Annotated in this window: 51 protein-coding genes, 1 tRNA gene and 1 pseudogene (2 of these 53 cut by a window edge); 25 read left to right on the top strand and 28 right to left on the bottom strand. The window is 60.2% G+C overall.

The annotated features are described in order from the left end of the window. A protein-coding gene (locus IGB42_RS01270; RefSeq protein ID WP_159665419.1) for an alpha/beta fold hydrolase crosses the window boundary here: on the top strand, positions 1-74 show its final stretch. It extends 343 nt beyond the left edge of the window; only the last 74 of its 417 coding nucleotides appear in the window; the start codon falls outside the window, past its left edge; it ends in the stop codon at positions 72-74. Here the strand turns inward: IGB42_RS01270 and IGB42_RS01275 are convergent. After that, a pseudogene (locus tag IGB42_RS01275) lies at positions 30-1003 on the bottom strand (IS481 family transposase). The gene IGB42_RS01270 and the pseudogene IGB42_RS01275 sit on opposite strands and share 45 nt — an antisense overlap. 260 nt (positions 1004-1263) lie before the next feature. Between IGB42_RS01275 and IGB42_RS01280 the strand changes: the two are divergent. Both IGB42_RS01280 and IGB42_RS22620 read left to right on the top strand, forming a co-directional pair. Next, positions 1264-4005, top strand: a complete 2742-nt coding sequence (locus IGB42_RS01280) for a DNA methyltransferase (protein WP_159665422.1) — start codon at positions 1264-1266, stop codon at positions 4003-4005. 279 nt (positions 4006-4284) lie between these two features. Then, on the top strand, positions 4285-4416 hold the full coding sequence (locus IGB42_RS22620; RefSeq protein ID WP_374705042.1) for a DUF2971 domain-containing protein: 132 nt from the start codon (positions 4285-4287) through the stop codon (positions 4414-4416). A gap of 56 nt (positions 4417-4472) precedes the next feature. Here IGB42_RS22620 and IGB42_RS01290 read toward each other — a convergent pair whose 3' ends face one another. The 4 genes from IGB42_RS01290 to IGB42_RS01305 all read right to left on the bottom strand — a co-directional run bounded on the left by IGB42_RS01290 (position 4473) and on the right by IGB42_RS01305 (position 8087). Further along, on the bottom strand, positions 4473-4661 hold the full coding sequence (locus IGB42_RS01290) for a hypothetical protein (protein ID WP_174764150.1): 189 nt from the start codon (positions 4659-4661) through the stop codon (positions 4473-4475). 163 nt (positions 4662-4824) lie between these two features. Next, positions 4825-6393, bottom strand: coding sequence for a glutamine-hydrolyzing GMP synthase (gene guaA, locus IGB42_RS01295; protein ID WP_159665428.1), 1569 nt, complete (start codon positions 6391-6393; stop codon positions 4825-4827). 36 nt (positions 6394-6429) lie between these two features. Next, positions 6430-7881, bottom strand: a complete 1452-nt coding sequence (dacB, locus tag IGB42_RS01300; RefSeq protein ID WP_236822458.1) for a D-alanyl-D-alanine carboxypeptidase/D-alanyl-D-alanine-endopeptidase — start codon at positions 7879-7881, stop codon at positions 6430-6432. Beyond that, the gene (locus IGB42_RS01305; RefSeq protein WP_159665431.1) at positions 7878-8087 is read right to left on the bottom strand and encodes an oxidoreductase-like domain-containing protein; all 210 of its coding nucleotides are present in this window, start codon (positions 8085-8087) and stop codon (positions 7878-7880) included. Before IGB42_RS01305 ends, dacB begins: the two co-directional genes overlap by 4 nt. Before the next feature lie 61 nt (positions 8088-8148). On the opposite strand from IGB42_RS01305, the gene dnaX reads away from it, so the two are divergent. From dnaX to recR, 3 genes are all read left to right on the top strand, one after another. Beyond that, entirely contained in the window at positions 8149-9903 is a 1755-nt protein-coding gene (gene dnaX, locus IGB42_RS01310; RefSeq protein WP_159665434.1) for a DNA polymerase III subunit gamma/tau, read from the top strand. 45 nt (positions 9904-9948) lie between these two features. Then, a complete protein-coding gene (locus IGB42_RS01315; protein ID WP_159665437.1) occupies positions 9949-10278 on the top strand; it encodes a YbaB/EbfC family nucleoid-associated protein in 330 nt (109 codons plus the stop codon). Between the two features lie 111 nt (positions 10279-10389). Then, positions 10390-10986: a recombination mediator RecR gene (recR, locus tag IGB42_RS01320; RefSeq protein WP_159665440.1), complete on the top strand. Its 597-nt coding sequence runs from the start codon at positions 10390-10392 to the stop codon at positions 10984-10986. A gap of 77 nt (positions 10987-11063) precedes the next feature. Here the strand turns inward: recR and IGB42_RS01325 are convergent, their stop codons facing one another. The 10 genes from IGB42_RS01325 to edd form a co-directional block, all read right to left on the bottom strand. Then, entirely contained in the window at positions 11064-11813 is a 750-nt protein-coding gene (locus tag IGB42_RS01325) for a transporter substrate-binding domain-containing protein (protein WP_159665443.1), read from the bottom strand. A gap of 306 nt (positions 11814-12119) precedes the next feature. Next, positions 12120-13211 (bottom strand): ABC transporter ATP-binding protein, encoded by a 1092-nt coding sequence (locus tag IGB42_RS01330; RefSeq protein WP_159665446.1) that lies wholly within the window; start codon positions 13209-13211, stop codon positions 12120-12122. Between the two features lie 10 nt (positions 13212-13221). Next, entirely contained in the window at positions 13222-14070 is an 849-nt protein-coding gene (locus tag IGB42_RS01335) for a carbohydrate ABC transporter permease (RefSeq protein ID WP_159665449.1), read from the bottom strand. Further along, positions 14063-14962 carry a carbohydrate ABC transporter permease gene (locus IGB42_RS01340; RefSeq protein ID WP_159665456.1) on the bottom strand — a complete coding sequence of 300 codons (900 nt, stop codon included), beginning with the start codon at positions 14960-14962 and terminating at the stop codon, positions 14063-14065. The genes IGB42_RS01335 and IGB42_RS01340 overlap by 8 nt, the downstream gene beginning before the upstream one ends. Before the next feature lie 132 nt (positions 14963-15094). Then, positions 15095-16303 (bottom strand): ABC transporter substrate-binding protein, encoded by a 1209-nt coding sequence (locus IGB42_RS01345; protein WP_159665479.1) that lies wholly within the window; start codon positions 16301-16303, stop codon positions 15095-15097. Between the two features lie 249 nt (positions 16304-16552). Next, entirely contained in the window at positions 16553-17599 is a 1047-nt protein-coding gene (locus IGB42_RS01350; protein WP_159665484.1) for a porin, read from the bottom strand. A gap of 589 nt (positions 17600-18188) precedes the next feature. After that, positions 18189-19241 carry a porin gene (locus tag IGB42_RS01355; RefSeq protein ID WP_159665488.1) on the bottom strand — a complete coding sequence of 351 codons (1053 nt, stop codon included), beginning with the start codon at positions 19239-19241 and terminating at the stop codon, positions 18189-18191. Between the two features lie 242 nt (positions 19242-19483). Next, a complete protein-coding gene (gene gap / locus IGB42_RS01360; protein ID WP_159665506.1) occupies positions 19484-20497 on the bottom strand; it encodes a type I glyceraldehyde-3-phosphate dehydrogenase in 1014 nt (337 codons plus the stop codon). A gap of 128 nt (positions 20498-20625) precedes the next feature. Continuing rightward, the gene (locus tag IGB42_RS01365; RefSeq protein ID WP_159665509.1) at positions 20626-21249 is read right to left on the bottom strand and encodes a bifunctional 4-hydroxy-2-oxoglutarate aldolase/2-dehydro-3-deoxy-phosphogluconate aldolase; all 624 of its coding nucleotides are present in this window, start codon (positions 21247-21249) and stop codon (positions 20626-20628) included. Positions 21250-21367: 118 nt separating this feature from the next. Further along, positions 21368-23200 (bottom strand): phosphogluconate dehydratase, encoded by a 1833-nt coding sequence (gene edd, locus IGB42_RS01370; RefSeq protein WP_159665512.1) that lies wholly within the window; start codon positions 23198-23200, stop codon positions 21368-21370. 334 nt (positions 23201-23534) lie between these two features. Here edd and zwf point away from each other — a divergent pair, with 334 nt between their 5' ends. From zwf to IGB42_RS22110, 8 genes are all read left to right on the top strand, one after another. Next, positions 23535-24986 carry a glucose-6-phosphate dehydrogenase gene (gene zwf, locus IGB42_RS01375; RefSeq protein ID WP_159665515.1) on the top strand — a complete coding sequence of 484 codons (1452 nt, stop codon included), beginning with the start codon at positions 23535-23537 and terminating at the stop codon, positions 24984-24986. Positions 24987-25095: 109 nt separating this feature from the next. Next, positions 25096-25794: a 6-phosphogluconolactonase gene (gene pgl / locus IGB42_RS01380; RefSeq protein WP_159665517.1), complete on the top strand. Its 699-nt coding sequence runs from the start codon at positions 25096-25098 to the stop codon at positions 25792-25794. Between the two features lie 116 nt (positions 25795-25910). Beyond that, on the top strand, positions 25911-26756 hold the full coding sequence (gene hexR / locus IGB42_RS01385) for a transcriptional regulator HexR (RefSeq protein ID WP_159665519.1): 846 nt from the start codon (positions 25911-25913) through the stop codon (positions 26754-26756). Positions 26757-26795: 39 nt separating this feature from the next. Continuing rightward, entirely contained in the window at positions 26796-28442 is a 1647-nt protein-coding gene (gene pgi, locus IGB42_RS01390; RefSeq protein ID WP_159665521.1) for a glucose-6-phosphate isomerase, read from the top strand. 76 nt (positions 28443-28518) lie between these two features. Next, entirely contained in the window at positions 28519-31176 is a 2658-nt protein-coding gene (gene aceE, locus IGB42_RS01395) for a pyruvate dehydrogenase (acetyl-transferring), homodimeric type (RefSeq protein ID WP_159665523.1), read from the top strand. Between the two features lie 117 nt (positions 31177-31293). Beyond that, entirely contained in the window at positions 31294-32943 is a 1650-nt protein-coding gene (gene aceF, locus IGB42_RS01400) for a dihydrolipoyllysine-residue acetyltransferase (RefSeq protein ID WP_159665525.1), read from the top strand. Positions 32944-32953: 10 nt separating this feature from the next. After that, complete coding sequence (lpdA, locus tag IGB42_RS01405; protein WP_159665527.1) at positions 32954-34762, top strand: dihydrolipoyl dehydrogenase; 1809 nt, start codon at positions 32954-32956, stop codon at positions 34760-34762. A gap of 220 nt (positions 34763-34982) precedes the next feature. After that, positions 34983-36635, top strand: a complete 1653-nt coding sequence (locus IGB42_RS22110) for a lytic polysaccharide monooxygenase (RefSeq protein ID WP_159665529.1) — start codon at positions 34983-34985, stop codon at positions 36633-36635. Between the two features lie 160 nt (positions 36636-36795). On the opposite strand, the gene IGB42_RS01415 is transcribed toward IGB42_RS22110, so the two are convergent. The 3 genes from IGB42_RS01415 to rarD all read right to left on the bottom strand — a co-directional run bounded on the left by IGB42_RS01415 (position 36796) and on the right by rarD (position 38889). Beyond that, positions 36796-37287 (bottom strand): DUF3291 domain-containing protein, encoded by a 492-nt coding sequence (locus tag IGB42_RS01415; RefSeq protein WP_159665531.1) that lies wholly within the window; start codon positions 37285-37287, stop codon positions 36796-36798. 36 nt (positions 37288-37323) lie between these two features. Beyond that, positions 37324-37860, bottom strand: coding sequence for a GNAT family N-acetyltransferase (locus IGB42_RS01420; RefSeq protein ID WP_159665533.1), 537 nt, complete (start codon positions 37858-37860; stop codon positions 37324-37326). Between the two features lie 138 nt (positions 37861-37998). Next, a complete protein-coding gene (gene rarD / locus IGB42_RS01425; protein ID WP_159665535.1) occupies positions 37999-38889 on the bottom strand; it encodes an EamA family transporter RarD in 891 nt (296 codons plus the stop codon). Positions 38890-39093: 204 nt separating this feature from the next. On the opposite strand from rarD, the gene IGB42_RS01430 reads away from it, so the two are divergent. Beyond that, a complete protein-coding gene (locus IGB42_RS01430; protein ID WP_159665537.1) occupies positions 39094-39558 on the top strand; it encodes a DUF5063 domain-containing protein in 465 nt (154 codons plus the stop codon). 134 nt (positions 39559-39692) lie between these two features. Here IGB42_RS01430 and IGB42_RS01435 read toward each other — a convergent pair whose 3' ends face one another. The 3 genes from IGB42_RS01435 to IGB42_RS01445 all read right to left on the bottom strand — a co-directional run bounded on the left by IGB42_RS01435 (position 39693) and on the right by IGB42_RS01445 (position 43753). Then, positions 39693-40172, bottom strand: a complete 480-nt coding sequence (locus IGB42_RS01435; RefSeq protein ID WP_159665540.1) for an AtaL-like protein — start codon at positions 40170-40172, stop codon at positions 39693-39695. 9 nt (positions 40173-40181) lie between these two features. Next, entirely contained in the window at positions 40182-41900 is a 1719-nt protein-coding gene (locus IGB42_RS01440; protein ID WP_159665544.1) for a DEAD/DEAH box helicase, read from the bottom strand. A gap of 239 nt (positions 41901-42139) precedes the next feature. After that, positions 42140-43753: a methyl-accepting chemotaxis protein gene (locus IGB42_RS01445; protein ID WP_159665547.1), complete on the bottom strand. Its 1614-nt coding sequence runs from the start codon at positions 43751-43753 to the stop codon at positions 42140-42142. Between the two features lie 137 nt (positions 43754-43890). Between IGB42_RS01445 and IGB42_RS01450 the strand changes: the two genes are divergently transcribed. After that, on the top strand, positions 43891-44769 hold the full coding sequence (locus IGB42_RS01450; RefSeq protein WP_159665550.1) for a dienelactone hydrolase family protein: 879 nt from the start codon (positions 43891-43893) through the stop codon (positions 44767-44769). Positions 44770-44841: 72 nt separating this feature from the next. Here IGB42_RS01450 and IGB42_RS01455 read toward each other — a convergent pair whose 3' ends face one another. Together IGB42_RS01455 and IGB42_RS01460 are read right to left on the bottom strand one after the other, a co-directional pair. Further along, positions 44842-45162 (bottom strand): multidrug efflux SMR transporter, encoded by a 321-nt coding sequence (locus tag IGB42_RS01455; RefSeq protein ID WP_159665553.1) that lies wholly within the window; start codon positions 45160-45162, stop codon positions 44842-44844. A gap of 140 nt (positions 45163-45302) precedes the next feature. Beyond that, positions 45303-46043 (bottom strand): cytochrome c5 family protein, encoded by a 741-nt coding sequence (locus tag IGB42_RS01460; protein WP_159665555.1) that lies wholly within the window; start codon positions 46041-46043, stop codon positions 45303-45305. 128 nt (positions 46044-46171) lie between these two features. Here IGB42_RS01460 and IGB42_RS01465 point away from each other — a divergent pair. Then, positions 46172-46248 (top strand) — tRNA-Arg (locus IGB42_RS01465). Between the two features lie 205 nt (positions 46249-46453). Here IGB42_RS01465 and IGB42_RS01470 read toward each other — a convergent pair. Continuing rightward, positions 46454-46654: a hypothetical protein gene (locus IGB42_RS01470; RefSeq protein WP_159665559.1), complete on the bottom strand. Its 201-nt coding sequence runs from the start codon at positions 46652-46654 to the stop codon at positions 46454-46456. On the opposite strand from IGB42_RS01470, the gene IGB42_RS01475 reads away from it, so the two are divergent. Both IGB42_RS01475 and IGB42_RS01480 read left to right on the top strand, forming a co-directional pair. Next, positions 46653-47456: an alpha/beta hydrolase gene (locus tag IGB42_RS01475; protein ID WP_159665562.1), complete on the top strand. Its 804-nt coding sequence runs from the start codon at positions 46653-46655 to the stop codon at positions 47454-47456. The genes IGB42_RS01470 and IGB42_RS01475 overlap by 2 nt on opposite strands. A gap of 116 nt (positions 47457-47572) precedes the next feature. After that, entirely contained in the window at positions 47573-48010 is a 438-nt protein-coding gene (locus tag IGB42_RS01480; protein ID WP_159665565.1) for an MgtC/SapB family protein, read from the top strand. A 21-nt stretch (positions 48011-48031) separates the two neighbouring features. On the opposite strand, the gene IGB42_RS01485 is transcribed toward IGB42_RS01480, so the two are convergent. Continuing rightward, complete coding sequence (locus IGB42_RS01485) at positions 48032-49030, bottom strand: alpha/beta hydrolase (RefSeq protein WP_159665568.1); 999 nt, start codon at positions 49028-49030, stop codon at positions 48032-48034. Next, positions 49027-49938: a LysR substrate-binding domain-containing protein gene (locus IGB42_RS01490; protein ID WP_159665571.1), complete on the bottom strand. Its 912-nt coding sequence runs from the start codon at positions 49936-49938 to the stop codon at positions 49027-49029. The genes IGB42_RS01485 and IGB42_RS01490 overlap by 4 nt, the downstream gene beginning before the upstream one ends. 105 nt (positions 49939-50043) lie before the next feature. On the opposite strand from IGB42_RS01490, the gene IGB42_RS01495 reads away from it, so the two are divergent. After that, on the top strand, positions 50044-50406 hold the full coding sequence (locus tag IGB42_RS01495) for a carboxymuconolactone decarboxylase family protein (protein ID WP_159665574.1): 363 nt from the start codon (positions 50044-50046) through the stop codon (positions 50404-50406). After that, entirely contained in the window at positions 50396-50788 is a 393-nt protein-coding gene (locus IGB42_RS01500; RefSeq protein ID WP_159665577.1) for a tautomerase family protein, read from the top strand. The genes IGB42_RS01495 and IGB42_RS01500 overlap by 11 nt, the downstream gene beginning before the upstream one ends. A gap of 167 nt (positions 50789-50955) precedes the next feature. Here the strand turns inward: IGB42_RS01500 and IGB42_RS01505 are convergent, their stop codons facing one another. Further along, entirely contained in the window at positions 50956-51828 is an 873-nt protein-coding gene (locus tag IGB42_RS01505) for a LysR family transcriptional regulator (RefSeq protein WP_159665580.1), read from the bottom strand. 96 nt (positions 51829-51924) lie between these two features. On the opposite strand from IGB42_RS01505, the gene IGB42_RS01510 reads away from it, so the two are divergent. The 3 genes from IGB42_RS01510 to IGB42_RS01520 all read left to right on the top strand — a co-directional run bounded on the left by IGB42_RS01510 (position 51925) and on the right by IGB42_RS01520 (position 55432). Continuing rightward, positions 51925-52932: a nitrilase family protein gene (locus tag IGB42_RS01510; protein ID WP_159665583.1), complete on the top strand. Its 1008-nt coding sequence runs from the start codon at positions 51925-51927 to the stop codon at positions 52930-52932. Between the two features lie 101 nt (positions 52933-53033). Further along, the gene (locus tag IGB42_RS01515) at positions 53034-54122 is read left to right on the top strand and encodes a carbohydrate-binding protein (RefSeq protein ID WP_159665586.1); all 1089 of its coding nucleotides are present in this window, start codon (positions 53034-53036) and stop codon (positions 54120-54122) included. Between the two features lie 242 nt (positions 54123-54364). Next, positions 54365-55432 carry a carbohydrate-binding protein gene (locus tag IGB42_RS01520; RefSeq protein ID WP_159665589.1) on the top strand — a complete coding sequence of 356 codons (1068 nt, stop codon included), beginning with the start codon at positions 54365-54367 and terminating at the stop codon, positions 55430-55432. Positions 55433-55504: 72 nt separating this feature from the next. Here the strand turns inward: IGB42_RS01520 and IGB42_RS01525 are convergent, their stop codons facing one another. Next, positions 55505-56005: a GyrI-like domain-containing protein gene (locus tag IGB42_RS01525; RefSeq protein ID WP_159665592.1), complete on the bottom strand. Its 501-nt coding sequence runs from the start codon at positions 56003-56005 to the stop codon at positions 55505-55507. A 352-nt stretch (positions 56006-56357) separates the two neighbouring features. Here IGB42_RS01525 and IGB42_RS01530 point away from each other — a divergent pair, with 352 nt between their 5' ends. Further along, positions 56358-57671: the 5' portion of an energy transducer TonB gene (locus IGB42_RS01530; protein WP_159665595.1), read on the top strand. 483 nt of this gene lie beyond the right edge of the window; the window shows 1314 of its 1797 coding nt (coding positions 1-1314); it begins with the start codon at positions 56358-56360; its stop codon lies off the right edge, out of view.

Genomic DNA, 57671 nt, shown 5'->3' on the forward strand with positions numbered 1-57671 from the left:
GTTTCTCGCTCACCAGGCCGCTCTACGCATTACGTGTCAGGTCCCGGACGATTAATTACCCGTTTGTGGAATAAGTCAGGCCGCTCTCGTGCCCAGTCCTTCATGGCCTGAACCGGCGTACGGTGACGCAGCGCCAGCTGCGGCAGGTGCTGGTTGTACAGCCAGACATAGCGCGCCAAGGTCTGCGCCAGATCCTCACCCGATTCAAAGCGGTGCGTCGCCAGTACCTCGCTGATCCGGCCGTTGAAACGTTCAACCATCCCGTTGGTTTGCGGGTGGCGTGGTTTGGTCAGGCGATGCTCGATGCCCAGGGCGGCGCACAACCGGTCGAATTCATGCTCGCCGCTGGCCTGCTTTGCTTGTTGAATAGCCGGTCGGTGAACTCACTGCCGTTATCGGTCAGCAATTTCTGTACTTTGAACGGCGCTGCTTTGGTCAGCGCAGCCAGAAACGCACTGGCCGCTGCAGCGGTCTTGCTGGGTTTGCCTTGCACGAACACCCAGCGCGTTGCGCGGTCGATCGCCACAAACAAGTAACGCCGGCGGGTTTCATCAGCCATCTGTGGCAGGTATTTGATGTCGATATGCACGAAGCCGGGTGCGTAGTCCTTGAAAGGCTTGCTGCGCGGGGATGGCGTAACGGGGACCAGTGCTCGCAGACTGCCTACGCCATGACGTGCCAGGCAACGCCCCAAGCCTGCACGGGAAACGGCGGGGTTGAGGAATTCGCGGACGACGACCAGCAAGTCATCCAGCCCCAGCTGGAGCAACTTGCGCAATTCGACCGCGATGTGTTCCTGAGCCGGGGTCAGTGTGGTTTGCAGGTGATATGCGGTATGCGATTCATCCAGCACGGTGTTACGGCGACGCCATTTGGCGATCGTTGGGGAACTGACGTTGTAGCGTCGTGCCAGCTCGGCATCGGACAGACTGTCCGGCGCGGCCTGGATTTCGGCCCGGACGGCGGGGGTGGTCCGGGCGCGGCGATGGAGCTGGACGATCATCGGATAGACTCGGAAAGTGAGGTGATGAGCATAGCTAACGCGGAGCGGGCCAGATAGAGCTGCCAGCCTCTTGGGCTTAAATTATCGTCCGGGATGCGACACCTAACCAGCAGCTTTTGCCTGCAATGCGGCCATAACGGACAGTCCAAATATCCTTAATCGAGGGCTAAAATCATTGAGCCACGATAGTTACTACTTACTAAGCATGACTAGTGGCACAATGGGTACATTACTAGTGAATTAAGCCAAAGCACATCAACATGCCTCTCTCATGGAACGAAATCAAAGACCGCGCCCTTGCCTTCTCGCGAGAATGGGAACACGAAACCAGCGAAGATGCAGAAGCCAAATCATTCTGGGATGGCTTTTTTAATGTCTTTGGCATCACGCGCCGCCGCATCGCCAGTTTTGAGCACGCAGTAAAAAAAGGCGATGGCAAGCAAGGTTTTATTGATTTGCTGTGGAAAGGCGTGCTACTGGTTGAGCACAAATCGCGCGGTCGTGATTTGGATCGTGCGGCCAAGCAGGCCACCGATTATTTCCCCGGGCTGAAAGAGCGTGATTTACCGCAGTATGTCCTTGTTTCGGATTTTGCTCGTTTCCGCCTATACGACCTAGATAGTGGCGAAGAACATGAATTTGCCTTGGCAGATTTATATAAAAACGTGCGGCTATTTGGCTTTGTCGCTGGTTATCAAAGCCATGCAGTTAAAGCTGAAGACCCCGTGAATATCAAAGCAGCTGAGCGCATGGGCAAGCTGCATGACCAACTCAAAGCGATTGGCTATGAAGGCCACCATCTTGAAGTTTATTTGGTGCGCTTGCTGTTTTGCTTGTTTGCCGATGACACCAGTATTTTTGAAAAAAGCCAGTTCCAAGACTTGATCGAGCAGCGTACCAGCGAAGATGGTTCCGACTTAGCCGATCGCCTGAATTCGCTGTTCTACAACCTCAATATTCCCGAAGAAAAACGGTTGAAAAACCTCGATGAGCAGATCGCCGCCTTTCCCTATGTGAATGGCAAACTGTTTGCCGAGCAACTGCCGCCCGCCAGTTTTGATAAAGCGATGCGCGAAACGCTGCTTGATGCTTGTGCAATGGACTGGAGCCGTATTTCGCCAGCTATTTTTGGTAGTCTTTTTCAGAGCATTATGGACGCCAAAGCGCGGCGTAATCTAGGTGCGCACTATACGTCGGAAGCCAATATTCTGAAGCTGATTAAGCCGCTGTTTCTAGATGATCTACGTGCTGAATTCGACAAAATCAAAACCCAAGTTAAAAAGCTCGTTGAATTTCATCAGCGCATCGCCAAGCTGGTTTTTTTTGATCCCGCGTGCGGTTGCGGTAACTTCCTCGTTATTGCCTACCGTGAGTTGCGCCTGTTGGAGTTGGATATTCTGCGTGTGCTGTACAAAGACAGCCATACAGCCCAGCTTGATGTATCGAGCATGATTTACCTCGACGTCGATCAGTTTTACGGTATCGAAATCGAAGAGTTTCCCGCGCAGATTGCCCAAGTGGCACTGTGGCTGACTGACCACCAGATGAATATGCAAATCAGCGAGGAATTCGGCCAGTATTTTCGCCGCCTGCCGCTGAAAAAATCGGCGCAGATTGTGCATGGCAATGCGCTGAAAATTGAATGGCGAGAGGCTTGCCCCAATGCGGATTACATTTTGGGGAATCCACCGTTTATTGGTAAAAAAGAACAAAGCAATGAGCAAAAATCAGACTTAATGCTAATTTTCACCGGAGTTAAAGGCTGTGGAGTCCTTGACTACGTTGCCTGTTGGTACATTAAGTCTGCGAACTATTTAAGCACCGCCAGAACTACTCGTGTCGCTTTCGTTGCCACCAATTCAATAACCCAAGGCGAACAAGTTGGTCTGCTCTGGCCTGAATTATTTAAAAGAAATGTAAAAATTAATTTTGCACATCGAACTTTTCAATGGAGTAGCGAGGCAAAAGGAAAAGCGGCAGTCCATTGTGTCATTATTGGATTTGACTTAACTGACAGACAAGAAAAGTGGCTGTTTGAATATGAGACCCCAAAAGGCGATCCGCATACATTAAAAGTTTCACAAATAAATCCTTACCTAGTCCAAGGAATAGACATTACTCTGCCGAATAGAAAACAGGCAATTGGTACGCAAGCGGCCATTATGGAAGGAAGCGCCTTAATTGATGATGGACATCTTATTTTTTCTGAAGAAGAAGCAAAAATAATAAAGGAAAATTACCCTGTATCAACAAATTGGATCAAGCCGTTGATTTGGGGAGATGGATTCTTAAATGGGATGCGACGCTATTGTTTATGGCTTAAAGATGCAAATCCTAGTCAAATACGGTCAGTTCAACCAGTGCTTGACCGGCTTAATTTGACTGCTAACTTTAGAAAAAGTAGTAACCGTGCAGCTACCAATGTTTTGGCGGCGACGCCAAATAAATTTGGCGAAATCAGGCAACCTGAAACTAATTATTTATTGATACCAAAAACCTCAAGTGAGCGTCGAAAATACGCTCCCATTGGCTTCCTTTCGCCAGATAATATTGTTAATAACACATGCCTTTTTATAGATGGTGCTTCAACATACCATTTTGGCGTACTGGCATCATTTATGCATATGGCATGGCTTCGTTCAGTAGGGGGTCGACTAAAACACGATTACCGCTATTCCGCAGGTATCGTCTACAACAATTTCCCGTGGCCAGAACCGAACGATAAACAGCGCCTCGCCATCGAAAAAGCCGCGCAAGCTGTCCTCGATGCCCGCGCCAATTATCCAGAATCCACGTTGGCCGATCTATATGACCCGCTAACAATGCCGCCCGACTTGCTCAAAGCGCATCAAGCACTAGATAAAGCAGTCGATGCCGCTTACGGCAAAGCATCCTTCAAAACCGAAGCTGAGCGTGTCGCTTTTCTATTCGAGCGCTACCAACAAATTACGAGCTTGCTGCCCACTGAACGACCAAAAAAAACGAGTAAAAAACCAATATAAAAAACCATAAATTTGGAATTATATTTAATCTGGACTTATTTTTCAGGATGAAATCGTGATTTTGTATAAATACATGAGCATTGGTGTATTTGAAACATTCATTAAATCAAAATCACTAAGACTTACTAGATCATACTCCCTAAATGATCCATTTGATTTTTTAGCAAGCAGCGATGATATACAACTCCACTTTAATTCGGAGGAAATGCAAAAAAATTTACTGACTTTGTTAACATGTCAGGCTGCATTTCGATGACGACAGAAAGAGAAAATATATATATGTGGTCGCATTACGCAGATAGTCACAAGGGTGTTGTAATAGGATTTAACTTTGATGAGAAATCACCAAAGTCATTGTTTTATGGCAGTGCAAATATTTATGAAGGAAGCCATACGGAGAACCCAACTTGATTTCGTCACTCTTACGTCAACTACTCTGTTTTACCACCCAATTGTTCTGCCATTAATTAGTGAAAGAATTTTTTCGCTTTATCCTCTGCAGTATCTCTATTTCGCGTTTTTAGACTGAATCTTGCATATTTCTTTTCTTTCTCCAGCCACATCCGCATCTGCCAATATTCGCCACGCTTATAGATCAGCGCACCGTCATATATTTCAATCTCATCGTCTGAAAATACATTCTTTTTGAGTGACATATTTTTAGCCTTGGGTGGCTACGATTTTTAGTAGCTGCAATTTTGTGTAGGAATATGTGCAACTATAAACAAAACGGCCAGCTAAATCAAAGAGATAGCTGGCCGCGTGAAACTTTTGCGCAAGTTAAATTTCGTTAAAAATCAACATGTTAAGTTAATTTTTTTACTCCCACTCGATCGTCGCAGGCGGCTTGCCGCTCACGTCATAAACCACCCGATTGATACCGCGTACTTCATTGATGATGCGGTTGGATACCTTGCCCAGCAGGTCGTACGGCAGCTCTGCCCACTTGGCGGTCATGAAGTCGCTGGTGCACACCGCGCGCAGTGCCACCACGTATTCGTAGGTGCGGCCGTCGCCCATCACGCCTACCGATTTCACCGGCAGGAACACGGCAAATGCCTGGCTGGTTTTTTCGTACCAGCCGAATGCGCGCAGCTCTTCGATGAAGATCGCGTCCGCACGGCGCAGCAGGTCGCAGAATTCCTTTTTCACTTCGCCCAGCACGCGTACACCCAGGCCCGGGCCCGGGAACGGGTGGCGGTAAACCATTTCGTGCGGCAGGCCCAGCGCCACGCCGAGTTCGCGCACTTCGTCCTTGAAGAGTTCGCGCAGCGGCTCCAGCAGCTGCAGCTTAAGTGTATCCGGCAGGCCACCCACGTTGTGGTGACTCTTGATCGTGTGGGCCTTGCCGGTCTTGGCACCAGCCGATTCGATCACGTCCGGGTAGATGGTGCCTTGTGCCAGCCACTTGGCGCTGGGTAGCTTGGCCGATTCAACCTGGAATACTTCAACAAATTCGCGGCCGATGATCTTGCGCTTGGCTTCCGGATCGCTCACGCCGGCCAAGTGGCCCATGAACTGCTCGCTGGCGTTCACGTGGATCACCTTCACACCCAGGTGCTTGTTGAAGATGTTCATCACCTGCTCGCCTTCGTTCAGGCGCAGCAAGCCGTTGTCCACGAACACGCAGGTGAGCTGATCGCCAATCGCACGGTGGATCAGCGCGGCAGCCACCGACGAATCCACGCCGCCCGACAGGCCCAGGATCACTTCATCGCTGCCTACCTGCTCGCGGATGCGCGCAACGGCCTGGTCGATGTAATTGGGCATGGTCCAGCCCGGCTGGCAACCGGCCACATCCAGCACAAAGCGGTTGAGCATGTCGCGGCCCTTGAGGGTATGCGTCACCTCCGGGTGGAACTGCACCGCATAGAAGCCACGCGCTTCGTCGGCAATGGCGGCAATCGGGCAGGCGGCGTTTTCTCCAATGATGCTGAAGCCCTGCGGTAGCGCAGTCACCTTGTCGCCGTGGCTCATCCATACTTCCAGGTAGCCTTCGCCATTGTCGCCCTTGCGGTCTTCAATGCCGTTGAACAGCTTGCTATGGCCATGCGCACGGATTTCGGCAAAACCGAACTCGCGGACCTTGCCCGCTTCAACCTGGCCACCCAGCGCCTGCGCCATCCATTGCATGCCGTAGCAGATGCCCAGTACCGGCACGCCCAGCTCGAACAGTTTGGGGTCGGCCTGGTAATCGGATTCGTATACCGAGTTGGGGCCACCCGACAGGATGATGGCCTTGGGGTTGAATTCCTTGATGAAATCGATGGAAACATCGAAGGAATGCAGCTCACAGTACACATGGGCTTCACGCACGCGGCGGGCGATCAGCTGGGTGACTTGCGAACCGAAGTCGAGGATGAGGACTTTGTCCAAGGCTTGAGTCATGGGCGGGCTTCCGTTACGAGCGGGCAATCGCGGATTTTACCGCGTTGTGCGCAATGCCGCGAGTTCACCGGTCGGCGCATTGGCAATCCAGCGCAGGATTTCATCCAGCACCGGGCCATAAAGCGGGGCGCGCGGGTTGTTGGCAATGGCCACCACCGCCCAGTCCACCCCATCGGCATCGCGCACATAGCCCGCCACCGCCTTCACATCCTTGAGTGTACCGGTCTTGATATGCGCGGCCACGTCATCGCGCTTCAGGCGTTTTTTCATGGTGCCATCGATGGCGACAATGGGCAGCGAGGAAATGAATTCCGCACCAAAGCGGCTGCGGTCGGCACTCACCAGCAATTGCGCCATATGCAGCGCGCTGATGCGCTCGCGGCGCGACAGGCCCGATCCGTTTTCCAGCGTCAGTTCATCGAAGCGCAGCCCCTGCTGCCCCAACCAGTTGCGGATGGCGGCAGATGCACGGGTGGGCGTATCACCACTTTCCTGCGATTGCGCACCCAGCGTGAGGAAAAGCTGGCGCGCCATCATGTTGTTGCTGAACTTGTTGATATCGCGGATGGTATTGGCTACATCCGGCGACCTGGTCGAAGCCAGTACCACGGCTTTATCCGGCGTTGCGCCCTCGCTCCAGCCACTGATGCCCTGCCCGCCCAGCTCGCGCCACAGGTGGCGCACCAGTGCCGCCGTGTACGCTTGCGCGTTCATCACCGATACATAGCGCTCCACCCTGCAGCCCGGCGGCACTTCACCGCTCAGCTGCACATACACCTGCAGATTGTTCATCTGCCCCAGCCGCTGGTTCACGCGCTGGCTCCATGCCTCGCAGTTGCCGCCGCGGCCGATGGCAAGCTCGTTGCCCACGCGTACTTCCGCCAGTGGCGGATCGGCGTTCAGCTTGACCTTGTCACCGGTGCTGTCGATCAGCAAGCGGATCGATTTGAAGTTGGTCAGCGCGGCATCGGGCTCTACCATGAACGGGCGCTCGGCGCCGTTGCCGTCATCGTCGAACGATGTTTCTGGCGGCAGCTGGAACAGCGATCGATCCAGTACCAGCTTGCCGCGGATATCGGTCACGCCGGCGGCTTTCAGATCCCGCAGCCACAGCCACATGCGCTCCAGCGTCAGCTTGGGGTCGCCGCTGCCGCGCAGGTACAGGTTGCCATTGATCACGCCATTCACCGGTTGGGCATCGGCCAGCAGATCGGTCTGCCACTGCCACGCCGGCCCGAGCAAACCCAGCGCGCTGTAGGTAGTCACCAGCTTCATGGTGGATGCCGGGTTGACCGGCTTGTCCGCCTGGTATTGCAGCACCGGCTTGCCGTCGGACAGCGACAGCACCGCAACCGAGAGGCCATCGGCCGCGAGTTTGTTCGATTTGAGCGCATTGCTCACGGAAGTGGGCAGTGTGTCCGCCGCAACAGCGGCCAAGGTGGCGCCCGCACAGCACAGTGCTGCAATGGCATTACGCAAAAGCATCATCGGATATCCAGTTTCACATCGGGGTGGCGCTGCTGCCAGGCGATGGCAGCGGCACGATAAGTGGAAAGATCGGCGGCATAGAAATCGAAAATGCACGGGTCGCAACCGCTGCCGCAGCACTCCTCCAGCGCGGGTTCGTGCGGTGGCGCGGGTGGCGGGTCATCGGGAAACTGTGCAACAAGAAGATCGTGGTTACCGGCTTGCATGGATAGGGATCGGATCAGTGTGTATCGGTTAGAAGCAGTCACATAGGTTAGAATCGGCCCCATGGCCTACCAAGTACTTGCCCGCAAGTGGCGACCCAGAACCTTTGCCCAGCTCGTCGGGCAAGAACACGTGATCCGCGCACTGGCGAATGCCTTTGCCAGCGAACGGCTGCATCATGCCTACCTGCTGACCGGCACGCGCGGGGTGGGCAAGACCACCATCGCGCGCATCATGGCCAAGGCGCTCAACTGCGAAACCGGCATCACCGCAGCGCCGTGCGGCGTCTGTTCCGCCTGCACGCAGATCGATGCCGGCCGCTTTGTCGACCTGCTGGAGATCGATGCTGCGTCCAACACCGGCATCGACAATATCCGCGAGGTGCTGGACAACGCGCAGTACGCGCCCACCGCCGGGCGCTTCAAAGTGTACATCATCGACGAAGTGCACATGCTCTCCAAGAGCGCGTTCAATGCCATGCTCAAAACGCTGGAAGAACCGCCGGGCCACGTCAAATTCATCCTGGCCACCACCGATCCGCAAAAAGTGCCGATCACCGTGCTCAGCCGCTGCCTGCAGTTCTCGTTGCGGCAGATGACGCCGCAACAGGTTGCCGGCCACCTGAACACCGTGCTGGATGCCGAGCAGATCACGTTCGAGCCCGCAGCGCTGCCGCTGCTGGGCCACGCCGCCAATGGCTCCATGCGCGATGCGCTGTCGCTGCTGGACCAGGCCATTGCCTATGGCGCCGGCAAGGTGGAGGAATCCGGCGTTCGCACCATGCTGGGCGCGGTGGACCAGAGCTACCTGTTCGATTTGCTGAACGCGCTGATTGCGCGTGACGGTACGGCACTGATGGCTGCGGCCGATGCCATTGCCGGCCGTGGCTTGTCGTACGAAGCCGCACTGCACGAGCTGGCCCATTTGCTGCATCTGATTGCACTGGCGCAAACCGTGCCTGGCGCGCTGGCGGATGAACTGCCACAACGCGGCGATATCCTGACCGTTGCACAGGCGCTGGCGCCGGAAGATACCCAGCTGTTTTACCAGATCGCATTGCATGGCCGCCGCGATCTGCCCCTGGCACCGGATGAGTACGCCGGCTTCACCATGACGCTGCTGCGCATGCTGGCCTTTGCGCCGACCGAAGCCGATCAACTGGCAGCGCTGCCGCGCAGCACCCCTGCTGCTATCGTCACACCAGCCACCGCCGCACCGGTAGCCAGCACACAGGCATCCGCTGCAACTGCAGCCCCCATACCTGCAGCACCTGCCGAAGCCCAGCCGCCCGCCGTGGAAGAGGTGCCACGCGCCTACGTACCTACCATCCCGGTGCAGATGCATACCGAGGCAGCGCCAGAGCCGGTCGCGCCACCTGCTCCACCGCCGGCGCCGGTAGAGGAGCTCGCACCCTGGCAGGAAGAAGACCCGGCCAGCCGCGTATTCGATGGTGACTGGCGTGCGCTGATCACACGCATCAAGCTGGGCCGTGCGGGCATGCTGGCGCAGCATGCCGAGCTGGTCAGTTACGAAACCGATGCGTTCGAACTGAAAGTGGCGGACGAACACAAAAACGTCGCCACCCGTGATTATCAGGATGCATTGCGCGAAGCGCTGAACGCCCATTTCGGCCGCACCATGCAGTTGAAGATCAGCCTGGATACCAGCACCGCCGATACGCCGGCCGCCCAGTTGCAACGCGAGCGACAGCAAAAGCAGGTAGAGGCCGAAGCCCATATCCAGGGCGACCCATTCGTGCAGACGCTGGTACGCGATTTTGGTGCCAGCATCCTGCCCGACTCGATCAAACCCGTTTAAACCCACTGCCGGGCCAGCGCCCGGCTTGCAAACAAGGAGTTCACCATGTTCAACAAAGGCGGCATTGGCCAGTTGATGCAGCAGGCGCAGAAAATGCAGGAAAACATGGCCAAGGCTCAGGAAGAGCTGGCCAAGGTCGAAGTCGAAGGCGTCGCTGGCGCAGGCATGGTCAAGATCGTGATGACCTGCAATCACTCGGTAAAGCGCGTTGCCATCGACGACTCGCTGCTGAGCGACGATAAGGACATGCTCGAAGACCTGCTGGCCGCAGCATTCAACGATGCATCGCGCAAGGCGGAAGCCACCAGCCAGGAACGCATGAGCGGCATGACGGCCGGCCTGCCGCTGCCCCCGGGCTTCAAGCTGCCGTTCTGATCACGTTCGGGGGTAGCCTGGTAAGCCCCCGCTTCGTGGTCCGCAAGCCCTGCAACGAACCGTCCCGGCGCAGGGCTTTTTGCATTCAGTCACCGGATACCGCCACGCCCCATGAAAGCCCCCTCCTCGCTCGAGCAACTGGTTCAGGCGCTCAAGGTATTGCCCGGCGTCGGCCCCAAGTCGGCCAGCCGCATGGCCTACCATCTGCTGCAGCGCGATCAGGCGGGTGCCGCCAACCTGGCGCATGCGATCGAATACGCGATCGCCACGCTGCGGCATTGCCGCAGCTGCAATACCTTTACCGAAGCCGAAGTGTGCGAGATCTGCGCAGATGAAGACCGCAACCGCCAGCAGCTGTGCGTGGTGGAAATGCCCACCGATCTGATGATGATCGAGCAGACGCTGGCTTACCACGGGCTGTACTTCGTGCTGATGGGCAGGCTGTCACCGCTTGATGGCATCGGCCCCAATGACATCGCGCTGTCGCGGCTGCTGGAGCGTGCGGTGGATGGCGAGGTGCAGGAAGTGGTGATCGCTACCAACTTCACCGTGGAGGGCGAAGCCACCGCCCATTACCTGGCCGAGCTGTTGCGTACCCGCGGCCTGCAGGTCAGCCGTATTGCGCGCGGCCTGCCAGTGGGGGGCGAGCTGGAGCATGTCGATCCCGGCACGCTGGCGCAGGCACTGGTCGAGCGGCGCAAACTCTGAGCGCCTGCACCTTTACCATCACCCAGGCGCTCCAGCGAGCCGACACATGGCAAGCCAACCGCCTTTCCGACGTGCAATCACTCCACCAGTTGCACACCCACGGCAGCCCACGCTGGCACCCGGTTATGGAACGCGCCGGCAAAGGTACGATGCGCCTCCTTGTCGCTGAATGCCGCCTTCAGCAATGCCCTGTCCTGCGCATTGAGTGAACGGCGGGACAGATAGAACCCTTCATCCGGTGCCGACATCAACGGCAACACGAAGATTTCTTCCGTCACGTACTGCAGGATCGCTTCGGTCATCGCCAACGGGCTGATCAGGATCACGCCGGCGCGACCCGCAGCCAGTTTTTTTGCCGCCGTATCAGGGTCTACCACCGTTTCCAGCCGTTGCTGGTTATCCAGTACGCTGACCAATCCAGCGTATTGCTCCCCGTATTCATAGCCACGCACGATATTGACGGGAAAACTGCCGCTCAACTGGCTATCCGGCGCCAGCACATCACGCTGGCTGCGCAAGCCGATGGCGGCCACGATGGGTCGGGAAAAGACCACCAGCTCGCCAGCCTCGTCCCTTTCCGCGCTGCGAATGGCGGCCATCATCAGATCGGCTTCACCGCTCATGAACATCTTCCACGCACGAATGCGCGGCACCCGGATGAAATTGAACCGGCATTGCGTTTTACGGGCGATCACGTCCATCACCGCCATGTCGATCCCGCCCGGCGTGCCTTTCTCGCCCACGGTGACATAAATCCCCACCGGGCTGAGCGGCACGTTGATTGGCCGCGAGCAACGCGCGTGCACCACACCCGACCACCCGATCATCACACCCAGCCACAATGCGGCCCAGCATCGCTGCGGCCGACTGCAGCACATGCTGATGGCACGACTCATGAAGTTCATCGCATCTCCAAAGCCCAGTGTTCTGCAAGAAACCGGCGTGCTACGAATCAATATAGCCAAGGGTGCGTTTTGACGACAACACTGCCGCATCCGCCCGGCGCATCGCAAGAACCGGCGTTTACCCACGAGACAGCAGTGACAAAAAAAGCCCCGCATGGCGCGGGGCAAGTTGACTACTCACGAGGAAATCGTTGGCGGCGCATCTGGCGCCGCCGTTGAATCAGGCCATCACGCCAGGCGGGCTTCGGTTTCCGCATCGAACAGCACGGCCTTGGAGACATCCGGCTGCAGGCGCACGGTTTCGCCGGGGCCCTTGGCATCGCGCGGGTGCAGCCGCGCGCAGACTTCCACGCCATTGAGCTGCGTCAGCACCATGGTGTCCGGGCCGGTCGGTTCAGTCAGGTGTACCTTGCAGGCCAGGCTGTCGCCACTGTCGATCACCACGTCGAATTGCTCTGGCCGGATGCCGAGGATCACCTTCTTGCCGACAGCGCCCACCAGCTTGGCAGCCTGCGGCAGCGCGATGAAACGGGCTTCGCCTTCGCTTTGCAGGCTCACGCCCAGCGCGCCGTTCTGCTCGGCCAGGTGGCAAGGAATGAAGTTCATCGATGGCGAACCGATGAAGCTCGCCACGAACAGGTTGGCCGGCTGCTCGTAGATGTCTTGCGGGCTGCCGAACTGCTGGATCACGCCATCCTTCATCACCGCGATCTTGTCGCCCAGCGTCATCGCTTCGATCTGGTCGTGCGTCACATAAACAATGGTGGTTTTCAGGCGGTGATGCAGCTGCTTGATCTCGGTACGCATTTCCACGCGCAGCTTGGCATCGAGATTGGACAATGGCTCGTCGAACAGGAACAGGATGGGATCGCGTGCCAGTGCACGGCCCATGGCCACGCGCTGGCGCTGGCCACCGGACAGCTGGCTGGGCTTGCGATCCAGCAGGTGATCCATCTGCAGCATCTTGGCCACGCGGGCAATGATCTCGTCCTGCTCTTTCTTGGGTACGCCACGCGTTTCCATGCCGAAGGCAATGTTCTGGCGCACGTTCATGGTGGGATACAACGCGTAGCTCTGGAACACCATGGCGATATCGCGGTCCTTCGGCGCCACGTTGTTCACCATGCGCCCGCCGATATGCACTTCACCGGTCGAGGGGCTTTCCAGCCCGGCAATGATGTTCATCAGCGTGGATTTGCCGCAGCCGGACGGGCCGACCAGAATCAGAAACTGGCCGGATTCGATCTCGATATCGATGCCCTTCAGGATATGGGTATCACCGAAATTCTTGGTGACGTTCTTGATGGCGAGTGCGCCCATGTAATTCTCCTTAACCCTTGACCGCGCCGGCGGTCAGGCCGCGCACGAAATATTTGCCTGCGAATACATAGACGAGAATGGTCGGCAATGCGGCAATCAGCGCAGCGGACATATCCACGTTGTATTCCTTGACCGAAGTGGATGTGTTGGCGAGGTTGTTCAGCCCCACGGTGATCGGTTTGCTGTCGCCGGCCGAGAACACCACGCCAAACAGGAAGTCGTTCCAGATCTGCGTGAACTGCCAGATCAGCACCACCATGATGATGGGGGTGGACATCGGGATGATGATGCGCAGGAAAATCCGCCAGAAGCCCGCGCCATCGAGGCGGGCCGCCTTGATCAGCTCATCCGGGATGCTCACGTAGTAGTTGCGGAAGAACAGCGTGGTCGATGCCAGGCCGTAGATCACGTGCACGGTCACCAAGCCGGCAATCGAGTTGGCAATGCCGAACCAGCCCAGCGTCTGCGCCATCGGCAGCAGTACCACCTGGAACGGGATGAACACGCCGAACAGGATCAATGCAAACGTCAGCTCGGAACCGCGAAAGCGCCACTTGGAGAGCACGTAGCCATTCAGCGCGCCCAGCGTGGTGGAAATCAGCACCGCAGGGATAACCATGCGGATCGAGTTCCAGAAGAACGGCTGCAAGCCGCTGCAATCCACGCCGGTACATGCGCCGGACCATGCCTTGCCCCAAGCCTCGAACGAAATACCGGTCGGCAGCGACAACAGGTTGCCGGCACGGATCTGATCCATCGTCTTGATGGACGTAATCACCATTACATACAGCGGCAGCAGGTAATACAGGGCTGCCACCAGCAGCGCTGCGTACAGCGCACCACGCCAGAATTTAGGCATTGCGGTTTCCTCGCAGCTCGGAATAAAGATAAGGCACAACGATGGCGGCAACAGTCATCAGCATCATGGTGGCGCTGGCAGCACCCAAGCCGGTCTGGCCGCGGGTGAAGGCCATCGAGTACATGAAGGTGGCCGGCACGTCGGACGCAAAGCCCGGGCCGCCACCAGTCAGCGCCATCACCAGGTCGAAGCTCTTGATGGCGATATGGCACAGGATCATCAGCGTGGAGAAGAACACCGGGCGCAGTGCCGGCAGGATGATCTTCCAGTAAATGCGTGGCAACGATGCACCGTCGATCTGGGCCGCCTTGATGATGGATTCATCGATGCCGCGCAGGCCGGCCAGGAACAGCGCCATCACGAAGCCGGACGATTGCCACATGGCGGCAATCACCACGGTGTAGATCGACATGTCGGTATTCACCAGCCAGTCGAAGGTGAAGTTGGCAAAGCCCCAGTCGTGCATGAGCTTTTCCAGGCCCAGGCCCGGGTTGAGCATCCATTTCCATGCGGTACCGGTCACGATGAACGACAGCGCCATCGGGTACAGGTAAATGGTGCGCAGCGCGCCTTCAGCGCGGATTTTCTGGTCGAGCAGGATGGCAAGGAAGATCCCTACTGCCATCGCGCCGCCAATGAACAGGCCACCGAAAATGAACAGGTTCTTCACGGCAACCCACCAGCGCTCGCTAGCAAACAGCGCCTGGTATTGAACGATGCCGGCCCATTCGAAATTGGGCAACAGGCGTGAACTGGTGAAGGACAGGTAGCCATTCCAGGCGATGAAGCCGTAGACGAAGAAAATCGTCAGCAGGAACGACGGTGCCAAAACCAGCCGGGGCAACCAACGCTCCGCAAATCCGTAATGCGCGGACTGAGTTGGGTTAGACATGGCAGGGGTTCTCCGGGGACCGGGTTGATCTTGTTTTAGGTATGAGGGCGTCGTGACTGCCGCGGCGGTAAGCCACGGCAGTCCGACCTTCGCTGCCGCCCGGTCAGGCGGTGGCGAGCTGGCAGAGCCGTATTACTTGGTCTTGGCTGCGGTCGCGAGCTTGTCGGCTGCAGACTTGGCAGTCATGTTGTCGTCGTTCCAGAACTGCGACACCACGTCGTAGATCGCGCCTTGCGTAGCCGAATGCATGGCCATGCCGTGGGCGAACGACGGCACCAGTGTGCCGGACTTGTTGTCTGCAGCGAAGTCCTTGGCCGATTGCTTGCCGCATTCGTCGAACTTGCTCATGTCAGCACCCAGGCGAACCGGGATCGAGCCCTTGTTCAGATTGAAGATTTCCTGGAATTGCGGGCTGACCAGCGTGGAAGCGAGGTCGTTCTGGCCCTTCACGGCATCCTTGTTGGCCAGTTTGAACATCGCGAAGCTGTCGATGTTGAAGGTGTAGGCGTTGGCGGTGCCCGGTGCGGCTACGCACAGGAAGTCCTTGCCCGGTACCTTGCCAGCGGCAAGGAACTCGCCCTTGGCCCAGTCACCCATGAACTGCATGGCAGCCTTGCCATTGATGACCATCGAGGTAGCCAGGTTCCATTCGCGACCGGCAGCATTCTTGTCGGTGAACGGTTTGATCTTCTTGTAGGTTTCCAGCACCTTGACCATGGTGGCGCTCTTGAGCGTGTTCTGGTCGAGGCTGATGAAGGCCTTCTTGTAGAAATCGACGCCGCCGACACCCAGTGCCACGGTTTCGAATACGGTGGAATCCTGCCATGGCTGGCCACCGTAGGCCACCGGCTGGATGCCGGCTTTCTGCAGCGCTTCTGCGGTCTTGAAGAATTCGTCCCAAGTGGTCGGTGCCTTGGCATTGACCTTCTTGAGCAGCTCCGGGTTCACCCACAGCCAGTTCACGCGGTGCACATTCACCGGTGCTGCCACGTAGTGGCCCTTGTACTTCATGGTGTCGATCACGACTTTGGGCAGAACCTTGTCCCAGCCATCGGCCTTGGCCACATCATCCAGCGAGGCCAGCACGCCTTCATCACCCCACTCCTGGATGGCCGGGCCCTTGATCTGTGCTGCTGCGGGCGGGTTGCCCGAAACCACGCGTGTCTTCAGCGCAGTCATCGCGTTTTCGCCAGCGCCACCAGCAACTGCGAAATCCTTCCACTTGTCGCCCTTGGCTTCGAGCATCTTCTTGAGCTCGCCAGCCGCTTTGGCTTCACCACCGGATGTCCACCAGTGGAGTACTTCAACTTCAGCCGCGTTGGCTGCGAAAGCAACGGTCATAGCCGCTGCACAGAGCGTGATACGCAGGGTTTGCATTTTCTCCGATCTCCTAGGCTCAGGCCGCCCCATGGCAGGGCCCGATGCACCACATTAGGCTATGAAACCTGCAGTAGAAATCAGGTAATCACCGGTCAGGGTGGCTACCTAAGGTGAAGACCTTACGAAAATCGGAAGATTGAGCGTTATTCCGGCAAATTGTGCACCAAACGCAACCTAAAACACCTTGAGGTGCACAAAAACGCAACAGGATCAGAAGCCGGTCCAGGTGCCGATCAGCACGCGCGTCACGTTATCCTCGCCGCTGGCCATACTGAAGCCATCGATGCTGAAACCGTGCGCCGGTTGATCGTATTTCTGGTAGCGGGCCTGCAGAAAAGCGCTGGTATCTTTTGACAAGGTGTAATCCCACTGAAACGCCAGTTGGTCTATGTCGCTGCCGAAACTTCTGCCATTGAGTTCCGCCGCGTCCAGATGCTGGTACGACAGGGTCACCAGCTGCTTGCCAAAGCCATAACCCGCGCCGATCAGGTACTGGTTCAGCTTGACCTCGTCGGCGTGCAATTCCCACTTGTTGGTTTTGTAACCGGCACGCAAATTGAATGCGCCAAAACGCACCCGCGCCCCCAGGTGCGCCAGCGTACTTCTGGCACCGGCAACGGCTACGTCCGTGGTGATCACCCCGTTGCCGACAATCGCGCTGGAGCCAACGATTGCATCCTCGTTGACCTGGTATCCCGCATCGATATTGAACATCTCGCTGCCGTAGCCACCGCTGATGTCATAGCCATTGGTATTGAGGTTGTCGTCCTGCGAGCCCAGCTTGTATTGCGCTGCAAAGCTGAAACCACCCCACTTCGGAGAGAAGTAAGCGACGGTATCGCCCCAGTTCACCGCATAAGCGCCAATGTCAGCCCACAGGTTGCCGGAGCCCTTCACGCCATACGGCCAGTCCATCTGCAGGTAGGTATTGGTCATTTGGTTACCAAACCGCAGTTCACCCCAGCTGCCCGCGTAACCGATCCAGGCTTCGCGCAGGCCGAACGAGTCAAAACGGTAGTCAGTCGCCACCTTCTGGGCTAGACGCCATTTCAGGGTATCGCCGGTATCCAGCTTGTCGCTGCCATCAAGGTTGATCACGATGGCGATTTCTTCCAGCAGCTTGCCATCCCCATTCGGGGTGTTGTTGGTGCGGTAGAACAGATCCATTTCAGCAGAACCGTTGATGGCAACCTCGGCCACGGCCGGCATCGCAACAGCGGCAGCCAGTGTGGCGACAAGCGAAATGCGTTTGAACATGCCCGAGTTCTCCTGATGCAAATGGTGTTTTGATAGCAAGTGGAAACCAGCATTGTTGCCATGAAGGTACTACCGCTAACACGGCGATGGATGCCTAGTCAGCGTAGACCCGGCACAATCAATCCGCAACGGATTATGACTTCGGCATGAATATGCCACTGTGCGGCGCCACAGCCATGTTGTGCATCACTGCAAAAGATGGGGCATGCGGCGTTTCAGACCAGAAAGGATCACGCATCTTGCGGGCAGCAGACGGGCGGGGAAGCTGGCTGAGTCGGGGCCAGGCTTGCACGGTGGGCTGCTGAGTACGTGTGATCAGCCCAGCAGGGGGCGCAGAGCATTGGCTCAATCCGCTGCAATGCGGCGGATAAGCATCTGGATCCATAGCAATTGCGGAAGACCCCATTCGGGGAACCACCAAAGCAAAGCCCATGCAGAAAAAGGAATGCGATGATGGCAGCGATAACAGACAGGCCAGACAGCAATGATCGTGCCTTTGGCGGCATGAAACCTGCGTATCCGGAGCGCCAATAGAAAAAGGCGGCCGAAGCCGCCTTTTTCAAGCTTTAAACCGTCTCAAACGAGTCGATTAGAAGCCAGTCCAGGTACCAACCAGGATACGCGAGACATTGTCGTCCTTGCCATTCCAACCATCGATTGCCCAGCTCGGCAGCTTCGACTTGGAAGCATCGTCAAACTTTTGATAACGGGCTTGCAGGAACGCGCCAGTGTTCTTGGACAGGCTGTAGTCCCACTGGAAGGCCAGTTGGTCGATATCGCTACCAACCGAATTGCCGTTCAGTTCTGCGCCATCCAGATGCTGGTACGACAGGGTGATGTTGTTCTTGCCGAAGCCGTAGCCACCGCCAATCAGGTATTGGTTCAGCTTAACGTCGTCCGAACCCTTTTCCCACTTGTTAGCCTTGTAGGCTGCGCGGATGTTGAAGGCGCCGAAACGAACGCGACCACCGATGTGGCCCAGTTCTGTCTTGGCATCAGCAGCAACCAGGTCGCCAGTAACTTGACCGTTGCCGCCAACTGCGAAAGTGCCGACCAGTTGGTCGTTGTGCACTTGGTAGCCGCCGTCGATGTTGAACACGTCGTTACCGTAGCCACCGCTGATGTCGTAGCCGTTGGTGTTGGTTGCATCATCTTGCGAACCCAGCTTGTACTGAGCTGCGAAGCTGAAACCGCCCCAGTTCGGCGAGAAGTAGGAAACTGCATCACCCCAGTTCACCGAGTAAGCGCCCAGGTCAGCCCAGAGGTTGCCCGAACCCTTCACGCCGTACGGCCAGTCCATTTGCAGGTAGGTGTTGGTGAATTGGTTACCGAAACGCAGTTCACCCCAGCTACCAGCGTAGCCGATCCATGCTTCGCGCTTACCGAACGAATCGTAACGGTAGTCAGTAGCAACCTTCTGAGCCAGACGCCACTTCAGGGTGTCGCCGGTGTCCAGCTTGTCGCTGCCGTCGAGGTTGATAACGATTGCAACTTCTTCCAGCAGCTTGCCATCACCGTTCGGGGTGTTGTTAGTGCGGTAGAAAAAGTCCATTTCAGCGGAGCCGCTGATAGCAACTTCAGCAAAAGCCGGAGCGGCGAAAGCACCTGCAACAGCAGCGGCAACCAGAACACGCTTAAACATTATTAATTCTCCTAGATACGAGAGTTGGTTTTAAAACCAGCTTAGTAACAGCAAACTTTGCATCGTGAACCGATACAACCTTGCTCTACGGACCAAGATTAAGGGAGTCGCCGGGCTCGGGCAAACCAGATTGGTACGTCTCGCGCAAAACGTGGTATTCGCGCAACACTCGCCTAACAGAGCAATGTTACAAACAAAAAAACCGCCGGTAGAACCGGCGGTTTTGCTGGAAAGCAACGGTATTACTTGGCGTTCCAGAGTGCCTTGGTGGTGTCGAGCATGCGGTTGGAGAAACCCCATTCGTTGTCGTACCAAGCCAGCACCTTCACCAGCGTACCGTGGCTGACCTTGGTCTGGGTCGAATCATAGGTGCTGGAAGCAGCATCGTGATTGAAGTCGACCGATACCAGCGGCTTGGTGTTGTAGTTGAGAATGCCTTTCAGCTCTCCTTCCGACGCGGCCTTCAGCACGGCATCGATTTCTTCCTTGCTGGTTTCACGTGCGGCGGTGAAAGTCAGGTCGACCAGCGACACGTTGATCGTCGGTACGCGCACCGAGAAACCATCCAGGCGGCCATTCAGTTCCGGCAGCACCAGGCCAACCGCAGCGGCAGCGCCGGTCTTGGTCGGGATCATGCTGTGGGTGGCTGAACGTGCACGGCGCAGGTCACTGTGGTACACGTCCGTCAGCACCTGGTCGTTGGTGTAGCTGTGGATGGTGGTCATCAGGCCGGATACGATGCCGATCTTGTCGTGCAGCGGTTTGGCCAGCGGGGCCAGGCAGTTGGTGGTGCACGATGCATTGGAAATGACGGTATCCGATGCCTTGAGGATATTGTGGTTCACACCGAACACGATGGTGGCGTCGACGTCATTGCCACCCGGAGCGGAAATCACCACTTTCTTGGCGCCGGCAGCGATGTGTGCGGACGCCTTTTCCTTGCTGGTGAAGAAGCCGGTGCATTCGAGCACGACATCGATGCCCAGGTCTTTCCACGGCAGGTCAGCCGGGTTGCGCTGTGCACACACCTTGATCTTGTCGCCATTGATGACGAGGTATTCACCTTCCACCGACACGTCGGCATTGAAGCGACCGTGCACGGTATCGTACTGGGTCAGGTGGGCATTGGTTTCAGCGTTGCCGAGGTCGTTGATGGCAACGATCTGGAATTCATCGGTACGGCCGGATTCATACAGCGCGCGCAGTACGTTGCGGCCGATACGGCCATAGCCATTGATGGCGATGCGGATTGCCATGATGAGTCTCCTTGAGATTGATCTGCGGTGCGAAAAGTATTTGGTGCAAGTATGCCAGCATCGAATGGCAAGCACATTGCGCGAGAACAACAAGAGGCCGTTTCAAACGGCCTCCCGGACGGATGGGATTACTTGCCGAGTGCAGCGGCTTCGCGTGCGATGGCGGTAATGCCGGCCCAGTCGCCAGCGGCAACCAGGTCTTTCGGACAGAGCCACGAACCACCGACGCAACCGACATTGGGCAAGGCAAGCAATTTCGGAGCGGATTCCACGGTCACGCCGCCAGTCGGACAGAACAATGCCTGCGGCAGCGGGCCACCCAGTGCCTTGAGCATGCCGTAGCTGCCAGCCTGCTCGGCCGGGAACAGCTTGAGCGCATCGAAGCCCTCTTCCAGCGCGGCAATCACTTCGGACGGTGTCATCACGCCTGGCAGCAGCGGAATGCCTGCTTCACGAGCGGCAGCGGCCAGCTTGGGCGTCAGGCCCGGGGTCACCGCGAACACGGCACCCGCGGCCTTGGCTTCGGCAAACTGTTCCGGACGCACTACGGTACCGACACCAACGATGGCTTCCGGCACACTTTCGGCAATGGCCTTGACCGCCGCCAGCGCAACCGGTGTACGCAGGGTGACTTCCAATACCTTGATGCCACCTGCAACCAAAGCACGTGCCAGCGGCACTGCGGTTTCCAGATCGTCGATCACGATGACCGGCATCACCGGGCACGAGCGCATGATTTCTCGAATTTGCATGGTCTGTTTTCTTGCTGGTTCGTTGATCAAAACCCGCCCCTGGGCGAGCGTGCCGGAATCGATACCGGCGTTTGAACCGGACGATAGCCCGGCGATACTGCGAAATATGTATCTCTAATTAGTGCGCGAGGCCCAGCGAGATCGCACCCTCTTCTGCACCGGTTGCCGACGCACGGAAGCTGGCAAACAGCTCGCGGCCCATACCATGGCCATTCTTGGCCATATCGGCGGTGGCGCAGTCGCGCTTGGCCCACTCAACCGGGGCCACCTTTGCTTCGATCACGCCCAGTTCGGCGTCCAGGCGGATCACGTCACCATCGCGCACCTTGCCGAGCGGGCCGCCGGACAGGACTTCAGGCGTCATGTGGATGGCGGACGGCACCTTGCCGGATGCGCCGGACATGCGGCCATCGGTCACCAGCGCCACCTTGAAACCGCGATCCTGCAACACACCCAGCGCCGGGGTCAGCTTGTGCAACTCCGGCATGCCATTGGCACGCGGGCCTTGGAAGCGCAGCACGGCAACGAAATCCTTTTCCAGCTCACCGCGCTGGAATGCTTCCAGCATGTCGTCCTGGTCATCGAACACGATGGCCGGCGCTTCGACCACACGGTGCTCCGGCGCAACCGCCGAGACCTTGATCACCGAACGACCAACGTTGCCGGACAGCAGGCGCAGACCGCCATCCGCACTGAAGGGGCTGCTGGCCGGGCGCAATACGCTGTCGTCACCCGACTGGGCCGGCGCATCCCGCCATTCGGCATGACCATCGATCAGGAATGGCTCTTGCGCATAGCGGCGCAGTCCGTGGCCGGCGACAGTCAGCACGTCGTCGTGCAGATGACCGGAATCGACCAGCTCGCGGATCAGGTAGCCCATGCCGCCTGCGGCATGGAAATGGTTCACGTCCGCCGAGCCATTCGGATAGACGCGCGCCAGCAGCGGCGTCACTTCGGACAGATCGTGGAAATCATCCCAGTTGATCTCGATGCCGGCTGCCTTGGCAATGGCGATCAAATGGATGGTGTGATTGGTGGAGCCGCCAGTCGCCAGCAGGCCGACAATACCGTTGACGATGGCTTTTTCATCCACCACCTTGCCCACCGGAATGAATTCTTCGCCCAGCGCGGTGATCCGCGCGGCGCGGCGGCCAGCCGCGGCGGTAAGCGCATCCCGCAACGGGGTGTTGGGATTGACGAAAGCGGCGCCCGGCAAATGCAGGCCCATCACTTCCATCAGCATCTGGTTGGAGTTGGCGGTACCGTAGAAGGTACAGGTGCCCGCGCCGTGATAGCTGCCCTCTTCGGACGCCAGCAACTCATCGCGACCGCACTTGCCCTCGGCAAACAGCTGACGCACCTTGGCTTTGTCTTTGTTGGAAATGCCCGATGTCATCGGCCCGGCAGGCACGAACACCGCCGGCAGATGGCCGAACTGCAATGCACCGATCAGCAGGCCCGGAATGATCTTGTCACAGACGCCCAGATACACTGCAGCATCGAACACATTGTGCGACAGTGCTACTGCCGTGCTCATGGCGATCACGTCGCGACTGAACAGGCTCAGCTCCATGCCCGGCTGGCCTTGCGTCACGCCATCGCACATGGCGGGTGTGCCACCAGCGTATTGCGCGGTGGCGCCGGCTTCGCGCACGGCAGCCTTGATGATGGCAGGGAAGGTTTCCAGCGGCTGGTGCGCGGACAGCATATCGTTGTAGGACGACACGATGCCGATGTTGGGCTGGCGCATTTCGCGCATCATGATCTTGTCGTTTTCCGGTGCCGCTGCCCATGCGTGCGCCTGGTTGGTACAGGCAAGGCCCTTGCGCATCGGCTCCTTCGCCGCGGCAGCTTCCAGGCGCTGCAGATAGCGGGCGCGCGATGGGCGGCTGCGCTCGATGATGCGCTGGGTCACTTCATTCAGGCGAGGGTGCAAAGGGCGGGACGACATTGACAAGCTCCGGGTCAAGCGGTAGCGACAAACAACGATCGCACCGCGAAAAATCAAGCGTAGTTTTACTACAGACGCACTACAAATTCAACTGTAAGCATGCAGGAAACCCTCGGTGGTGCATTGCAGCAACAGTCAGCATCAGCGCGGGTTTGCAGCATTTGCGCTGCTTCGGTGCCCGTGCACCAATCTGGCAAAACAAAACCGTTTGCGTGCAATTTTCGGGGTGTAGTAAGATTACAAAGTCTTACTACATCCAACCTCGGCACGGCCGTCGATTTTCGCATGCGCCGACGCAGTTTCCGAGCCCAGAACAACAGAGGAACTCTCCGCAATGACCGCGATCGACGCTTTTGATATGGTGCTGTTCGGTGGCACCGGTGATTTGGTAATGCGCAAATTGCTGCCTGCACTGTATCACCAGCACCAGGATGGTAACCTGCCTGCCGAAGGCCGCCTGATCTGTCTCGGCCGCAGCGTACCCGACACCGCAGCCTACCTCGACAAAGCTCACGGTCTGGCCAAGGGCTACCTGGGCAGTGCCTACAACGATGCAGACTGGGCTTCTTTCGCAGCCCGCATCCAGTATCTGAAGCTGGACGCGAATCAGCCAGAAGAATTCCAGAAACTGGCCGACGTGCTGGGCGAATACCCCAACCGCTCCCGCGTATTCTACCTCTCCACTGCGCCGGATCTGTTCGCACCGATCTCGAAGAGCCTGGCAGGCGTTGGCCTGAACAAGGGCAATTCGCGCGTGGTACTGGAAAAACCGCTGGGCCACGACCTGGCGTCCTCCAACAAGATCAGCCACGAAGTGGGCGAGTTCTTCCAGGAACAGCAAATCTACCGGATCGACCACTACCTGGGCAAAGAGCCGGTGCTGAACCTGATCGCGCTGCGCTTCGGCAATACCTTGCTGGAACCGCTGTGGCGCCGTGAATGGATCCGCGATGTACAGATCACCGTGACCGAGCAGGTTGGCGTGGAAACCCGTGCCGACTTCTACGACAAGGCCGGTGCGCTGCGCGACATGATCCAGAACCACCTGTTGCAATTGCTGACCATCGTGGCGATGGAGCCGCCGGCCAGCATCGACGGCGATGCGGTGCGTGATGAAAAGCTCAAGATCCTGCGCGCGCTCAAGCCACTGACTACCGAAACCGTGCACAGCCACGTGGTGCGCGGCCAGTACCGTGCCGGCGCCATCAACGGCAAGCCGGTGCAAGGCTACCTGGAAGAACCGGGCGTGCCCGCTTCGTCCAAGACTGAAACCTTCGTGGCGTTGAAGGCCGAAATCCAGACCTGGCGCTGGGCTGGCGTACCGTTCTACCTGCGTACCGGCAAACGCCTGCAAGAGCGTCTGGCCGAGATCGTCATCAACTTCCGCGAAGCACCGCACTCCATTTTCGGCCGCACCGCCACGCCCAACCGCCTGGTGATCCGCCTGCAGCCGGATGAATCGGTACGCCTGTACCTGATGGCCAAGGAGCCGGGCAACCAGTTCCGCCTGCGCCCGGTACATCTGGATCTCGACTTCAAGGAATTCTTCTCGGCACGCAGCCCGGAAGCGTACGAACGCCTGCTGATGGACGTGATCCGCGGCGACCTGTCGCTGTTCGTGCGTCGCGACGAACTGCAAGCTGCGTGGAAATGGGTCGAGCCCATCATCGACAGCTGGGAAAACAGCAGCGAAGGCCCCAAGCCGTACACCGCAGGGACCTGGGGGCCGGCAGCGGCTTCGGCACTGCTGTCGCGCGACGGCATGTCCTGGCACGAAGAAGCCTGACCGGCAGCGCCGGGCCACGTGCCCGGACCGCCACGCAGCCGCTGTCCATCAACGGCTTGCGTGGCCCGCCCGAAGCCAAACCGCCCACCACACACCCTGAAGGTTACCGATGTCCCTGCAATGGCATGAATTTGCATCCAAAGAACAACTCGACGCGCAACTGGCGCACGCGCTGGCTGCCGACCTGAATGCGGCCATTGCCGAACGCGGCATCGCCGGCATTGCCGTTTCGGGCGGCCGTACCCCGGCCGGCATGTTCAAGGCGCTGGGCGAACAGCCCATCGACTGGTCCCGCGTGGTGATCACGCTGGTGGACGAGCGCTGGGTGCCGGTTGACCACGCCGACAGCAACGAGCGTACCGTGCGCCAGAACCTGCTGGTGGGTGCGGCGGCCGCAGCACGCTTCATCTCGCCGGTTTCCACCGCGGCCACGCCGCACGAAGGCGCAGCGGAAATCGAGGCACGCCTTGCCGCACTGCCCTCGCCCATCGACGTGCTGATCCTCGGCATGGGCGACGATGGCCATACCGCATCGCTGTTCCCCGCTGCGGCAGAACTCGAAGCCGCCTGCGCATCCACCGCGCTGGTGGCTGCGGTCACCCCGCCAGCTGCACCGCACCAGCGCATCACCCTCACACTGCCGACCATTGCCAAGGCGCGGCACGTGATCGTGCACATTACTGGCGAAGGCAAGAAATCGCTGCTAGAAACCGCCATGGCAGAACAGAAAACAGTCACCGAGCAATACCCGATTCGCCGCGTGCTTGACCAGGTTGTCGGGCACAAAGACGTGTTCTGGGCGGCCTGACCGGCGCACAGCAACCACAAGAGACGGGGCTTTCTGTGAACAGCAGACTGCCCCGCTGTTTCAAGTAGCGGCCCAATCGGACGCCCACTGGGCTTCGATTTTCAAGAGAGCGATGCATGCTGGAACGAATTAAAACCATGATCGACAGCCTGTCCAGATCCGAGCGCAAAGTCGCCGAACTGGTACTGGCACAACCGAATCTGGTGGCCAATGCGCCGATCGCACAGATCGCCGAACTGGCCGAAGTCTCGCAACCGACAGTGATCCGCTTTTGTCGCTCCCTCAATTGTTCGGGCCTGCAGGATTTCAAGTTGCGCCTGACACGCAGTCTGGTGTCCGGCGTGCCTTATGTGCACTCGATGGTGTCTGCCGAGGATTCGGCCCACGATCTGGCCAAGAAGCTGTTCGACAACAACATCTCCCACCTGCTGCGCTGCCGCAACGAACTCGATACCGATGTACTGGAGCGCGCGATCAAGGTGCTCTCCAACACGCACAAGATCGAAGTGTGGGGCCAGGGGCAATCCGGTGCGGTGGCCATCGATGCACAGAACAAGTTTTTCCGCCTGGGCGTGCCTACGGTGGCGTATACCGACCCGCACATGCACGGCATGAGCGCATCCATGCTCAAGCCCGGTGATGCGGTGGTGGCGGTATCGAACTCCGGCCGCACGCTCGACCTGATCCGCTCGGTGGAAATTGCCCGCGATGCGGGCGCCGACGTGATCGGCATCACCCATTCCAAATCGCCGTTGGCCAAGCGCTGCAACATCTGCCTGTATGCCGACACGATGGAAGACCCCGATCTGTACACCCCGATGATCACGCGCATCGTGCACCTGGTCATCATCGACGTGCTTGCGGTGGGCGTAGCGCTCAAACGTGGGCCCGAGCTGATCGATCAGCTCGAAAAAATGAAACGCAACCTCAAGGAAAAGCGCGTACGCGGTCACGACAACTGACCGCTGGCGCCCCTGTTTCTGACTCAAGGAAGATTTACGATGTCCAGCTTGACTCAATCACCGGCATGGCTCGCTCTGGCAGAGCACTTCAAGGAAGTGCAAGGCCAGCATATGCGCGAGTTGTTCGAACAAGACCCGCAGCGCTTCGAGAAATTCTCGCTCGAATCCGGTGGCCTGTTCTTCGATTATTCGAAGAACCGCGTCACCGAAAAGACCATGGCGCTGCTGTTTGACCTGGCACGCCAGGCCGGCGTGGCCGAGCGCGCGGCAAAGATGTTTGCCGGCGACAAGATCAACATCACCGAAAACCGCGCCGTGCTGCACGTGGCGCTGCGCAACCTCGACAAGAACCCGATCCTGGTCGACGGCGACGATGTGATGCCCAAGGTCAACGCGGTGAAGGAGAAAATGTTCCAGTTCTCCGACGAGATCCGCTCGGGCGAACGTGTCGGCTACACCGGCAAGGCCTTCACCGATATCGTCAACATCGGTATCGGCGGCTCTGACCTGGGCCCGGTGATGGTGTGCAATGCATTGAAGAGCTTTGGCCACCAGCGCCTGAGCATGCATTTTGTTTCCACCGTGGACGGCGACCAGATCGTTTCGATCCTGAAGAACCTGAACCCGGAAACCACGCTGTTCATCGTGGCCTCCAAGACCTTCACCACGCAGGAAACCATCACCAACGCGCGTACCGCGCGGCAGTGGTTCCTCGACCGCGTGGGCAATGAAGCGCACATTGCCAAGCATTTCGTCGCCGTTTCGACCAATGCCAAGGCGGTGGCCGAGTTCGGCATCGATACCGCCAACATGTTCGAATTCTGGGACTGGGTGGGTGGCCGTTATTCGCTGTGGTCTGCCATCGGCCTCGCCATTGCCATTTACCTGGGTCGCCACGACTACCAGGATCTGCTGCATGGTGCTTACACCATGGACGAGCACTTCAAGAACAAGCCGCTGGAACAGAACCTGCCGGTGATCCTGGCCGTGCTGGGCGTGTGGTACATCAACTTCTTCGGCGCGGCCACGCATCTGGTTTCGCCGTACAACCAGAGCCTGCAGCGCTTCCCGGCCTACCTGCAGCAGCTGGACATGGAATCGAACGGCAAGACCGTGGATCTGGACGGCCAGCGCGTCGATTACCAGACAGGCCCGGTGGTATGGGGCGATGCCGGCATCAACGGCCAGCACGCGTACTACCAGATGCTGCATCAGGGCTCGCAACTGGTGCCGATCGATTTCGTCGCCAGCGTGGAACACCCGGAGGTGCCCGAGCCGCACAGCACCATCCTGATGGCCAACTTCTTCGCGCAGACCGAAGCCTTCATGCGTGGCAAGACCGAAGCCGAAGTGCGTGCAGAATTGACCAAGGCCGGCATCACCGGCGAGGCGCAGGATGCACTGGTGCCGCACAAGATCTTCGAAGGCAACCGCCCGACCAACACCATCCTGATGCAGCGGCTGACGCCGCGCCGCCTGGGCGCGCTGATTGCGCTCTACGAACACAAGGTGTTCGTGCAGGGCACCATCTGGAACATCAACTCCTATGATCAGTGGGGCGTCGAACTGGGCAAGCAACTGGCCAAGACGGTGGAAGCAGACCTGAACACCACCGGGCTGACCAGCAGCCACGATGCGTCGACCAACGGCCTCATCAACTACTACAAGCGGAATACCCCGCGCTAACCGCCCGCAGGGCCCCGCCTCAACCCGAGGCGGGGAAAGCAGGCAGACATAGATCAACCACCAAGTGAGAGTGACAATGGCAGAGCAGCATCATGACCTCGACCCCCAGGAAACGCGCGAGTGGCTTGAAGCCCTTGATGGCGTGCTGGAACAGGAAGGCGCGGAGCGCGCCCACTTCCTGGTCGAACAACTGATCGACCATGCCCGCAAGGATGGCGTGAACATTCCGTACACCGCCACCACTGCGTACATCAACACGATTCCGCAGCACCTGGAGGCCAAAAGCCCGGGTAACCACAGCTATGAAGAGCGCATCCGCTCGTACACACGCTGGAATGCTGCGGCGATGGTGGTCAAGGCCAACCGCGGCGATGCCGAGCCGGGCGGTCACATCACTTCGTTTGCATCTGCTGCTGCACTGTATGACGTGGGCTGGAACCATTTCTGGCATGCACCGAGCGACAATCACGGCGGCGACCTGGTGTACTTCCAGGGCCACAGCGCACCGGGCATGTACGCACGTGCATTTCTGGAAGGCCGCATTACCGAAGAGCAACTGAACAAGTTCCGCCGAGAGGTGGACGGTGGCGGCCTGTCTTCGTACCCGCACCCGTGGCTGATGCCGAACTTCTGGCAGTTCCCCACCGTATCGATGGGCCTCGGCCCCATCATGGCCATCTACCAGGCCCGCTTCATGAAGTACCTGCACGACCGCGGCTTTACCCAGAAGGGTGACCGCAAGGTATGGGCATTCATGGGCGACGGCGAAATGGACGAGCCGGAATCCCTGGGTGCGATCTCGCTGGCTGGCCGCGAGAAGCTCGACAACCTGGTGTTCGTGATCAACTGTAATCTGCAGCGCCTGGATGGCCCGGTGCGCGGTAACGGCAAGATCATCCAGGAACTGGAAGGCGATTTCCGCGGTTCCGGCTGGAACGTGATCAAGGTGGTATGGGGTTCGGGCTGGGATGCCCTGCTGGCGCGCGACAAGAAAGGCGTGCTGCAGAAGCGCATGCTCGAAGTGGTGGATGGTGAATACCAGACCTACAAGTCGAAAGACGGCGCGTACGTACGCGAGTACTTCTTCAACTCGCCCGAGCTGAAAGAGCTGGTTTCCAATATGTCGGATGACGACATCTGGCGCCTGACCCGTGGCGGCAATGACCCGCACAAGGTGTATGCCGGCTACAAGGCTGCCGTGGAGCACAAGGGCGCACCGACGCTGCTGCTGGTGAAAACCGTCAAGGGCTACGGCATGGGTTCTGCTGGTGAATCGCAGAACGTGGCGCACCAGACCAAGAAATTGTCCGACGACGACATGCTGCATCTGCGCGACCGCTTCAAGATTCCGCTCACCGATGAAGAGGCCAAGGCTTGCAAGTTCTACCTGCCGCCGGCCGATGCACCGGAAATGAAATACATGCACGAACGCCGTGGCGCGCTGGGTGGCTACCTGCCCGCCCGCAACCCGGTGAACGAGCCGCTGGAAGTACCGGCGCTGGATGCCTTCAAGGCACAGCTGGAAAGCACCGGCGAGCGCGAGATGTCCACCACCATGGCCTTTGTGCGCATCATGAACACGCTGGTGAAGGACAAGAACATCGGCAAGCGCGTGGTACCGATCGTGCCGGATGAATCGCGTACTTTCGGCATGGAAGGCATGTTCCGCCAGTTGGGCATCTGGTCGCACGTGGGCCAGCTGTATGCACCGCAGGATGCCGACCAGCTGATGTTCTACAAGGAATCGACCGACGGGCAGATCCTGCAGGAAGGCATCAACGAAGCCGGCGCGATGGCCGACTGGATTGCTGCGGCCACCTCGTACGCCAACCACGGCGTGACGATGATTCCGATCTACATCTACTACTCGATGTTCGGCTTCCAGCGCGTGGGCGATCTGGCCTGGGCAGCAGGTGACCTGCGTGCACGCGGCTTCCTGGTGGGCGGCACTGCCGGGCGCACCACGCTGAACGGCGAAGGCCTGCAGCACCAGGACGGCCACGGCCACCTGTTTGCCGAGTTCATCCCGAACTGCGTGTCGTACGACCCGACCTTTGCCTACGAGCTGGCAGTGATCGTGCAGAACGGCATGAAGCGCATGTACCAGGATCAGGAAAACATCTACTACTACCTGTCGGTGATGAACGAGAACTACACCCACCCGGCCATGCCGGCAGGTGCAGAGGAAGGCATCATCAAGGGCATGTACCTGTTCCGCGAAGGTGCGGCCGATGCCAAGCTGAAGGTACAGTTACTGGGTTCGGGCACCATCTTCCGCGAAGTGATTGCCGCGGCCGAACTGCTGAAGGCCGATTTTGGCGTGGATGCGGACATCTGGTCTGCCACCAGCCTGAACGAGCTCAAGCGCGACGGCATGGCCGCAGAACGCTACAACCTGCTGCACCCGACCGGTGAACAGCAGGTGCCGTACGTGACCAGCCTGCTGCAGGATCGCCAGGGCCCGGTGATTGCCGCGACGGACTACAAGCGCGTGTTTGCCGACCAGATCCGCGAGTACGTGCCGCAACGCATGGTGACGCTGGGCACCGATGGTTTCGGCCGTTCGGACAGCCGCCAGCAACTGCGCAAGTTCTTCGAAGTGGACCGTTTCCACGTGGCACTGGCCGCGCTGAAGGCGCTGGCCGACGAAGGCAAGATCGAGCGCGCACGCGTGGCGGAAGCGATTGCCAAGTACGGCATCGAAACCGACCGCCCGGCCCCGTGGACCGTGTAAAGACGTGAGGCACCCGGCGCGCGGCAGCCACGGCAACGACCGTGTTGCCCGTGCCGGATGCTGGCAGAAGCAGGCGGCTGCCTGCTTCTCATCCCTCACCCCTCACAGGATGTGGACATGAGCAACATCATTGAACTGAAGATTCCCGACATTGGCGGCCACGACGGCGTTGATGTCATCGAAGTGCTGGTCAGCGTTGGCGACACCGTGGCCAAGGAACAAAGCCTGATCACGCTGGAAACCGACAAGGCCACCATGGAAGTACCGGCCAGCCATGCCGGCGTGGTGAAGGAAATGAAGATCAAGGTTGGCGACAAGGTTTCCGAAGGCACGGTGGTCCTGTTGCTGGAAGAAGCCGGCGCTGGCGCTGCTGCAGCTGCAGCGGCCCCTGCCGCGAGCCCCGCTCCGGCTGCTGCTCCCGCACCGGCGGTTACACCCGCTGCAGCCCCGGCCAGCACTGCGGCAAGCCAGCGTGTTGAAGTGCATGTGCCCGATATCGGTGGCAGCACCGATGTGGACGTGATCGAAGTGCTGGTGAAGGCTGGCGACACCATTGCGCTGGAACAATCGCTGATCACGCTGGAAACCGACAAGGCGACGATGGAAGTGCCATCGAGCGCAGCCGGCGTGGTGGAAAGCGTGGCAATCAAGGTGGGCGACAAGGCCAGCCAGGGCACGCTGATCCTCACCGTGAAAACCAGCGGTACGACGGCTGCTGCAGCCAGCCCTGCCCCTGCTGCCACACCCGCAGCGGCGGCACCGGCACCTGTTGCCGCAGCTGCTCCGGTAGCGGCACCAGCTGCTGCGCCAGCAGCCAGCACACCGGCCAGGATCGATGAAGCCGGTTTCTCCCGCGCGCATGCCAGCCCGTCGGTGCGCAAGTTTGCACGTGAGCTGGGCGTGGATCTGGGCAAGGTCAAGGGCAGCGGGCCCAAGGGCCGTATCCTCAATGCCGACGTGCAAGGTTATGTGAAAGGCGTCCTGGCTGGCAGCATTGCTGCACCGGTTGCCGCGGCTGGCGGCTCCGGCGCCGGCCTCGACCTGCTGCCGTGGCCGAAGGTCGATTTTGCCAAGTTCGGCCCGGTTGAAGCCAAGCCGCTATCCAAGATCAAGAAGATTTCCGGCGCGAACCTGCATCGCAACTGGGTAGTGATTCCGCACGTCACGTTCAACGACGAGTGCGATATCACCGAGCTGGAAGAATTCCGCAAGAGCATCGGCAAGGAATGGGAAAAATCCGGCCTCAAGCTCTCGCCACTGGCCTTCATCATCAAGGCTGCTGCCGAGGCACTGAAGGCGTTCCCGGAAATGAATTCCTCGCTGGATGGCGACAACCTGATCCTCAAGCAGTACTACCACATCGGTTTTGCAGCGGATACGCCCAATGGCCTGGTGGTGCCGGTGATCAAGGATGCCGACAAGAAGGGCCTGAAGCAGATCGCCAAGGAGCTGACCGACCTGTCGGCACTGGCACGCGAAGGCAAGCTCAAGCCGACCGACATGCAGGGCGCCACCTTCACCATCTCGTCGCTGGGCGGCATTGGCGGCACCAGCTTTACGCCCATCATCAATGCGCCGGAAGTGGCCATCCTGGGGGTGTGCAAGAGTCAGATCAAGCCGGTGTGGAACGGTGCCGCGTTCGAACCGCGCCTGTTGTGCCCGCTGTCGCTGTCGTTCGATCACCGCGTGATCGATGGCGCACAAGCCGGCCGTTTCACGGTTCACCTGGGCAAACTGCTGGCCGACATCCGTCGTCTGGTTCTGTGAGGACGACGCGATGAGCACAATCGAACTCAAGGTACCGGATATCGGCGGCCACGATGGCGTCGAGATCATCGAAGTTTTTGTCAGCGTGGGCGATAGCGTGGCCGTGGAACAAAGCCTGATCACGCTGGAAACCGACAAGGCCACCATGGAAGTGCCGGCCAGCCATGCCGGCGTGGTGAAGGAACTGAAGGTCAAGGTGGGCGACAAGGTATCCGAAGGCAGCGTGATTGCTGTGATCGAAGCCGCTGCCGCCGTTGCTGCAGCCCCTGCTCCAACCCCTGCTCCAACCCCTGCCCCGGCAGCTGCGCCGGCACCAGCCCTCGCTGCTGCCCCAGCACCGGCACCGCCCGCCGCACCCGTTGCCGGCAGCTATAGCGGCCCGGTGGATATCGAAACCGAGCTGATGGTGCTGGGTGCCGGCCCCGGTGGTTATTCGGCAGCGTTCCGCGCGGCCGACCTGGGCGTGAAGACCGTGATCGTCGAGCGCTATGCCACGCTGGGCGGCGTATGCCTGAACGTGGGCTGCATCCCCTCCAAGGCACTGCTGCACAACGCGGCGGTGATCGACGAAGTGAGCCACCTGGAAGCGCACGGTATCAAGTTCGGCAAGCCGGAAGTCGATATCGATGCACTGCGTGGCTACAAGGAAAAAGTGATCGGCAAGCTCACCGGCGGTCTGGCCGGCATGGCCAAGGCACGCAAGGTGGACGTGATCCGCGGTATCGGCACTTTCCTGGATGCCTATCACCTGCAGGTGGAAACCACCGAAGGCAGCGGCCAGGACAAAACCGGCAGCAAGCAGGTAATCCGCTTCAAGCAGGCGATCATTGCCGCCGGTTCGTCGGTGGTGAAGCTGCCGTTCATTCCGGATGACCCGCGCGTGGTGGATTCGACCGGCGCGCTGGAATTGAAAGGCGTACCGCAGAAAATGCTGGTGATCGGCGGCGGCATCATCGGCCTGGAAATGGGTACCGTGTATTCGACGCTGGGCGCACGCCTCGATGTGGTCGAAATGCTCGATGGCCTGATGCAGGGGCCGGATCGCGATCTGGTGAAGGTGTGGGAAAAATGGAACGCCCACCGCTTCGACAACATCATGCTGAACACCAGGACCGTGGCCGTCGAGCCCCGGGCCGATGGGGTGTACGTGAGTTTCGAAGGCGCGAATGCGCCGAAAGAACCGCAGCGCTATGACCTGGTGCTGTACGCAACCGGCCGCTCGCCCAACGGCAAGAAGATCGGCGCCGAGAACGCAGGTGTTGCAGTTGACCAACGCGGCTTCATCGCTGTGGATAAACAACAACGCACCAACGTGCCGCATATCTATGCGATTGGCGACATCGTCGGCCAGCCGATGCTGGCGCACAAGGGTGTGCACGAAGGTCATGTGGCAGCCGAGAATGTGGCCGGCCACAAGGCCTATTTCGATGCGCGCGTGATCCCGGGCGTGGCGTATACCGACCCTGAAGTGGCCTGGGTGGGCCTGACCGAGGCGGACGCCAAGGCGCAGGGCATCAAGGTGGAAAAAGGCGTATTCCCGTGGGCAGCATCCGGCCGCGCGATTGCCAATGACCGCACGGAAGGCTTTACCAAGCTGATTTTCGATGCAGAAACGCACCGTATCGTCGGTGGTGCCATCGTGGGCCCGCACGCGGGCGACATGATCGGCGAAGTGTGCCTGGCGATCGAAATGGGTGCGGATGCGGTGGATATTGCCCGCACTATCCACCCGCACCCGACCATGGGCGAATCGATCGGCCTGGCTGCCGAGGTGTTCGAAGGCAGTTGCACCGACTTGCCACCGTTGAAAAGGAAGTAACCCAGTTATGTAGGCGATCGCTTACGACTACAAAAAGCGCCGCACCGGTTGTCCGGGCGGCGCTTTTTGCTGGAACACTTGAGCATTTTCTAATCAACGTCTCCGGTCTTGTATGCGTTTGCCGTTATCGTTTAAGCTTGCCAGCGACCACGCAAACAAATGATTTTGCGAGGCAATCCGCTCAGTCCGGCGGGTAACCAAAGAAGAAGAGGAGATCGAAATGCAACAAGCCTTTGCCCTGCGGCAAATTGGCTTGGCGGTGGCGCTCGCCATGCCCAGCCTTGTCTACGCTCACGGTTCGATGGAAGTTCCGGTTAGCCGCGTACTGAACTGTTACAACGAAGGTCCGGAGGCGCCAAAATCGGCTGCCTGCCAGGCCGCTGTGGCCATCTCCGGCCCGCAGATGCTGTATGACTGGAGCGGCGTCAACCAGTTGCCCAACGGCAACCACCAGGCCTTCGTGCCGGATGGCCAGCTCTGCGGTGGCGGCAAATCCAACTACGCCGGCCTGAACCTGGTTCGCAATGACTGGGTGACCACACCGATTGCACCGGATGCCAACGGCAATTTCGAATTCATCTACAACGCACCGGCACAGCACCAGACCGCCAAGTGGGCGTTCTACTTCACCAAGGAAGGCTGGAACAATTCCGCCCCGCTGAAATGGAGTGACCTGGAGCAGTTCTGCGAACTGGGCAATATCGCCGGTGATGCCAACAAGCGTTACCACCTGACCTGCAAACTGCCGAAGAAAACCGGCAACCACATCCTGTATGTGACCTGGCAGCGTTCGGACAGCGCCGAAGCGTTCTACTCATGCTCGGATGTGAGCTTCTCGGCCACCGCTTCCAACTTCAAGGAACTGGGCCAGGTCCGTGCATCGGCCAATCTGGCTTCCGATACCGTCGTGACCTTCCGCCTGTTCAATGCAGCCGGTGGCGACGTGGAATCGATCTCGCAAACCATGTCGTGGGATTCCGTAACCGGCAACGAGATGTTCACCGCCACCAACTGGCCGTACTACCTGGCACAGAAGGTGAACGGTACGTCGTCGCGCATTGCCATCGGTGTACTCAACACCAGCAACGGCAGCATCGTGCCGGTGCAGGATGCTCAGGCCAACCGCGTTTACTCGCGTGATGGCAGCAGCGCCTACACCTTCGCGATCGACATCAAGGGCGGCGCCGTAACGCCGGTACCGACAACCGTGCCGACCGTGGTTCCGACCACCAAGCCGACCGTGGTGCCGACCGTGGTGCCGACAACGACACCGACAACCGTGCCGACCACCACACCGACCGTGGTACCGACGACCAAGCCGACAACCGTTCCGACAGTTGCACCGACTGTTGCCCCCACTATCGCACCGACTGCAACACCGACCACAGCGCCTGGCGCCGGTTGCAACGCAGCATGGTCGACCACCAGCACTTACAACGGTGGCGACAAGGTGAGCTACAACGGCCGTAACTACCAGGCCAAGTGGTGGACACAAGGCAATATCCCGTCCAGCAACAGTGGCGACGGCAAGCCGTGGCAAGACCTGGGTGCTTGCGGTACTACAAGCACCAGCGTGCCGACCGTGGCGCCGACGGTTGCACCGACCGTAACACCGGTTCCAACCACCAAGCCGACAACCGCGCCGACTTCGGCACCGACTGCCGTGCCGACCACTGCACCGACAGCAATCCCGACGGCAGCACCGGGTACTTGCGCCGTGGCGTGGGCTGAAGGCAACACCTATGCAGTAGGTGTCAAGGTCAGCTACAACGGCATCAACTACCAGGCACAGGTTGCGCATACCGCTTATGTGGGCGCAGGCTGGAACCCGGCAGCCAGCACCACATTGTGGAAATCGCTGGGCGCATGCTGATCAGTAGCAACACGTAGTTCGCAGTAAACGAAACCGCCGGAAGCGATGCTTGCCGGCGGTTTTGTTTTATCGGCATGCTGGACGTTGCCTGCCGGAATGAATCGGACCTGTGAACCAGACAGGCCTCCCCTCTTCCCGATGCTGCAACCCATGAGCCGGGCTAGCTTTCGGCGCGCGCTTCCAGATCTGCAACGTGTGGCAACCCCTGCCCCGGTGGCGGGAAAGCACTGCGGAAGGTGAATGCCTGTTGGGTGGCGCCCGATTCGCGCAGCTGCGCCAGGCGGGCAGCGGCCTCGTCCAGCGTGGGCTGATGCCCGGCGGGCACCCACCACAGCACCATATAGGCATTCTGCATGCGCTCGAACCACTCACGGCGGCGGCGCAGGATTTCCACATGGGCAGACTTGAATACGTAGCTCGACAGCGCATCAACGTCTTGCCAGACCGACATATTGGCAAGGATATCCGCGCCGAAGGCACGCATGGCCGTGGCATCGCCCCCTTCGTCCTTCATCCGCCACACAAAGCCCGGGCTTGCCTCGGCCAGCGCATTGATGCGTTCCAGGTTGTTGACGAAATCCGCCATGCCCGGTGATTCCAGCGGCATTTTCATGGTGGCGATATTGAGCTGGGCAAGGTGGTATCCAGACAAAGCGAACTCCCAAAGGTAATGGCGTATCAGCAACAGCTATCTGGGTACGCCAGCACGCCATTCAAGTTGCAGCAGCGAAAACAGCCGCACGTCGTGAAACTTTCCCTTCCAATAGCCGTATTGTCGTAATACCCCTTCCTCGACAAAACCCAGCTTGCGCAGCAGCGTGATGGATTTGTGGCTGCCGAGATCGGTGGTGGCAGTTACGCGGTTGACTGGGCAAGGAAAATGGCGGGTGAAACAGAAGTTGAGCATCGCCCGCACTGCCTCCGCTGCATAACCGTTGCCCCAGTAGGCAGGATGCAAGTCGTAGCCGATGGCCAATGAGCAAAACTGTGGATGGACTGCGTAAAAGCCGCAACTGCCTATCAATGTATCCGGTGCAGCAGCAAGCGCAATGGCCCAACGAAATCCGCCCATGCCTTCGGCTGGGTATGCGCTGCGGCAACTTGCGATCCATTGCGCGGCCTCGGCCATATCGGAGAAGCTCGCCACATCATAGAACTCGGTCACGCTGTCGTTGGCAAACAGCGCGAAAACTGCTGCAGTATCGGCAGGCTGGATATCACGCAACAGCAAACGTGGGGTACTGATTTCCGGAAATGGATGCATGGCTGGAACAACGCTTGAATACTGGATAAACCATCAAGGCTGCATTATTCCATTCGCGATACCTGCGCGGCAGCCATCAAGAAGATGGCGGCCATGCATTCAGCGCATGGCCGCCAGCGCAGCCCGCTGGCGGCTTGCCCAATAGCCTTCCAGCGTATACAGCACCAGCGCGCTCCAGATCAGCGCAAAACCGATCTGGCGGTCCACGCCGAATGGCTCGTGCCACAGCAATACGCCCAACAGCAGCTGCAGGGTGGGGCCGGTGTATTGCAGCAGGCCCAGCAGCGATAGCGGAATGCGCCGTGCACTGGCGGCGAACAGCAGCAGCGGCACGGCGGTAATGGGGCCGGCCAGCAATGCCAGCAACTGCACCGTGCCGGTGGCATGGCTGAAGCCAGCCTGGCCGCTTTCGAACAGGTAGAACAAGGCGCTACCGGCCAGCGGGAACAGCAGCAACGTTTCCAGCGACAGGCCTTCCAGCGCACCCAGTGCAGCCGTCTTGCGCAGCAGCCCGTAGGTGCCGAAGCTGGCTGCCAGCACCAGCGCAATCCACGGCAGTTGGCCGAGCGACACGGTCAGCCACAGCACGCCGGCGGCAGCGACGGCAATGGCCATCCACTGGCCGCGCCGCAGCCGCTCATGCAGGAACAATACGCCCAGCAATACGTTGAACAACGGGTTGATGAAATACCCCAGACTGGCATCGACCACCCGGCCGGCATTCACCGCCCAGATATAGGTAAACCAGTTGGCTGAGAGCAGCAGCGCGCTGACGATGAAACCCAGCACGAGTTTCGGGTTGGAAAACGCCGGCTTGATCCAGCCCCAGTGGCGGCGCCATGCCAGTACCACGCCGAGAAAAACCAGCGACCACACCATGCGGTGCAGCAGGATTTCCAGCGGCCCGATGCCGTGCAGTGATTTGATGTAGAGCGGCAACAGGCCCCAGATGATATAGGCCAGCAGGCCGTAGATGATGCCGGTTTGCATGAATGATTCCGCAGTGTGGTCCACCGCAGGGACAGGTGGACTGGCAGGCATGGCCTGGGTAATCGGCACAATGGTAAGCACTGGCGGCAAAACTACCCATTGGGGAAAGCGACCGATACACCTTCCACCACTCAGCGAGGATACAATCGGCCGGAAGCATGTTGCTAAATTGATCAACCTGTATCCGGCCGGAACCTGTCTTGCATGCATGCTGAAGATGCAATCCTAATCGAGGATTTTGCCACTCTCGCTCGCGGCTATTGCGCCTGGTGTGAAAACACCGCGAATGAAAAAACCGCTACGGAGGCGGCCACTTGGCTTGCCCGGCTACACGCTGCGGCACTGGGCTTGCCAGCCTGTGAGCCAGGCGATACCGACGCACCCGATCTGCCAGTCGTACAGCGCGAACTGGCCCGGCAAGGGCTGGCGCAGGTTCGCGGCCGCTATTACCGCAGTTGCTTCGATCTCGATCCTGCGTGCACAGACCCGGTTACGCTGGGCGATCTGGATGACGACCTTCAGGACATTTATTCAGATCTGTGGTGTGCGCTGGCGCTATTCGATGCGGGCGAAAAACAGACTGCAGCCTGGGAGTGGGCATTTGGCCACCAGGCACATTGGGGACGACATGCGGTCAGCGCACTGAAGGCGTTGTATTCCGGTTGCTGATCGCCGCTGGCGCGTTGTGCGATCTGCTGGTTGGATATTGACTTGGCAGAACGCAGGCACCACGGCAGACCAACCCATCGCCAAAGAAAAAGGCGCCTCACGGCGCCTTTTTCTTGCATGGTCGAGCCGGCCGCTCAGCCCAGCTCGCCCTGCTCTGCCATCTGGCGCACTTTCTTCAGCGCCTCGACATCCATCTGCTGGTACGCAGCCTTGAGGTAAGCGGCGTAATTGGCTTCGCCCTCGCCGGCAGCCGGATCGTGCTCCGGCACCGGGGTGTCGTAGACGAAACGCACCAGCAGCTGTTCTTCTTCCGGCACTTCGATGCTGATGGTGAGCGTGCCACCTTCGTGCTGGTCGCTGGCTTCGGTCACATGGTGCACCGACTGGTGAGGCGTGAGCGTGATGCGATCACGCACCGTCAGCACGCCCAGCTCGATTTCACGCAGCAGCGTGCCGGGGCCACGCTCCAGGATGCGCACCGATTCGATGTGCTCCAGGAAGAGGTCCGGCGCTTCCGCGCGCAATACCAGGCCATTCCACAACTGCGCCAGCGTCAGCGGTTCAACCAGCGGGTTGCCCGGCTCGTTGACCACCACCAGATGTTCGAAATACATCCAGCCCCCTTAATTGAAACGGCGGCGCGGAGTATCGAACAGTGCGGCGACCGGGCGGCTTTCGTTGCTGGTGGGCTGGCGCTCGTCCCAGTACGATGGATCACGCTGCTGGGCAGGTGGCGTACCACGTGCCTGGTTGCCGCGGTTGTCCTTGTCGCCCTGCGTGCGTTGCTGCGGCTTGCCGCGGCCTTGGGCACCACCGGTACCACCGGCGCCACCACCGGCAGCGCCCTGCCCCTTGCCGCCGCCTTGACGCGGACCTTGGCCCTGGCGCGGTTGACCGTTACCGGCACCCTGCCCCTGGCGTTGGCCCTGACCACCCTGACGCTGGCCCTGGCCTTGACGCGGCTGGCCCTGACCCTGGCGGCGTGGTTGCTGGCCATCTGCTGCCGGCTGTTCACCTTCTGCCTGCGGAGCGGATGGGTTGGCCTGGCGCTGCGGGCGCGGCGCACGCTTCTGCTGACCGCCGCCCTCGCCTTCACGGCGTGGCTGGCGTTGTTGCTGGCGTTGCCCCTGGCCCTGGCGTTGACCACCCTGGCCCTGGCCCTGGCCACGACGGCCGTTGATGATGGGTTCCGCCTTGATGGTGGGATCGGGCTCGAAGCCTTCGATCACCTGGCTGGGGATCTCGCGCTTGATCAGGCGCTCGATATCGTGCAGCAGCTTGATTTCGTCCACGCACACCAGCGAGATGGCCTCGCCTTCCGCGCCGGCACGGCCGGTACGGCCGATACGGTGCACATAGTCTTCCGGCACATTGGGCAGCTCGTAGTTGACCACGTGCGGCAGTTCGTCGATATCGATACCGCGCGCGGCGATGTCGGTTGCCACCAGCACCTGCAGCGTGCCGGCCTTGAATTCGGTCAGTGCGCGGGTACGGGCACCCTGGCTCTTGTTGCCATGGATGGCCAGCGAGGTGATGCCGTCCTTGTCCAGTTGCTCGGCAAGGCGGTTGGCGCCGTGCTTGGTGCGAGTGAAAACCAGCACCTGGAACCAGTTGTGTTCCTTGATCAGGTGCGCCAGCAGCTGGCGCTTCTTGTCGCGGTCCACCGGGTGCACGCGCTGGGCAATGGTTTCTGCGGTGGCATTGCGTCGGGCTACTTCGATCAGTGCCGGTTTATCCAGCAGTTTGTCGGCCAGCGCCTTGATTTCATCCGAGAACGTGGCCGAGAACAGCAGGTTCTGGCGCTTCTTCGGCAGCAGGGCCAGCACTTTCTTGATGTCGTGCACGAAGCCCATGTCCAGCATGCGGTCGGCTTCGTCCAGCACGAGGATTTCCACGTGCGAGAGGTCGACGGTCTTTTGCGACACGTGATCGAGCAGGCGCCCCGGCGTGGCAACGAGGATATCGATGCGGCCCTTGAGCGATTTGATCTGCGGGTTGATGGCTACACCGCCGAACATCACCATGGATTTGAGATTGGTGTTCTTGCCGTATTCACGCACGCTTTCTTCAACCTGCGCGGCAAGTTCACGCGTGGGGGTGAGGATCAGCGCACGGATGACTGATTTGCTGCCTTCTGCCGGGGTGCGTTGCGACAGCAGTTGCAGGATGGGAAGCGTGAAGCCTGCGGTCTTGCCGGTGCCGGTTTGTGCGCCGGCCAGCAAATCGCCGCCGGACAGGATGGCCGGAATGGCCTGGGTCTGAATTGGAGTGGGTTCAGTGTAGCCACGTTCGGTGACAGCGCGTACCAGCGTGTCATCCAGACCAAGGGAAGCAAAGGACATAGAGGTTTCCGAGGGAAAGATACAGTTGTCCCGGTTGGACGCGGATTTGCGGTAAGCAGGTATCGGGACGGGTTTTCAGCCACATGCCGGCAAGTAAGCCGGTCATTGCGTCGGGCTGTTCTGGGTTTCTCCGGGCAGTATACGGTAGTAAGCGCCGTACACCAAGCAGGATGCGCAATGTGGTATTGATCACCCATCATTACGCATCCGGCCCCGCATGATCGAAGCACACCCCACCATCAGGCCACGCGGAAGCGCTCGATCTCGCCCGATAGCTGGCGCGTGAGCTGGTTGAGTGTTTGTGCGGCGTCGTCCATCGCCCCTACGGCGGCGGCATTTTCCTCGGCCATCTGTGCGATCTGTTCGACGCGCTGGGCAATTTCCTGGCTGCCCACGCGCTGCTCGGCCAGCGCTTCGCTGATCTGGTGCACGGCGCTGCCGGTTTCGATGCAATGCTCGTGGATGCGTTCGATCACCGAGCCGGCGCCGCTGGCCACCGCCGCGCAATCGGTCACTTTTTGTGTGGTCTTGCCCATGGTGGTGACCGAGTGCTCGGCCTGCTTGCGGATGGCGGCAATCTTCTCTTCGATTTCCACCGTGGCGCGCGCGGTGCGCTCGGCCAGCTTGCGCACTTCATCGGCAACCACCGCAAAGCCGCGGCCCTGCTCGCCGGCGCGGGCGGCTTCGATGGCGGCATTGAGCGCCAGCAGGTTGGTCTGCTCGGCCACATCGCGGATCACCTGCACGATGCCGACGATGCGCTGGGTTTCCTGGCCCAGCTCGCCGACGATGCCGGCGGCCTCGCCCACTGCGTGATCGATCACCTGGATTTCCGCCACCGCCGACTTGATCTGGCCACGGCCTTCCTCGGCCAGCTTCTGCGTGGACCGGCTCAGCTCGCGCGCAGACTGCGCACTGTCGGCCACGATATTGATGCTGACGGTCACTTCCTCCACGCCTGCGGCAATGCCCGTGGTCACCCCGCTCTGCACGTCGCTGGCCTTGGCAAGCTCCTGGCTGGTACCGGCGAGCTTGCCCGCCTCCCCTTCCACGGAGCGCATCACGCTGCGCGCCTGCACCAGCAGTTGCTGGATGCGTGTGGCCAGCGCATCGTAGGCGCGGCCGATGGTATCGAGCTCATCGTTGCCCGACAGGTGCGTGCGCAAGGTGAGATCGCTGTTTTCGCGGCTTTGCTCCAGCGTGCGCGTGAGGTGGCCGAGCTTGTTGCTGATGGTATTGAGCAGCCATGCGCTCATGCCAAGGCCGATCAGCACCGCAACGATCAGCGAGCCCCAGGTCACTGCGGACGTCTGCTTGTAGTGCGACTGGGCGATTTCGAAATTGTCTGCTGCGGCGTGCAACTGCAGATCGACCAAGCCGCCGATGTCGGTCGTTACCGGGTCGATGGCCGGGTAGAGCTTCTGGCGGGCAAACTGGTTGACGGCTTCCAGATCCTTGCCGGCGATGAGCTTTTCCAGCTCGGCCACTGCGGCATCGGCAGCGGCCATCTTGGGCTTGAGGCCGTTGACGAGTTGCTGCTCGTTGCCGGTCATTTCAGTTGCGGCATAAGCCTGCCATTCCTGGCCCAGTTTTGCCTTGGCCTCCTGCACCGCCTTATCGGCAGCAGCCCAATCGATCACGCCGTAATTGAGCTTGTGCGTGGTATCGACAATATTGACCGCATACATGTCGGAGACGATTTTCAATTGCTTGAGCGGCACCACCCGGTCGTTATAGGTGGATTTGAATTCATCGTTGGTTTGCGACAGCGCATTGAGGCCGAACAGGCCCAATGCAATCATCAACGCCAGTAATACCGCCACCAGCGCGACCAGTTTTGCCCGGATTCCCATTACCCTTACCCCTGAACGGCTTGTTGTTGTCGGGAACGCCCCTGACACAGGTATAGGCAAGGGGATGTAAGCTCGCCACCTAATACGCTGCATTGCACTATGCTGTTGTGAACTCAACCCTGATCAGGAGCCGAACCATGCCGGATGAACCCCAGTTTGACCCCGCTTCACGCCGCCATTTTCTTGCTGCAGGCGCAGCGCTGAGCATCAGCGCCGGCTTTGCCCGCGCGGTCGCCCCGATAGCCGCCAGCGCCGTGGCCACCGATAGCGTCGGCCTGGAAGCCGGCCCGGTGGGCATACCGGTGGCCGGTGCCACGCTGCCCGCATACCAGGCGCGGCCGGCTGGTGCCAAGGGGCCGCTGCCGGTGGTGATCGTGGTGCAGGAGATCTTCGGCGTGCACGAGCATATCCAGGATGTATGCCGCCGGCTGGCCAAGCAGGGTTACCTGGCCATCGCCCCCGAGCTGTATTTCCGCCAGGGCGATCCCCGGCAATACACCGATACGGCCGAACTGATGAGCAAGGTGGTCTCCAGAGTGCCCGATCAGCAGGTGCTGACGGACCTCGACATGACCTGCGCATGGGCGGTTGCCCATGGCGGTGATGGCAAGCGGCTGGCAATGACCGGCTTTTGCTGGGGCGGGCGCATCGTGTGGCTGTATGCAGCGCACAACCCCTACCTGAAAGCCGGCGCAGCGTGGTATGGCCGCCTGGTGGGCCAGCCCAGCCCCAACAACCCCAAGCAGCCGATCGATGTGGTGACGCAGCTGAAAGCCCCGGTGATCGGCTTTTACGGTGGCAAGGACCAGGGCATCACGCAGGAGCATGTCGAAGCGATGCGCGCGGCGCTGAAGGCGGCCGGCCGCAGCGACGAAATCAATGTGTACCCGGAAGCTGGCCACGCATTCAATGCCGATTACCGGCCCAGCTACAACGCCGCAGCGGCAAACGATGCCTGGGGCAAGATGCTGGCCTTCTTCAAGCAGAAAGGTGTGGCGCCGGCAGAGGCGAAGTAGCAGCGCCGCGTTGCATGCAAAAAGCCGGCTGATGCCGGCTTTTTCACGTCGGATGAGAGAGCCGAGTAGCGCTCAGGAAACCGCCTTGAGCCCCACCACGCCGCCCACGATCAGCAGCAGGAAGAAAATGCGTGCGGTGCCCAGCGCATCACCAAACCAGATGATGCCGCCGATAGTCACACCGATGGCGCCAAGGCCGGTCCAGATCGCGTAGGCGGTGCCAGCGGGGATGCCGCGCATCGCATACGACAATAGCGCCATATTGACGAAGGACAGCCCGATCGACAGGCCGACCACCCAGGGACTGGGGTGCAGTTGCACGTATTTGAGCGACAGCGCCCAGACGATTTCAGTGAAGACAGCGAGAGCGAGAACCAGCCAGTGCGTAGCCATGAGTATGCCTTTTGGTCATGCGGGCTCTTCATGGAAGCGCGGCGCCGGAAACCCGTAAGAGGCGCTTTGCAATACGGGTGCGTGCGCACCGGAAACGGAAAACGGGCGGCAAGGCCGCCCGTTGGCTGATGCGGCAGTACTTACTTGGAAGCGCCGATCATGTAGAGCGCGGCAGCCTTGAACTCTTCATCAGAGCCACCATAACCACCCTTGGGCGGCATGGCACCCAGGCCCTTGAGGCCAATGGCGACTGCGGCATCTGCACCTTCTTTCAGACGCGGTGCCCAAGCGGCCTTGTCACCCAGCTTGGGTGCGCCGGCAGCACCGGTACCATGGCAAGCCTGGCAGGTGGATTCCCAGATTTCCTTGCCCTTGGTGGCCGGATCGACCGCGCCGCCACCGGCAACCTTGGGTTCTTCGAACTTGCCGCCGGCACCGTTGCCCATGTAGGCCACTGCGCGTTTGACTTCGTCATCGCTCAGGTCAGGCGCGCCGCCCTTGGCAGGCATGGCGTTGAAGCCCTTGATGGCGTGGGTCCAGAGGGTTTCGAAGCCCTTGGCAATACGCGGGCCCCAGGCTGCGGCATCACCGAACTTCGGCGCACCAGCCAGGCCCGCGCCATGACAGGACACGCAGATGGCTTCGTAGACGGCCTTGCCGTTGCGTGAGCCCGGAGGGCCACCGTCAACGATCTTGATCGTACCCACCGGCTGCACACGTGCAGCAACGGCTTCTGTGCTCATGGTGTTCTGGCCGAGATCGACCCCGCTACCGGCGGAAAACAGTTTCACGACCAGGTAAACGAAGACCGGAAACCCGATCAGCGAGCCGACGATCATGGCGACGACGCTTTTTGCGCCGGAGGCGTTGGAACCACTCATGCTGCCATCCCTTGTGTAATGTCTTGGAGGTGGAATAACCGGCGGAATTATACGTATAAAGCCACGCACCACAAAGCAGCGCATAGACGGTGTTGGGCAAACGCGCTATGATCCGCCTCCTTCACCCCGCGCTCGTAGCTCAGTTGGATAGAGTGTCAGTTTCCGAAGCTGAAGGTCACAGGTTCGATTCCTGTCGGGCGCGCCAGAATGCAATCAAAGGCTTACGTGGATTCACGTAGGCCTTTTGCTTTTCCAACATCGCGTAATCATCCGTGACTTGCATGAGTATTGGCATGCCGGGCGCACTTGGGCAAGCACATGCGCCAAGTGTGCACATCTGCCACCATTCCCTGCACAATTTGCAGCCATTTATCTTGCTGATCAATGGAAGCGCTGTTTGCAGGCGTTCATCAAGCGGCCAGAAACGCCGGGCGGGAATCGGTTCCGGCAATGACCTGCCCATGGACAAATGAAAAGCGGAATCGTCGCCCGTGGTGGCGGGAATGGCAAAAAGCGATGACAGACACACAGCACCGCACATTGAAACAACGCCGCACCTGCAGGCGCATGCTGGTTTTATGGGTTGCGCCGCTGGTGCTGGGGGTGCTCATGATGCTTTGCTGGCTGGCCGGCGGCACGCTGTCAGCACCGGCCAATCATGCGCGGCCGGCATCGCCGGCAGAGGACGGTGTTCGGGCTGTCACATTTTCCGGTCTGCATGGGTGGTGGCTGGCGGCTAGTCGGCCTGCTGGCGATTGCGCGCTGCTGATGCATGGGGTCCGCGCTGATCGCACTGCAATGCTGGGCAGGGCACGCTGGTTCCAGCAGCATGGCTACCATGCCTTGCTGTTCGATTTCCAGGCGCATGGCGAAAGCCCCGGTGAACAGATCACCTTTGGCTATCGTGAATCTGCCAACGCCCATGCCGCCGTCGATTTCATGCGAAATAGCGGCCAGTGCCAGCGCATCGTCGCAGTCGGTCAATCCTTGGGCGGAGCGGCAGCGTTGCTGGGATCGGCACCGATCAAGGTAGAGGCGCTGGTGCTGGAATCGGTCTATCCCGCCATTGAAGATGCGGTAGCAGATCGGCTGGAGATTCGCCTTGGCAGGCCAGGCCGCTGGCTTGCCCCGTTGCTGTACTGGCAGATTCCCTGGCGCCTCGGCATCCCGCTCGACGCATTGCATCCCGAAAACGCAATCAGACAGCTACGCAGCCCGGTGCTGATCATGGCCGGCAGTGCCGACCGGCATACCCACCCGGATGAGGCGAGGCGCCTGTACGCAAATGCACCCGGCCCCAAATGGTTCCGGGAGGTAGCCGGTGCGCAGCACCAGGATCTGTACCGATACGCGCCAGACGCCTACGCAGCGCAATTGCAGTCATTTCTCGGACAGACCTTGCCGCGCCCATGATGCCGCCGGATCGGCATGCTTGATCCGGCTCATGACATGCACTGCTGCGCGCAGGATTGCCCTGCGCCGGCAACTGTGCAACGCTGGCAATTCCAGTCAATACCACGAGGATAGCCATGGATGCCACAGCTTATCTGGCTTTTGATCCATACCGCGCAGCCGGCCTGGTCGTTGCGGTGGTGCTGGGCGGTCTGATCGGGCTGGAGCGGCAATGGCGCCGGCACCCCGCAGGCCTGCATACCAACGCGCTGGTGGCGCTGGGCGCTGCCGCATATGTGATTGCCGCCGTGTTGATCGGCGACAACACCGGGCCGGCGCGCGTGGCAGGCCAGGTGGTGACCGGCGTGGGCTTCCTGTGCGCCGGTTTGATCTGGCATGAAGGCGTGAGCGTGCGCGGCATCAATACTGCGGCCACCGTGTGGTGCTCGTGCGCGGTCGGCGTGCTGGCGGGCTTCGGCATGCTTGCGTGGGCAACCGTGGTAGCGTTGCTGGTGGTGCTGACCAACGTGGTGCTGCATTACGTGGCGCGCAGCGTCGACAGCGCGATCAAGTGAATGCAAGCCGGCGTGGCGGCATCAGCGCTCGCCGGCCTTGCCGGCCAGCCGCTGGCTGACTGCCGGATCCAGCTGCGCCATGAATGCCTCTACCGCTGCGGTATAGGCACCCGGTAATCCCAACTGCTGGTTGATTTCCTTGTGGGTAAGCGCCTGCGGCAATACGCTGGCTGTTACGCCCAGCGTAGCTGCCCTGGCAACGAAGCGCTCGGCCGGCGGGCAGGCGTCGCTGCGGCGGCTGGAACATACCGCCAGCATCGGCGCCGCACCGCGCACCAGCACATGGTATGGCGATACGCTTTGCCAGTAGGCAGGATCGGTGCCGAACGCAGGATCATAAAGCGGAAAATGGCGCCTATTCATGATGCTGACCACGTCGATTGCCGCGCTATCGAGCGATACCGTACCCAGCCACGGTTTGGCGCCGGCCTGATACGCCAGTTGCGGCGCGGCATTCAGCAGGCCGACCAGATGTGCACCCGCTGAATGCCCCATCAGGATGAACCGCGCCGGATCGCCGCCCCAGCTTGCTGCCTTGGCCTGCGCCGCAGCCAGCGCGGTGGCCACATCCCGGGCTTGCGTCAGCGGGTCTGCATCCGGCAGCAGGCGGTAATTGGCAGAGATCACGATGAACCCTTCGGGCACCCAGCGCGCTACCTTGTTTTGCACCACGGTGCTGGCGGCTTTGTCGCCAGTCCGCCATGCGCCGCCGTGCACCATGAAGATCACCGGTGCCGCACCGGCTTGCTGCGGCAAGTAGATGTCCATGCGCTGCAACGGATTGCTGCCGTAGGCCACGTTACGCATCACGCGCACGCCGGCTGGCACTGCCGCGGCAGTGCCGGTATCGGCGCCATCCATGTCCTCATCCAGCTCAGCGGCGGGTGCACTGGCGTGGGCGCGGCGCTCGCGCAGCTTGTCCAGCAAGGGGCCGGCCTGGGCGGCTTGCGCAAGCATCATTGCAGCCAGCAGCAGGCAAATGCGGGAATGCCCATGGAACGGCGGTTGGATCGTCTTCATTTTTGCTCCCATGCAGCGCCACCGGTGCATGCCGCATCGGCGGCAGTTAACGACATCCATTGTCCGGTCAGGCTATCTGCAACGATTTGCGCCAGTTTATCGATGACAGGACTGGCAGCGTTATCCGCCCGGTGCAGCAGCAGGCCGATGCGTGGCAATGGTGGCAAGCCCTCCAGCACCGCCAGTTGCGCAGGCATGCCGGCACGGGTGCGGATGGTAATGCCGAGGCCTGCGGCGGCGGCCGCCCATATCCCATGCAGGCTGGGGCTGGTAACGGCAACGCGCCAATCCTGCCCGCTACGTTGCAGCGCCTCGATCGCGGCACTGCGCATCAGGCAAGGCGCGGCAAATACCACCAGTGGCAACGGATCTGCGGTGACGGAGGTATCGGGGTGGCCTATCCAGTGCAATTGCAACATTGCCAGCGGGGTGCACCCGGGGGTGCGCTGGCCGCCATCCCATGCCAGCGCCAGATCGAGCCGGCCGGCAGCGATCTGTGCCAGCAGTTCTTCGTTGCGGGCGATGCAGATTTCCACATGCACCTGCGGATGGGCGCGGGCAAACTGGCCGAGGATATCCACCAGCAGGTGCTCGGCAAAGTCTTCCTGCAGGCCGATGCGCACCTGGCCAGCAAGCTCAATGCCGTGCAGTGCGGCGGCCGCCTCGTCGTTCAGCGCCAGCAGGCGGCGGGCATAGGCCAGCATCACCTCGCCAGCCGGCGTCAGCTGCAAGCCGCGGCCGGCTTTGCCGAGCACCGGCGCGCCCACCTGCACCTCCAGCTTCTTGAGCTGGGCACTGACCGCCGAGGTGGACCGGCCCAGCCGCTGCGCCGCTTTGGCAAAGCTGCCCAGCTCGATACCGGTAACAAAGCTGCGCAATACGTCCAGATCAAAGTTGGTTCGCCGCATGCATCAATCCTGTTTTATAGGATCATTCATTTCAAATTTCCCGATATTCAGGATTATCGTCGCTTGCTACCTTGGCGCTGTCAACCACCGCCAAGGAGCCCTTCCATGTCACCGATCCCGCCATCCTCCGATAGCCAGCGCGTGTTTGGCCCGCATGCGCCAAAGCTGGCGCAACTGACCGACGACGTGCTGTTTGGCGATGTCTGGCAGCGCCCGGATCTGAACCCGCGCGAGCGCTCGCTTGCCACCGTCTCCGCCCTGGTGGCGCTGTACCGGCTGGAGCAACTGCCGTTTCACCTGCAACGCGCGCTGGATAACGGCATCACGCATGCCGAACTGGCAGAGCTGATCACCCATCTGGCGTTTTATGCCGGTTGGCCGTGCGCGGCATCGGCCATCACGCTGCTCAATGCCATCCCCGCCGCAGCCAGCAGCAACACAACCGAGGAAACCCGCCATGCCCTATAGCCGTATCTCGCTCCTGAAAGGCAAAACGCAGGATTACCTGCGTGCGCTATCCGACAACCTGCACCGTGCGCTGGTGGAAACCTTCGAGGTGCCGGAAAACGACCGCTTCCAGGTCATCCACCAACTGGCACCGGAAGAACTGGTGTTCGATCGCAACTACCTGTGTGGCCCGCGCAGTGATGATTACGTGCTGATCGCCATCACTGCAGGGCGCATCCGCAATACACAGCACAAGCGGGCGTTCTATCGCCGGCTGACCGAGCTGCTGCAAATTTCCCCGGGCATCCAGCCACAGGATGTGATGGTGGTGATCAATACCACCGAAGCGGAAGACTGGTCGTTCGGGAACGGTATTGCCACCATGCTGCCAGCGGCAGATTAGGGTACTTCCAGAAACCGTTTTTCCCATAAAACACCACTGATATAAATCAATAGGTTACATGCGCACGGCATTTGAAAATCGAGGTTTTTGGAAGCCCCCATTAACCGGCAATGCGCTATCCGGCTTGGCCAGGCACCGGCCCGGTAGCCGGGTAGCACTGCTGATAGTCAACCCGCCCGTTCGCGCATCATGGCCACGAAGCGGTCCAGCGCCGGGTGCGTGCGGCCGGGTAGCCAGGCCAGGCCGACTTGCCAGCGCGCAGTGGCAGCATCGATGGGCAATAGCCGCACGCCGCCGCGCAGCAGATGATCAGACCGGTGCGGCAACAGCGCCACGCCGATGCCGGCAGCCACCACCGCCAGCACTGTCTGGATATCATCCGCGTGCTGGATGATGCGCGGGGTGAACGCGCTCGCCCCACACCATAACTCGATCTGCGCGGCAAGGCCGGGCCCGCGCTGACGGTTGAGCGCCACGAAGCCCGACGCATTCAGAGATGCCAGCTCGGCTGGCAGCTGCCCATGGGGGCTGGCAGCCGGTACTGCCAGTGCCAGTTGCTCATCCAGCAGCGGCAAGGTGGCAAGGCCGGCGCTGGCTGGTAAGCGCACGAAGCCGAGATCGAGCTGGCCGGCCAGCAGGCGCCGGGTCTGCTCGGCCGACGACAGGTCGTTCAGGGTAATGACGACATCCGGGCATTGCTGGCGGAACGTGGCGATGCACTGCGGCGCCAGTGCCAGCGTGGACAGGCCGAAGCCGATATCCAGCCGGCCACGCTCGCCCTGGCTGGCTTGCCGCACGCGTGCCAGCACCGTATCGGCGTTGCCGACCAGTTGCAGCGCATCCGGCAGCAGTTGTTCGCCAAACGGGGTCAGCACCGCACCGTGGCGGCCGCGCTCGAACAAGCGCGCGCCCAATTCGGCCTCCAGAGCCAGCATCTGCTTGCTGAGCGCCGGCTGGGTAATGCACAGCATGCTGGCAGCCCGGCCGAAGTGGCCAAGCTCGGCAATGCACAGGAACGCACGCAGCAACTTGATATCCATTCCATTTTCTTATCAATCAATCACCAATTTTTCATTTTACGCATGAAATGTGCAGGCGCTTAATGCAGTGGTTTCCATGCAACCTCAAGGATCATCATGTCTGCCCCTACCCTGCGTGCCGCATCGGTACAGTTTCAGCATCGCGCTGGCGATAAAGCCTACAACCTCAGCCAGATCGGCCATTTTGCCGGGCAAGCCGCTGCGCAACAGGTGCAACTACTGGTGTTTCCGGAAATGTGCATCTGCGGTTACTGGCATGTGCCCAAGCTGGGCGTAGCAGCACTGGAAGCGCTCGCAGAGCCGCTAGATGGCCCGTCAATCAACGCGGTGGCCGCGCTGGCGCAGCAAAGCGGCATTGCCATCGGTGCGGGCTGGCTGGAGCGTGCCGACGACGGCCGGCTGTTCAACAGCTACGCGGTATGCATGCCCGATGGCGCGCGCCACGTGCACCGCAAGCTGCATGCATTCGAGCATGTGCATATCCATAGTGGCGAGCGCTATACGGTATTCGATACGCCGTGGGGCATCCGTGCCGGCATCCTGATCTGCTGGGACAACAATCTGGTGGAAAATGCACGCGCCACCGCGCTGGCCGGCGCCACGCTGTTGATCGCACCGCACCAGACCGGCGGCACGAACTCGCGCAGCCCGCATTCAATGAAGCCGATTGCGCTGGAAAAATGGCAACAGCGCCACAGTAACCCGGCAGCCATCGAAGCAGAATTCAAAGGCCCCAACGGGCGCGAGTGGCTGCTGCGCTGGTTGCCCGCACGGGCGCACGACAATGGCCTGTTCGTGATTTTCAGCAACGGCGTGGGGCAGGATGACGACGAAGTGCGCACCGGCAACGCAATGATCCTTGATCCGTACGGGCGCATCCTCAGCGAAACCTGGGCCGCTGCCGATGCGATGGTGGTGGCAGACCTGGATCTGGGCCTCACCGATATGAGTACCGGCCAGCGCTGGCTGCGCGGGCGGCGGCCTGAATTGTATGGCGTGCTGGCCGAGCGCATGGGCAATGAACTGAACCCGCGCGATGCGCGTTTTTCCGCTGCCAGCACGAAAACGCCGCCCTCCAACGTCAGCGAAAACAGCAACCCCTGATATGTAAGCTTTTGATTCATTGACAAATAACACCGGATCGCCAAATCTTGACAGACCCCGGCCGGAAGCCGGGGATAAACCAAGAACTGGAGGAGTCATCAATGAAGAAATCGTTACTGGCCGGATTGATCTGCATGACCGGCGCGGCAACCCCGGTATGGGCGTGCACACAACCACCTTCACAGATCATCACCCTGCCGGCCGGCGTGGATGGCAAATTGCCGATTACGCCGCCCAACCTGCAAACCACACCCACGCTGGTACCTGGCGCGCCGACACCCACCCCCACGCCGACCAGGTCGCCGAGCAGTTGCCCGCAGGTCTATCGGTACGCGTACAACGCCGACGTGCCGTCGCTGACCGATCAGGAGATCATCGACCGGCTGGGCGGCAACCTCAACACACCACAGCTCTCCGCTGGCTGGGTGGACAGCAATGTTTACCTGGCTGGCGCCAAGGCATCGTTCAATGGCAAGAACTACACGGCCAAGTGGTGGACGCAGGGCACACAGCCCGATACCCCGAATGGCCCGTGGAAAGAAGATGCCGATATCAATGGCGTACTGACCTGGAGCGCTACCCGCACCTACAACACGGGCGAGCAGGTGGTTTACAACGGCAAGCTGTACAGCGCCAAGTGGTGGACACAGAACGAGCAGCCGGGCGCCAGCGAATGGGGTGGCTGGGAACTGCGTGGCGATCCCCCTGCCGGCACCATCGATGCGTCCGCCATGCCGGGCAGCTTCAATGTTGCAGTGAGCAAGACCGGTGACCAGCTGCTGCTCAATTTCAACGCCAGCCGCACGGTACAGTGGAAGCACACGCACGACGGGCAATGCGGTCTGATCACCACCAGGACCGGCAACGAGCCATTTGCCGAACGGTGGGAAGTCCGCCTTGATGGCGTGACTGTGGCCACCTCCGATCTGTCATTGCCCATGGTATCGGGCACGCTGCCACCACCAAAGGTCATCAGGCTTCCTGATGGCAGTTGCCCGGCCGCTGGCGGTGTAGCGCAAACCAATGGCGAAGGCCAGTTGCAAACCGCCACTGCCACCGTTGCAGCCGGTAGTTCGCGTTTCCTGAGCGTGTGGGCATGCAAGGGCACCCAATGCCGCCCGAGCAAGCTGCTGGATCATCTACTGATGGGAGGATTGACTTTATCACCCAACCGGTACGTCAGCCCGTGACAGGTTGATGCAATGCCCGCCGGATTGCATGGCATGCCGGCCCGCGATGGCGAATCCGCAAGGGTTCGCCATTTTTCTTGCCCACGCAGGCAACGGACACAACGAAAACAGATGCCTTGCCAGCCATCCGGCGCCCCTTGCCGCACGCTGGTACAGCGTGCCTTGACAAAGCCATTGCCGTTTACAACCCTGATGGCATCCATGCCAATGGCATGAGACAACAATAACTGGAGGAGTTGGAAATGAAACCATCGTTGATCGCAGCGATGCTCTGCGTGCTGGGCGCTGCCGGGCAAGCATGGGCTTGCTCACCGCCAATCCGCCCCATCGTCACGCTGCCTGCCGGCCCGGATGGCAAGCTGACCGTGATGCCGCCCGCGCTGGACCCGAACTACCCGTACATTCCGCCCCCCAATGCCGGCATGTGCCCGACTGCGGCACGTTATGCAAATAGTGCGTCGATTCCATCACTCACCGATCAGGAAATCACCGACCGCCTGGGGGGAAACCTGAATACGCCGCCGCTGGCTGCCGGCTGGTTGATCGACAAGGTATACAACGCGGGCGAAAAGGCCTCGTTCAATGCCAGGAACTACACCGCGCAGTGGTGGACACAGGGCCAGCAGCCGGATATCCCCGGTGGCGCATGGCTGGAAGATGCTGATGCCAACGGCCAGCAAAGCTGGAACGCCAGCCGCGCCTATGTAACCGGCGAAAAGGTGGTGTATGGCGGCAAGCTGTACAGTGCAAAATGGTGGTCACAGAACGAACAGCCGGGCAGCAATGAATGGGGTGCCTGGGAACTGCTGGGCGATCCGCCCCCGGGCATCATCGACCTGTCGCGGCTACCCGGCAGCTTCGAGGTCACCACCAGCAAGGTAAACGGCGAACTCACGCTGTATTTCAACGGTGCTAGAACGGTAGATATCTTCTATGCGGCGAACGGCCTTTGCAGTAGCGAAACGCTACCGCCGCGTAATTGGCCTGTGCATGCCGATCGCTGGGAGGTGCATGTGGATGGCGTGAAGGTGGCCGATAACCCGTTACCGCCAGCAGTCCAGACAGGGAATGCGCCCAATTCGGTCAGCTCGGCCAATCCCGACGGCAGTTGCAAACCGCAAGGCACCATCTTGGCGACCATCGGCAAGATCACTACACAGCAATATGTATCCACGCATCTGCCGGCTGGCACATCACGCTTTGTCAGCGTGTGGGCGTGCAAGGGCACACAATGCCGGCCAACCAAGTTGCTGGATCACAGCCTGATGGGGCAATCCTCCGGCGTACCACCCATTTACGTCAGCCCGTAACCGGCAACCGCAGCAACCATGGCGAGCTGCAAAGCTCGCCATTTTTCCATTCCGCCGCAACCGCCATTCAACTCACGATTGCAACGGCATCCAGATTGCCATCGTGCGCCCGGACTGGCCGGGTGCACTTGGTTCATCGTAACGCTCGAAACTGGGCGTATCGGCTGCCCGGTAACCTGATTCCGGCAACCACTCCGCCATCAGCCATTGCCAGCCCTGCTGGATGCCGGCAACAAAATCGCCCTGGTTGCTTGTCGGCGTTGTGGTCAGCACCGCGTAGCGGCCTGCGGGCAATGCCACGCTGCGGCAGCCGGCAGGTACCACGGTGTCCGCATCGGCCAGCACACCGATCAGGTAATTGAAATCCAGCGTGGCGTTATCGAACGCATGCACCACGCCAACATAGACCGCGGCGCCGGCGCGGCCTGGCAGCGTCGCCAGCATATTGCCTGCCTCCACCTGCTGCCAATGCGCGGGGATTTCGCGCTTGTTGCGGCCATCACGTGCCGACGTGGCAAAATCGAACCCCAAGGCCAGATCGCCGGGGTACGCTTCTTCAATACGAACCTGCATGTCTGCCTCCCGCCGGGAAATACCAGCATAAGCGCTAAAGATGAAACTGCCGGCTTCGCTTTCTGCAGAGTCGGCATGCACTTCACAAATGCCGAAAGGAAGCGCTACCGGATTATCTGCGACGCCCTCCGAAAGGACTGCATTACCTGCCCGGCGGCTTGCCACAAACCCTTGCCGACAATGGCAAAATGACCCGAAGCACTGAAACCCGGCAATGATCCGCAGCAAAACGCTTATATTTCATTCTCCGGATGCGGCATGCCGTGCTACCTTCACTTCCTTGCAAGCAGCGGCATGGCTGATGCCCTGTGGTACGTTTTGAACTCGCCTCCGATCACGACCCCGGCTCTGGATGAAACGGCAGCTTTCCATATATAGCGATGCAGAAATCGCGCAGCAGCGCAGGCGGCTTTGGGCGTCCAGCGCGCTGTCGCTGTGCCTGCACGCGCTATTGCTGATCCTGCTGCCGATGGCCATACCGCCAATCGCCAGCAGCGCGATAGGTGCTGGCGCGTGGTTGCTGGAAGTGAGCCTGCCTGTGCAGGTGCCAGCTGCTGCACTGCCCGTGCCGGAAATACCTGCACCGCCGCCGGCAGACAGCAAGCCACCCAAGCCCGTCGCGGCCAAAGCCGCACGTACTCCCAAAACTGCCGCACCACCGGTCCACGTGGAAACGGCGCCTGCGCCCGCAGCGGCAGTTGCCGTCAGCGAGTTTTCCAGTTATTCCGTTCCGCCCACCGAACAGCCCAAGGCTGATTTGCCACCGGCAAGTACAGCATCTGCACCCGAGCACCAGCGTGTGACCGAGCTGCCGGCAACCAGTACGCCGGTTCGCCCGGTACCGACCAGCATAGCCCCGGTCGTTGTTACATCGGCACCGTTGCCGGAAAACAAGCCGCAACCGACCTCCGAACCCAGCCCGCTACCGAAGCCGACGCTCACGCCGCTCCCGGTCGCCACGCAGGCGCCGGTACAGCCCGTCGCGCTGGCCGCCACCGCCGTGCCCACGCTGACACCAAGCAGCATCCCCAGCGCACAACCGCAGGCCGAAGCCCGGCCGATGCCCAGCGAACGGCCAACGCCGTTGCCAAGCAACACGCCCACGCCCATGCCATTGCCAAGCAAGCCACCCACCGTACCGCCGACGCCGGCACCGGTGCCAGTACGGGTAGAGGCAAGTCGCCCACCAACCCTCGCCCCCACGGCGGTGCCCAGCATCGTGCCCAAGGCTGCCACCGCGGTGGCAGCGCGGCCGACGGCAACGGCCAGCCCGGTCCCCCTGCCACCAGCCACGCCTCAGCCGGTTTCCACACCGGTACCGGCAATGACGTCGACACCGGCTCCACGGGTGATTGCAACACCGGCGGCAACCGCCGCGCCGCAGCCTGCCGCCAGCGCAACGCCGCGGCCGGCCACCGTTACTCCCAAGGCAGCAGCCAGCGTGGAGCCAAGCAGCGCCCCCTCGCCTGCACCTGGCGCGCCCACCACGGCAGAAACGAAAGCAGCAACAACGTTGCCCACCACCAAACCAGGCACGCAAGCAGCATCCAGACCGGCCAGCAGCGGTTCTTCACCCGCAGCCAACCCCGCAACCGGCAGCAAGCAGGGCCAGACAAGCACCAGCACCGGCAGCGGTGACACGGGCAACGGCAAGCGCACGCCATCA

Source organism: Andreprevotia sp. IGB-42, from assembly GCF_009848685.1.
Lineage (GTDB): Bacteria > Pseudomonadota > Gammaproteobacteria > Burkholderiales > Chitinibacteraceae > Andreprevotia.

Excerpts from the sequence above, each read along its gene's own strand:
- IGB42_RS01280 (WP_159665422.1), top strand. The coding sequence starts at position 1,264 with ATGCCTCTCTCATGGAACGAAATCAAAGACCGCGCCCTTGCCTTCTCG.
- IGB42_RS22620 (WP_374705042.1), top strand. The coding sequence starts at position 4,285 with ATGTGGTCGCATTACGCAGATAGTCACAAGGGTGTTGTAATAGGATTT.
- IGB42_RS01290 (WP_174764150.1), bottom strand. The coding sequence starts at position 4,661 with ATGTCACTCAAAAAGAATGTATTTTCAGACGATGAGATTGAAATATAT.
- guaA (WP_159665428.1), bottom strand. The coding sequence starts at position 6,393 with ATGACTCAAGCCTTGGACAAAGTCCTCATCCTCGACTTCGGTTCGCAA.
- dacB (WP_236822458.1), bottom strand. The coding sequence starts at position 7,881 with ATGATGCTTTTGCGTAATGCCATTGCAGCACTGTGCTGTGCGGGCGCC.
- IGB42_RS01305 (WP_159665431.1), bottom strand. The coding sequence starts at position 8,087 with ATGCAAGCCGGTAACCACGATCTTCTTGTTGCACAGTTTCCCGATGAC.
- dnaX (WP_159665434.1), top strand. The coding sequence starts at position 8,149 with ATGGCCTACCAAGTACTTGCCCGCAAGTGGCGACCCAGAACCTTTGCC.
- IGB42_RS01315 (WP_159665437.1), top strand. The coding sequence starts at position 9,949 with ATGTTCAACAAAGGCGGCATTGGCCAGTTGATGCAGCAGGCGCAGAAA.
- recR (WP_159665440.1), top strand. The coding sequence starts at position 10,390 with ATGAAAGCCCCCTCCTCGCTCGAGCAACTGGTTCAGGCGCTCAAGGTA.
- IGB42_RS01325 (WP_159665443.1), bottom strand. The coding sequence starts at position 11,813 with ATGATCGGGTGGTCGGGTGTGGTGCACGCGCGTTGCTCGCGGCCAATC.
- IGB42_RS01330 (WP_159665446.1), bottom strand. The coding sequence starts at position 13,211 with ATGGGCGCACTCGCCATCAAGAACGTCACCAAGAATTTCGGTGATACC.
- IGB42_RS01335 (WP_159665449.1), bottom strand. The coding sequence starts at position 14,070 with ATGCCTAAATTCTGGCGTGGTGCGCTGTACGCAGCGCTGCTGGTGGCA.
- IGB42_RS01340 (WP_159665456.1), bottom strand. The coding sequence starts at position 14,962 with ATGTCTAACCCAACTCAGTCCGCGCATTACGGATTTGCGGAGCGTTGG.
- IGB42_RS01345 (WP_159665479.1), bottom strand. The coding sequence starts at position 16,303 with ATGACCGTTGCTTTCGCAGCCAACGCGGCTGAAGTTGAAGTACTCCAC.
- IGB42_RS01350 (WP_159665484.1), bottom strand. The coding sequence starts at position 17,599 with ATGTTCAAACGCATTTCGCTTGTCGCCACACTGGCTGCCGCTGTTGCG.
- IGB42_RS01355 (WP_159665488.1), bottom strand. The coding sequence starts at position 19,241 with ATGTTTAAGCGTGTTCTGGTTGCCGCTGCTGTTGCAGGTGCTTTCGCC.
- gap (WP_159665506.1), bottom strand. The coding sequence starts at position 20,497 with ATGGCAATCCGCATCGCCATCAATGGCTATGGCCGTATCGGCCGCAAC.
- IGB42_RS01365 (WP_159665509.1), bottom strand. The coding sequence starts at position 21,249 with ATGCAAATTCGAGAAATCATGCGCTCGTGCCCGGTGATGCCGGTCATC.
- edd (WP_159665512.1), bottom strand. The coding sequence starts at position 23,200 with ATGTCGTCCCGCCCTTTGCACCCTCGCCTGAATGAAGTGACCCAGCGC.
- zwf (WP_159665515.1), top strand. The coding sequence starts at position 23,535 with ATGACCGCGATCGACGCTTTTGATATGGTGCTGTTCGGTGGCACCGGT.
- pgl (WP_159665517.1), top strand. The coding sequence starts at position 25,096 with ATGTCCCTGCAATGGCATGAATTTGCATCCAAAGAACAACTCGACGCG.
- hexR (WP_159665519.1), top strand. The coding sequence starts at position 25,911 with ATGCTGGAACGAATTAAAACCATGATCGACAGCCTGTCCAGATCCGAG.
- pgi (WP_159665521.1), top strand. The coding sequence starts at position 26,796 with ATGTCCAGCTTGACTCAATCACCGGCATGGCTCGCTCTGGCAGAGCAC.
- aceE (WP_159665523.1), top strand. The coding sequence starts at position 28,519 with ATGGCAGAGCAGCATCATGACCTCGACCCCCAGGAAACGCGCGAGTGG.
- aceF (WP_159665525.1), top strand. The coding sequence starts at position 31,294 with ATGAGCAACATCATTGAACTGAAGATTCCCGACATTGGCGGCCACGAC.
- lpdA (WP_159665527.1), top strand. The coding sequence starts at position 32,954 with ATGAGCACAATCGAACTCAAGGTACCGGATATCGGCGGCCACGATGGC.
- IGB42_RS22110 (WP_159665529.1), top strand. The coding sequence starts at position 34,983 with ATGCAACAAGCCTTTGCCCTGCGGCAAATTGGCTTGGCGGTGGCGCTC.
- rarD (WP_159665535.1), bottom strand. The coding sequence starts at position 38,889 with ATGCAAACCGGCATCATCTACGGCCTGCTGGCCTATATCATCTGGGGC.
- IGB42_RS01430 (WP_159665537.1), top strand. The coding sequence starts at position 39,094 with ATGCATGCTGAAGATGCAATCCTAATCGAGGATTTTGCCACTCTCGCT.
- IGB42_RS01435 (WP_159665540.1), bottom strand. The coding sequence starts at position 40,172 with ATGTATTTCGAACATCTGGTGGTGGTCAACGAGCCGGGCAACCCGCTG.
- IGB42_RS01440 (WP_159665544.1), bottom strand. The coding sequence starts at position 41,900 with ATGTCCTTTGCTTCCCTTGGTCTGGATGACACGCTGGTACGCGCTGTC.
- IGB42_RS01445 (WP_159665547.1), bottom strand. The coding sequence starts at position 43,753 with ATGGGAATCCGGGCAAAACTGGTCGCGCTGGTGGCGGTATTACTGGCG.
- IGB42_RS01450 (WP_159665550.1), top strand. The coding sequence starts at position 43,891 with ATGCCGGATGAACCCCAGTTTGACCCCGCTTCACGCCGCCATTTTCTT.
- IGB42_RS01455 (WP_159665553.1), bottom strand. The coding sequence starts at position 45,162 with ATGGCTACGCACTGGCTGGTTCTCGCTCTCGCTGTCTTCACTGAAATC.
- IGB42_RS01460 (WP_159665555.1), bottom strand. The coding sequence starts at position 46,043 with ATGAGTGGTTCCAACGCCTCCGGCGCAAAAAGCGTCGTCGCCATGATC.
- IGB42_RS01475 (WP_159665562.1), top strand. The coding sequence starts at position 46,653 with ATGATGCTTTGCTGGCTGGCCGGCGGCACGCTGTCAGCACCGGCCAAT.
- IGB42_RS01470 (WP_159665559.1), bottom strand. The coding sequence starts at position 46,654 with ATGAGCACCCCCAGCACCAGCGGCGCAACCCATAAAACCAGCATGCGC.
- IGB42_RS01480 (WP_159665565.1), top strand. The coding sequence starts at position 47,573 with ATGGATGCCACAGCTTATCTGGCTTTTGATCCATACCGCGCAGCCGGC.
- IGB42_RS01485 (WP_159665568.1), bottom strand. The coding sequence starts at position 49,030 with ATGAAGACGATCCAACCGCCGTTCCATGGGCATTCCCGCATTTGCCTG.
- IGB42_RS01490 (WP_159665571.1), bottom strand. The coding sequence starts at position 49,938 with ATGCGGCGAACCAACTTTGATCTGGACGTATTGCGCAGCTTTGTTACC.
- IGB42_RS01495 (WP_159665574.1), top strand. The coding sequence starts at position 50,044 with ATGTCACCGATCCCGCCATCCTCCGATAGCCAGCGCGTGTTTGGCCCG.
- IGB42_RS01500 (WP_159665577.1), top strand. The coding sequence starts at position 50,396 with ATGCCCTATAGCCGTATCTCGCTCCTGAAAGGCAAAACGCAGGATTAC.
- IGB42_RS01505 (WP_159665580.1), bottom strand. The coding sequence starts at position 51,828 with ATGGATATCAAGTTGCTGCGTGCGTTCCTGTGCATTGCCGAGCTTGGC.
- IGB42_RS01510 (WP_159665583.1), top strand. The coding sequence starts at position 51,925 with ATGTCTGCCCCTACCCTGCGTGCCGCATCGGTACAGTTTCAGCATCGC.
- IGB42_RS01515 (WP_159665586.1), top strand. The coding sequence starts at position 53,034 with ATGAAGAAATCGTTACTGGCCGGATTGATCTGCATGACCGGCGCGGCA.
- IGB42_RS01520 (WP_159665589.1), top strand. The coding sequence starts at position 54,365 with ATGAAACCATCGTTGATCGCAGCGATGCTCTGCGTGCTGGGCGCTGCC.
- IGB42_RS01525 (WP_159665592.1), bottom strand. The coding sequence starts at position 56,005 with ATGCAGGTTCGTATTGAAGAAGCGTACCCCGGCGATCTGGCCTTGGGG.